The organism is Nonomuraea sp. NPDC049709 (genome assembly GCF_040674815.1).
GTDB lineage: Bacteria > Actinomycetota > Actinomycetes > Streptosporangiales > Streptosporangiaceae > Nonomuraea.
On sequence record NZ_JBFANM010000030.1, the window covers coordinates 1 to 56629 of the forward strand.

Consider the following 56629-nt stretch of genomic DNA (forward strand, 5'->3'; position numbering starts at 1 on the left):
GTCGGGCCGCCCCTGCCTGGACCGGGGCGAGGGGCGGCCCGCGCCCGACTTCAACCTGTCGCACTCCGACGCCTGGGCCCTGGTCGCGGTCGCTCCCGAGGGGGCGCGGGTGGGCGTGGACGTCGAGCGCGTCCGCGCCGACCTCGACCACCTGGCGCTGGCCCGGCACCTGTACCAGCCGGAGGAGGTGGCCCGGCTGCTCGCCGCCGGCCCCGGCGCGGACCTGACGGAGTACTTCCGCCTCTGGACCGCCAAGGAGGCGTTCGTGAAGGCCACCGGCGCGGGCCTGGGCGGCCTCCGCGACGTCCTGGTCCGCGTACGCGAAGGCGCCGGCGTACTCGAAGGCGTCCGCGCAGGCGAAGAGGTCCGCGCACGCGGAGGGAGCGCGACCTCCGTCCGGTCGCGCTCCCTCCGTGGTCCCGTCCGCTGGCTCGACGTCGCCCCCGGCTACGCCGCCGCGGTGGTCACGATCGCTTCGACACCGGCACCACGTACCGGCTGAACACCAGGTCCCGCAGGACGTCGTCGCCGCCCTCCACGATCGACACGTACCGCATGTCGCGCAGCAGCTTGCCGATGACCATCTCGTGCGTGTAGCCGATCCCGCCGAACATCTCCGACGCCGTCGAGGCGATCTGCCAGCCCGTCTGCCCGCAGAACATCTTCGTGGTCAGCGCCTGCTTCAGCGTGCCCACGCGCAGGAACTCCTCGCCGGCGTCCGGCCGCGCCGCGATCTCGTCGTACGCCCGCGCCGCCGCCAGGCACTGGTTGGCCATCACCTCGATCTGCATCTCGAACTGGCCCAGCCGGCCGGCGAAGACCGAGTTGGCCGTCAGCGGTGCCCCCTTGACCGACTTGGACTTGGCGTACTCCATGCACACGTCGCGCACGCGCCGGGCGATGCCCAGCGCGGTCGTGGCGATGAGGATGCGGCTGGCGTTCAGCCCCACCTCCAGCAGGCGCAGGCCGTTGCCCCGCAGCACGTTCCCGGCCGGGACGCGCACGCCGGACAGGGAGACCTGGTAGGTCGCCGACGAGCGCAGCCCGATGACGTCCCACCGCTTCTCCACCGTGACGCCCGGCGTGTCGCGCGGCACCAGGACGGCCAGGTACCCCGACGAGTCCTCCTGGGCGCGCGCGATCACGACGATGAAGCGGGCGAAGCCGGTGTTGGTGGAGAAGGCCTTCTGGCCGTCGAGCACCACCGTGTCGCCCTCGCGCCGCGCCGTGGTGGTGATCCTGGCCAGCTCGCTGCCGGCGGCGTGCTCGCTGCCCAGCGTGGAGCAGAAGGCGTTCTCGGCCACGAGCGGGCCGAGGTGGCGCTCCTTCAGCTCCTCGCTCCCGTACCAGGAGACCATGCTCGTCGCCAGCACGGGGATGAACAGCGTGAACGCCGCGCCGGCGTCGGCGTAGGCCAGCTCGGCGGTGATGCGCACGCTCTCCTCCAGCCCCATGCCGAGGCCGCCGAACTCCTTGGGCATCCACCAGTTCGCCAGGCCGGTGTCGGCGAAGCGCCGGTAGAGCGGGAGCGGCGCCTCGGCCAGTGAGTCCAGGTACGGCTCCTTGCCCAGCAGTTCGCGCCGGGCGAAGCCCTGCACGGTCCGCAGGTACTCGGGCTGCTTCATGTGCGGTTACTCCTCCTCGTCGCGGGCGTCGAGCAACTCGGCGAGCTGGCGGACCGTGGGGCACTCCAGCAGGCCGGTCACCGGCACCGACGCGGCCAGCGTCTTGCGGATCCTGGTGGTGAGCTCGATCGCCAGCAGCGAGTGGCCGCCGAGCTCGAAGAAGTTGTCCAGCGCCCCGATGGGGTCGATGCCGAGCACCCTGGACCAGATCTCGGCGAGCGTGGCCTCGGTGCCCTCGCTCGGCTCCACGTACGGGTTGTTCAGCTCCGGCCGCGGATGGCGCTCGCGGTCGTCGTAGTCGTCGTCGCTCTCGTGGATGTCGCCGGTGACCCACTGCGCGATCCGGGAGTCCAGCGAGCCGGTCGAGATCACCAGGTGCCCGACGCGGTCGGCCGCCGACAGCGCCCGCTCGAAGACGTCCACGCCCTCGGCCGGGGCCATCGCGAAGTCCACCACCGCGCCGCTGTGCCCGGCCACCCGGTCGGGGTCGATGTTCCAGGTGTCCCAGTCCACGGTGACCCAGCGGCCGGCGCCCGCCGTGCGGGCCACGCGGATGTAGGCGTCGAGGGCGGCGTTGGCCGCCGCGTACGGCCCCAGCGTCATGCCGCCGAGCACCGCGGCGATCGACGACAGCGTGACCCGCCGGTCCGGGCACTGCTCGCCGAGCACCTTCTGCAGCACGTGGAAGCCGGTCACCTTGGCCGCGAAGTGCGCCTCGCACTGGGGGCGGTCCATCAGGTGCGCGAAGTTGAAGTACGCGCCGTCCTGCACGCCCGCGCCGTGCACCACCACGTCGATGCCCCCGAAGCGGTCGACCGCGGCGGTCACCACGGCCCGCATCTGCTCCTCGTCGGCCACGTCCGCCGACAGGGCCAGCACCGTGGCGCCCCGGCCCTCCAGGTCCCTGATGTTGGCGATGTGCCGGGCCGTGCGCTCGCCGCCGGCCGGCGGGGCGGCGAGGTAGGCGTCCCACTCCTCCCGGGGCGGCAGCGGGGAACGCGCGGTGAGGACCAGGCGGCAGCCGTAGGCGTCGGCCAGGTGCCGGGACAGGACCAGGCCGACGTCGCCGAGGCCGCCGGTGATGAGCACCGTGTCGCCGTCGCGGATCGGCCGCTGCTCCGGCTCCAGCTCCGCCACCGGGTACGGCTCGTACCGGCGCAGCCAGGTCTCGCCCGCGCGGATCGCCATCGGGCCCTCGTGCTTGCAGACCGACGCCGCCAGCACCTGCTCGGCCAGGGCGGCCGCCTCTCCGGTGGTGTCCACGTCGATGGTGCGGCAGCGCAGCCGCGGGTTCTCCTGCTGGAGGGAGGGCGCCAGCGCCGCCAGCGTGGCGTGCTCGGGATGCCGCAGGTCGGCCCCCGCCACGCTCACCGCCTGCGACGTGAGCAGGACCAGCTCGGCCCTGGGCGCCGAGCCGGTGTTGTCCACCAGCTCCCTGGACAGCGCCAGCGCGGAGTAGAAGCCGCGGGACTGCTCGGCGGTGAAGTGCGCCACGGGGTCGGCGCCGGGGCCGGGCTCCGGAGAGGCCAGGCTGAGCCCGTGCACGATCGAGCGCGGCATGGTCACCAGCGAGAACATCAGCTCGGCGATGTCGTCGGGCTTGTGCGCCCGGATCACGAAGTCGCCGGTGTCCTCCTCGGCGTACTCGTCGCCGCAGCGCACGGCGGTCACCTCGGCGCCGGCCCGGTTGAGCCGGTCCACCAGCGCCTCGCCGCGCTCGTCGGCGGCGAACACCAGCCACGGGCCGGCCTCGCGCAGCCGCTCGTCCAGGCCGGCGACGGGCAGCGGGTGCTGCCGCCAGGCCGGCAGGTGGGTCCACCGCGAGCGGTCGAAGGTCTTGCCCTCGCTCACCTGCCCCTGCGCCTGCGGCGGGGCGGCCTTGACCCAGAACCTGCGCCGCTGGAACGGATAGGTGGGCAACTCGACCCGGCGTCCCCGGCCGCCGTGCAGCGCCGCCCAGTCGGGGGCGCTGCCGGCCAGCCATAGCCGGGCCAGCGTCGCCAGGAGCCATTCGGCCGCCGTGGCGTCCTCCTCCGGCGCGACCACGACCTCCTCGGCCGGGTCCGTGGTCTCCTCGCGCAGCACGCGCACGCCGATCTCGCCCAGGCCGTCGGCCAGCGCCGCCAGCGCCGCCGCACGGGACGAGCCCGACGCGGGAGCGGTGCCGTGGCCCAGGACGCCCGCGACCGCCGCGTGCAGCTCCGCCCACCAGGTCGCGGGCGGTTCGGCGTCCGGTACGGCCAGGCGTACCTTGGGGTTGCGCCGCTGGGTCTTGCCGTCGATCCAGCGGGACGGGTCGCCCAGGGCCGCCACGGCGTCGTCGCGGTCGCGGCAGACCACGGCCCGGCGCAGGGCGAAGCCGCCACGCGAGACCTGGAGGGTGTACGCCACGTCGGCGAGGTCGTCGTCCCGCCTCTCGGACAGGTGGTCGCGCAGCCGCTCGGTCACCTCGCTCAGCGCCTGGTCGTCCCCGGCGGAGAGGACCAGCAGGTGCGGGCCGAGCCGCTCGGACCGCTGCGGCCGCGGCGGCGCCTGTTCCAGCACCACGTGCGCGTTCGTGCCGCCGAGCCCGAAGGAGCTGACGCCGGCCCGCCGCGGGTTCGGGCCCGCCGCCCAGGGCTGGTGCTCGGCCAGGACCGTGAACCGGTCGTGCGCGGTGGCCAGCGCGGGGTTGGGCGTCTCGTAGTCGGGCGTACCGGGCAGCAGCTCGTGCTTGAGCACCATCGCCGCCCGCATCAGCCCGGTGACGCCGGAGGCGCGGTCGAGGTGGCCCAGGCTCGGCTTCAGCGAGCCCAGCACGCACGGCGTCTCCCGGGGCTGGGCGAACACCCGGTTCATGGCCGCCAGCTCGATCGAGTCACCCAGCATGGTGCCGGTCGCGTGGCACTCGACGTAGCCGACGGTGTCGGGCTTGACCCCGGCCACCCCCAGCGCCGACTCGATCACGTCGGCCTGGCCGTCCACACCCGGCGCGGTGTACCCGGCGCGCAGGCGGCCGTCGTTGTTGGCCGCCGAGCCCAGGATGACCGCGTGGATGATGTCGCCGTCCTCGATCGCGTCCGACATGCGCTTGAGGGCCACGACGCCGGCCCCGCTGCCCATCACCGTCCCGCCGGCCTCGGCGTCGAAGCTGCGCACCCGGCCGTCGGGCGACATGATGCCGCCCTGCTCGTACAGGTAGCCGGAGGGCTGGGGGAGCGGGGTGAACGCGCCGCCGGCCAGCGCGATGTCGCACTCGTACGTCAGCAGGCTCTGGCAGGCCAGGTGCACGGAGACCAGCGAGGTCGAGCAGAACGTCTGCACCGACACCGCGGGCCCGCGCAGCCCCAGCTTGTACGACACCAGCGAGGCCAGCGAGTCGCGCTCGTTGCCCACGGCCATCAGCAGCGCGCCGCCCGGCTGGTTGCCGAGGTGCTGCAGGTTCTGCACGATGTAGTCCGGGAACCCGCAGCCGCCGAAGACCGCCACCTGGCCCGGCACGTCGGTCGGGCAGTACCCGGCGCCTTCCAGCGCCTCCCACGAGCACTCCAGGAACAGCCGGTGCTGCGGGTCCATCGTCTCGGCCTCGCGCGGGTTGATCCCGAACACGGTCGCGTCGAAACGGTCGAGCCCGTCGAGCGGGCCGCCGACGCGCACGTAGCGCGGGTCGGCCAGCGTGCCGGGGTCGACCCCGGACTCACGCAGTTCCTCGTCGGTGATGGTCCGCAGGCCCTTGATCCCGGCCAGCAGGTTGCTCCACAGCTCGGCGGGGCTCCCTGCGCCGGGGAAGCGCCCGGACATGCCGATCAGCGCGACCGCGGAGTCGTAGTCGGTTCCGGTCATGACGTCCTTCCGCTCCTGAGCATGTTGCGTCGCTGGGCGATGCGGGACCGCTGCTGCTCCCGGGCCTCGCTCGTCTGCTCGCCCGCGTCCTGGTCGGCCTTGGCCGCCTCGGCGAGCGAGGCGATCGTGGGCGCCTGGTAGAGGATGTGCGGTGGCAGGTAGGACAGCTCCAGCGCCCTCCTGACCTCTGCGATGATCTCCATGCCGAGCAGCGAGTTGCCGCCCAGCTCGAAGAAGTTGTCGTGCACGCCGACCTGTTCCAGGCCCAGCGCCTCGGCCCACACCCCGGCGATGGTCTCCTCCGCCGGCGACTGCGGCTCGACGTAGGCGGTGGACAGGTCCGGCCGGGGGTGCCGCCCGAACGCGTCGCGGATCTTCTTCACCGTGGCCTGGTGGCTCTCGATCGACGACTTGCGGCTCATCGCCACCAGCGGCGCGAAGTCCTGCGTGGAGGCCACGACGTGCCGCTCGCCGCTGGCCAGCGCCCGCAGCAGCGTCTGCCAGCCCTGGTCGAAGGTGAGCCCGAAGTTCTCCCGGTACCAGGCGAAGTACTGCTTGGAGCCCTCGTCGTAGTTCTCCAGGCCCTCCGTCCAGCCGTTCCAGGTCCACTCGCACCAGTCGACCGAGGTGACCGTGACGCCGGGCAGCTCGTCGGCCAGCGCGAAGGAGTCCAGGAAGGCGTTGGCCGCGCAGTAGTCCACCTGGCCGGCGCCGCCGCCGGTCGCGGAGGTGGTGGAGGAGTACAGCGCCAGGAAGTCCACCGGCGTCTCGCGCAGCGCCTCGGCCAGGGCGAGCGTGCCCTGCACCTTCGGCGCCAGCACCCGATCCATGTCGGCGATGGTCTTGAACTGCATGAGCCCGACGGCGGGCACGCCGGCGCAGTGCAGCACGCCGTTCAGCTCGCCGAAGCGCTCGATCGCGGCGGCCACGGCGCGGCGGGTGTCCTCGGGCTTGGAGACGTCCCCGGCCACGGTGACGACCTCGATGCCCGCGGCCTCCAGGCGGCGCAGCCCTTCCAGCCGCCGGCGTACCTCGGGGGCCGCGGTCTCGGAGGCCAGGATGGAGGCCCACTGCTCGCGCGGCGGCACGGGCGTGCGGCCGAGCAGCACCAGCCGGGCCCGGTAGTGCTCGGCCAGCCGCTCGGCCATGGCCAGCCCGATGCCGCCCAGCCCGCCGGTCACCAGGTAGACGCCGCCCTTGCGCACCTCGGCGGCGGGCGTGCGGGCCTCGATGACGGAGGCGTCGAGCACCTCGTAGTCGGGGATCCAGCGCTGCCCGCCGCGCAGGCCGACCACCTGGTCGGCCGGTTCGGCGCGCAGCTCGGCCAGCAGGGCCTGCGCCGAGCCCACCCCGTCCACGTCGATCAGCCGGGTCTTGACCCTCGGGTACTCCACGGGGATCAGCCGGGTCGGGCCGAGCAGGGTGCCGAGCGCGGCCTTGACGCGGTCGCCCGGGTGCACCCGCTGGCCGCCCGAGGTGACGATGTCCAGCGCCCAGCTCGGCAGCCCCAGGTCACCGGCGGCGCGGGCGAGGCCGACCAGCGTGTGCAGGCCGCGCTGCAGGCTCTCCTCGATGGGGCCGCCCTCGGCCGACCACAGGTGCACGACCCGGTCGGGCTCCCAGCGGCGCTGGTTCAGCTCGCGCATGGCCGCGAGGGAGTCCTCGGGTGAGCCGGGCCGCACGCGCAGGACGTCGGGGTCGGCGGAGAACCGGTCGCCCGGCCGGACCACGACCACGTCCTTGCCGGTGGCCGCCAGGTGCGCCAGCAGGGGCGCGGCCAGCTCGTCGGCGAGCCCCGCGTCGGTGTAGACCAGCCAGCGGTCGCCCTCCTCCGCGCGGGCCGGCCTGATCGTGGTCTGGCGCCAGACCTGCGTGTGGATCCAGCGGGTGTCGGGCAGCCGCGGGTAGGCCTTGGCGATGCTGGTCGGGTCGCTCTCGTCGTACGCGGCCGCGCCGCCGCCGCTGCCGAACGCGCTCTCGTCGATCTCCAGCCAGTACTCCTGGCGCTCGAACGGATACGTCGGCAGCGGCACGCGCCCCGGCCGCCAGCCGGCGTCCTCGTGCAGCGCGTCCCAGTCCACCGGCACCCCGGTCAGCCACAGCTTCCCGACGGCGGTCGCTAGGGTGGCCCCCGCGTCCTGCGTGTCGTTCGCGGCGGGCAACGTGGTCACGATGAGCGGCCACTGGGCGCGGTCGCAGGCCGGGTGCCCGCGGGTCAGCGCGCCCAGCGACTGGCCCGGCCCGATCTCGGCCAGTGCCAGGTCGGCCTGCCCGAGCAGGTGCCCGAGCCCCGCGCCGAACTCGACCGTCTCGCACATGTGGCGGGCCCAGTAGCCCGGGTCGGTCACCTCCTCGGCGGTGGCGGGCTCGCCGGTCACGTTGCTGAGGTACGGCAGCCGCGGCGGGTTCAGCGTGATGTTGTCGGCGATCCAGGAGGTCAGCTCCCCGGCCACCGGCGCCAGCATCCGGGAGTGGAAGGCGTGCGTGGTCTCCAGCCGCCGGTGCCCGATCCTGGACTCCAGCAGCAGCGCGGAGGCCCGCTCGACCGCGTCCGCCGGCCCGGCCAGCACCACCTGGGAGCCGGTGCGCACGGCCACGTCCAGGTCGCGGGTGAACACCTCGCCCAGCACCGCGCGCAGCCGCTTCTCGTCGGAGGAGACCGCCAGCATCGCGCCCTCGGGCTGGGAGGTGATGAGCTTGGCCCGGTAGGCCACCAGGCGCAGCGCGTCGGGCAGCGACAGCACGCCCGACAGGCAGGCGGCGACGTACTCGCCGAGGCTGTAGCCGATCATGATCTCGGGCTGCAGGCCCCAGCGGATGAGCTGGCGCGCCAGCGCGTACTCGGCCACGAAGACGGCCGGCTGCACCAGGTGCGCGTCGGTCGTGGACCGCGGCGCGCCGGCCCCGGCCCGGCCCAGCAGCCTGGCCAGGTCACCGCCGGCGTCCTCGTCCCGCTCGGCGGGCACGAAGACGTCGGAGAGCTGCCCCGGCTCGGTCAGCCCCAGCACGGCCAGGCACTCGTCCACGTCCGCGCGGAACCCCGGCTCGTCGGCGTAGAGGGCGGCCACCATCCCCGGGTACTGCTCGCCGACCCCCGCGATGAGGAAGCCGACCTTCCTGCCCACGGTCGCGTCCGCGCGTCCGAGCGATCCGGCGGGGTCGGCCAGCTTGGCCGCGGCGCCCTCCACCGAGTCGGCGATCACGATCTTGCGGTGCCCGAACACCTTGCGCCCGGCCTGCAGCGTGTAGGCGACGTCGCCCAGGTCGTCGGACGAGTCCGCCAGGTGCCCGGCCAGCCGGGCGCACGCCTGCTCGGCGGCCTGCTGGGAGCGGGCCGAGACCGGCAGGATCTGCCAGCGGCGCGACCGGGCCGCGCGCGGCGCGGAAGCCGGCGCCTCGGTGACGATGACGTGCGCGTTGGTGCCGCCCATGCCCAGCGAGCTGATCCCCGCGATGCGCGGCCGGTCCAGCGCGCGCGGCCACGGGACGGGCTCGGCGCTGACGCGGAAGGGGCTGTTGTCGAAGTCGATCTCCGGGTTGGGGGAGCGGTAGTGCAGCGTGCCCGGGATCAGGTCGTGGCGCAGCGACTGGATGACCTTGATCAGGCCGGTGACGCCGGAGGCGCGGTCGAGATGGCCCACGTTGGGCTTGATCGAGCCGAGCACGCAGTACTGCTTGCGCTCGGTCGCCCCGAAGGCGCGGGTCAGCGCGGCCACCTCCATCGGGTCGCCGACCTCGGTGGCGGTGCCGTGCGCCTCGACGTACGAGATGTCGGCCGGGTCCACGCCCGCGCGGGCGAGGGCCGAGGAGACGCAGCGGCGCTGGCCGTCGATGCTGGGCGCCAGGTAGCTGAACTTCATCGCGCCGTCGTTGTTGATGGCCGAGGCCCGGATGACGGCCAGCACGGTGTCCCGGTCCGCCACCGCGTCCTTCAGCCGCTTCAGCGCGACCACCGCCGCGCCGTCGCCGAACATGCTGCCCCGGCCCTCGGCGTCGAAGGTCCGCACATGCCCGTCGGGCGACTCCTGGCCGCCCTCCTCCCACAGGTAGCCCACGCGGTCGGGGATGCGTACCGACACGCCGCCGGCCAGCGCCATGTCGCACTCGCCGCGCCGCAGGCTCTCGCTGGCCAGGTGGACCGCGACCAGCGAGGTCGAGCAGAAGGTCTGCACCGACACGCTGGGGCCGTTCAGGTCGAAGCGGAAGGAGACGTTCGTGGCCAGCGCGTCCTTGTCGTTGCCGATCATCAGGGCGGAGGTGTCGATGCCCATCTGGAACGCCATGAGCCGGGTCAGCAGGTAACCGCTGATGTTCATCCCGGCGAACACGCCGACGCTGCCCCGGCCCTCCGGCGCCGCGTATCCGGCGGACTCCAGGACCTCCCACACGCACTCCAGGAAGATCCGCTGTTGCGGGTCGGCGAGGGTGGCCTCGCGCGGGTTGTAGCCGAAGAACCCGGCGTCGAAGCCGCGGATGTCGTCGAGGATCGGCCGCGACCGCACGTAGTTGGGCTGCTGGAACGTCGCGGGGGAGACGCCCGCGGCGAGCAGTTCGTCGTCGGTGAACCGGGTGAAGGACTCCACCCCGTTGCTGATGTTGTGCCAGAACCTCTGGACGTCGGCCGCGCCCGGGAACCGACCGGCCATGCCGATGATCGCGACATCGGCGTCGCCTGGTGAATGGTGCTGATCCATCTCCATGCCCTTCTTCGCGGAAGTCGCTCTCACAGCAGTCCGTCCCGTCCCCAGCCGCGCGTCAGCCGGCGGGCCGCGAACAAGCCCGCCAGCAGGCCGATCGCCAGCAGGATGGCGGCGGGCAGCAGGATCGCCGCCGCGTCCCCGCGTACTGCGGCCTGCATCATGGTCAGCGCCCAGTAGCCGGGTGAGACGTGCGCGGCCGTCTGAGCCCAGTCGGGCATCAGGCTCAGCGGCACCAGCGCCCCGCCCAGGGAGCTGAGGGTGAGCGCGCCCACGTCGGAGATCACGCTGAGCTCACCGTGGCTGCGGACCAGCGTGGCCAGCGCCGCGCCGATCGCCAGCAGGGCGAACGCCCAGATCGCGATGGACAGGAGGACCAGGCTCGGGGCGGGGGGCACGGGCAGCCCGATGGCCAGGCAGCCGTACACCACGAGGATCGCCTGCTGGGCGATCATCACCACGAACAGCGGCAGGGTCTTGCCGACCAGCAGCTCGAACGCCGGCGCCTTGCTCACCCGCAGCCGGTCCCAGGTGCGCCAGGTGCGCTCGGACAGGATCGAGTTGCCCGCCAGGGAGATCGCGAACACGGAGAACATGACCATCAGGCCGGTGGCGACCTGGGTGGCGCCTCCGTCCAGGGCCCTGACGTACAGGGGCTTCAGCACCAGCATGAGGACCATCGGCATGGCGACATAGCTGATCATCTGCCCCGGGTCGCGCAACCGGATGATCAGGTTGTGCCTGGCCAGGGCGGAGATCCGGTAGACGGCGTTGAGCACGCCGAGCCCGCGTGGCGCGGAGTCAAGAAGCATCGGTGACCGCCAGGGATCGATAGAGGTCGTCCAGGGACGGGTTGCGCACGTCCACCGAGGTGACCGGACGGTTCACCCGGTGGAGCAGGTCGATCAGGGCCGCTGCCGGGTCGGAGGCGGAGACCGCGATCTGCTCCTCGTTGTCCAGCGTGACCCGCACCTCGCCCGGCAGGTCCCTCAGCAGTTCGTCGCTGGGCCCCCTGGCGATGATCCGGCCGTCGCGGGCGACCGCGATCGTGGCCTGGAGCTCGGTGAGCTCGGGCAGGTAGTGGGTGGTGTAGACGACGGCCGCGCCCTCTCCGGCGCGCTGCTTGACCACGTCCAGCATCGCCTGCCTGGTCTCCAGGTCGGCGCCCGCCGTGGGCTCGTCGAGCAGCAGGAGCGCGGGCCGGTGCACCAGCGCGCTGGCGGCCTGGGTACGGCGCTGCTGGCCGCCCGAGAGCTTGCCCGTCCTCCTGTCCATGATCTCGTTGAGCCGCAGCACCGCCGCCAGGTCCTCGATGGCCGCGCTGAGCGCGGTCCGTCTCAGCCCGGCCAGCTTGCCGTAGAGCTCAAGGTGCTCGCGTACGGTGATGGAGGGGTACAGCGCGATGTGCTGGGGCGCGACGCCCACCTCACCGCGTGTGGCGGAAGGGGGTCTGCCGTCGATGCTCACCTTTCCGCTGTCCGGGCGGATCAGATGGGACACGATCTCCACGAAGGTCGTCTTCCCCGCGCCGTTGTGGCCTAGGAGCCCGACGATCTCACCGGACGCCACGCTCAGAGTGAATCCGTCGAGGGCCTGGACCGTGCCGTACCGCTTGACGAGATCGGTTGCCACCAGCAACGTGTCACCTCCCCATATTTAATGGAATTGTGGGTGAGTGCGGTTGTAGCCATATTGGCGGGATGAAGGCCGGAAATAACGGGGAAACTGGTGGCAGGTAGTTGCCGGAAAAACCGGCCAGCGGCCTGATATATCCGTACACCGAGTTGACAACCTAGTCTGACCGATATGCAGGTTGGTTCGTTGATCGCAGCCGGTTGCGACTGCGAGATTCTCGAGGCCGGCGCCGGCCGGGTCGTCCGGCGCGCCCGCGACGGCCGCAGCCTCGAACGTGAGGCCGCCGTCATGCGCCACGCCCGGCGCCAGGGCTTCCCCGCCCCCAAGGTCTTCGACGCCGACGGCCCCGACATCCTCATGGAGCGCGTCGACGGCCCGAGCCTGATGGCGGAGATGGCCCGCGACCCCGGGCAGGCTCCGGAGCACGGCCGCCTCCTGGCGTCCCTCCTGAGCAGGCTCGGCGCCGTACGGGCCCCCGGCTGGCTGCAGGCCGCCGACGGCTGCCCCGGCAACCGCCTGCTCCACCTGGACCTCCACCCCGCCAACGTGCTCCTGACCGGGGACGGCCCCCGGGTGATCGACTGGGCGAACGCGGCGCGTGGCGCGGCGGGCGCGGACGTCGCCTGCACCTGGCTGGTCCTGGCCACCGTCCCCGTCGGCCCGGAGATCGAGGAGGGCCGGGCGGCGATGCTCGGGGCGTTCCTGGGCGACATCGACACCGAGGCGGCCCGGCCGTACCTTCCGGCCATTGCCGCGCGCCGCCGCGCGGACCGCAACATCACCGCCGAGGAAAAGGCGGAGATAACCCATTTCCTCGCGCGGGAAACCCCTCCTTCCTGACCCCTGATAAACCCCTGCACTTCCCCAACAAGTCGGGTGTTCTTCCACCCGGAGGTTGACATGGACGAGCACCGCGACGTACGGGCATCCGACAAGGATCGCGACGCGGCCGCCGAGCGGCTGCGCCTGGCCGTGGAGGAGGGCTGCCTCGACTTCAGGGAGTTCGACGACCGCGTGGGCAGGGCCTACGGGTCGGTGACCCGCGGCGAACTCGCCGACCTGGTCGCCGACCTCCCCGCGCGGCGCCGTCCCAGCCCGTCACCCGCGCCGTCCGGCACCCCCCGCTGGCTGAAGGCGGTGTGGGCCGGGTGGGCCGCGCTCCTCGCGGTCAACGTCGTGGTCTGGGCGGCGGTGAGCGTGGCCGAGGGCTGCCCGATGGACTTCTGGCCCAAGGGGCTGCTCCCACCGGGGCTCATCCTGGCTATCGTGACGGCGGGCACCGTTCGCAGAAGACGAGACGCGACAGCCGAAGGGTCGTGACCATGCCGTCAACCCCTGCCAGCACCTCCTCCAGCGCCTCCTCCACCGATTCCGGGCGGCGGGCGGAGCTCGACGCCGTCCGGGTGCTGGTGGTGGTCGGGCTGGTGTTCTTCCACTCGGCGCTGGTGTTCGGCGCCCATGACGACTTCTACGTGAAGAACGCCGAGACCACCGACGTCACCCTGGTCGTCGCCGCCGTCGGCGTGCTGTGGGCGATGCCGCTGCTCTTCTTCCTGGCGGGCCTGGGCGCCTGGCACTCCCTGCGCCGCCGCAGCACCGGCGCGTTCGTCGCCGAACGCCTGCGCCGCCTCGGTGTGCCGCTGCTGTTCGGGACGCTCGTCCTCGTACCGGTCCCGCAGTGGTTACGCGTGCGCGCCGACCCCGCCCACCAGGAGTCGTACCTCGAGTTCCTGCCCCGCTTCTTCCAGATCGACCTGGAGCCGGGCAAGTTCCCCTTCGTCCTCCAGGGCGAGTTCTTCGAGACCGGCCACCTGTGGTTCCTGGTGCTGCTGCTCACCTTCTCCCTGCTGCTGGCCCCCGTCACGCACGGGTTCCGCTCGCCCGCGAACCGCGACCGGGCGGCACGGCTGCGCGACCGCATGGCCGCGTTCGCGGAGCGGCGACGCGGCGCCACCCTCCTGCCCGCCGTGCCGCTGGCGGTGTGGTGCGCGCTGGCGGGGCTGGAGGAGGAGTACGGGGGCTGGCACCGCTGGGCGTACCTGCTCTTCTATCTCTTCGGTTTCGTCTTCGCCACCGACGATCGCTTCAGGGCCGCCGCCCGCCGCGACGCCCGCCTGATTGTGCTCGCCGGGCTGCTGTTCTGCTTGGTCGGCGTGCCCGCGATGCTCCTGGCCGGCGACGCCGCCTTCACCGGGCCGGCGCCTCTCGCGATGGCCGGCAGGTCGTTGTTCGGCGCGGCCGGGTGGTGCTGGCTGATGGCGATCATCGGCCTCCTCGACCGGGTCCGCCCCGCCCGCCCCCGGACCGGCGGGCGCGAGCCGCGGCGCTGGTACGCCTACCTGTCCGAGGCCGTGCTGCCGCTCTACATCCTGCACCAGCCGATCGTGGTCGCGGTCGCCTACGGCGTCGTCCGGTGGGACGCCCCGATCGCCGTCAAGTTCACGGTCGTCGTCGTGACGTCGTTCGCCCTGCTGGTCCTCGCCTACGACCTCCTGGTCCGCCGCACCGGCGTCACGCGCTTCCTGTTCGGCCTGCGCCCCGCCCCCCGGGCCGCGCGTGACCAGGTGGATCAGGGTTAGCCGGAGGCCTGCCGGGCGAGGTGGGCCCGGATGCTCTCGACGTCGACCCCTTTCTCCTCGGTCCGGTCGATGCCGAGGGCGGTCATGATGTTCAGGGCCTGGGTCCAGTGGTGCCGGGCCTGGGCGGGCCGGCCGAGCGCGGCGTGGGCGTGGGCGAGGCCGTCGTGGGCGCGGGCCTGATCGCTCGACTGGCCGAGGGCCGAGGCCAGGTCGAGGGCCTGGTGATGGCTTTCGAGCGCCTCGGCGGCGCGCCCGCGGTCGTGCTGCAGCCGGCCGGAGCCGTGGAGGGCTTCGAACTGCCAGTTGTCGTTGCCGACCTGGCGCGCCAGGTCGAGCGCCTGCCGGTAGTGGTCGAGAGCCTGGTCGTGCCTTCCCTGCATCCGGTACAGCTGGCCGAGCCCGTTGAGGTTGATCAGCTCGCCCAGCATGTGCCCGATGCCGCGGGCCAGGGCCAGGGCCTGCGAGAAGCACTCTTCGGCCGGCCCGTACCGCCCGCGCTTCAGGTGGATGTGGCCCAGGCCCATCAGCGCCCGCGACTCACAGGTGCGGTGACCGACCGTCCTGGCGAGTTCGAGAGCTCGCGTCAGGTGCTCGGTGGCGGGCTCGTACTGTTCCATCAGCCGGTGCACCTGGCCGGAATCGATCAAGGAGTCCAGCTCGCCGATGCGGTGACCGATCGCCTGGGCGATGCCGAGCGCCTCCGTGAACGCCCCGGCGGCCGGTGCGAACTGGCCCTGGTACGCCTGGATCGTGCCCAGGCAGTGCAGCGCTCCGAGCTCGCCGGCCCGGTGGCCGGTGGAGCGGGCGATGTCCAGGGCCCGCATGATGTACTCCGTCGCCGTCTCGTACTGGTTCTGCGCGCAACGGATCTCGCCCAGCCCCAGGAGGGCCTCCATCTCGCCCGGACGATCCCCGGTGCCGCGGGCGGCGGACAGCGCCTGCGTCTGCAGGGCCGCGCCCTCGGCGTACCGGCCGCGGACGCGCAGGCAGCGGTGCAACGTGGCCGACAGGTGCCGGATGTGCGCGGGGAAGCCGTCGGCCGCGGCGTGCCGGGCGAGGGCGAGCAGGTTGGCCAGCTCCGCGTCCAGCCACGTCTCGGCGCTCGGCACGTCGGGCATGGACGCGGTGCCTGCCGGAGGGCGGGGCCGCATCTCCGCGTCGTAGGGGTAGAGGCGGTCCATCGCCGCCGAGGCGGCCCGGCTGTAGTGGTCCAGCAGCCGGGTCAGCGCGGCGCGCCGCTCGGTCTCGGGCTCCTCGTCGGCGGCCATCGCGGCGGCATGGGCGCGGATCAGGTCGTGCAGGCGGTAGCGGCCGATGACCGGCTCCTGCAGCAGATGAGCCTCGAGTAACCGATCCAGCAGCCGCACGGCCCGCCTCCGGCCGGTGTCCAGCAGCACGGCGACCGCCTCGGCCCCGATGTCCGGGCCGGCGTGCAGTCCCAGCAGCCGGTACGCGCGCCGCTCGTCGGCCGCCAGCTCCCGGTAGGACAGATCCAGCGCGGCCGTGACGCTGCGCTGGCCCGCGTGCAGCTCGCTCAGCAGGCTCCGGTGCTCCTCCAGCCGCTCCAGCAGGTGGCGCACGCTCCAGGCCGGATGGGCCTTCAACCGGGCCGCGGCCAGCCGGATCGCCAGCGGCAGCAGCCCGCACCGCCGTACCACCTCGGCCAGCGACTCCCGCGGCACGCCCGCCGCCCGCTCCGGCCCGGCGGTGCCGGCGAACAGCGCGATCGCGTCCGTGACCGGCAGGACGTCCACCGACACCGTACGGACACCGTCCAGGCCGACCAGCCGCCGCCGGCTCGTGATGAGCACCAGGCAGCCCCCCGCGCCCGGCAGCAGCGGCTCCACCTGCGCCTCGTCGGCGGCGTTGTCCAGCACGATCAGCATCCGGCGGCCGGCCAGCAGCGTGCGGTACAGAGCCGCCCGATCGTCCACGTGCTGCGGGATGGACTCCCCCGGGACGCCCAGCAGCCCCAGCACCCGGGCGAGCGTGTCGGCCGGGTCGGCCGGGGCCAGGCCCTGGGTGTAGCCGTGCAGGTCGACGAACAGGTCACCGTCGGGAAAACGGGCGGCCAGCCGGTGCGCGGCGTGCACGGCCAGCGCGGTCTTGCCGACCCCCGCCATGCCGTCGATGGCGGTGATCACCACCGTGGTCGCGTCGCCGGCGGCGTCCAGCAGGGCCATCTCCCGCGCCCGGCCGACGAACTCCACATCGGCCGGCAACTGCCGCGGCGTCGTGCGCGCCGGGCTCGGCAGCGGGATCTGCGGGACGCCGGTCGTGGCCTCGCTCAGGAGAGACATCTCGGCGGTGTCCAGGGCCAGCGCCGCACCCAGCAGCCGCAACGAGGTGCTGCGCGGCCGCCGCAGCTCACCCGACTCCAACCGGCGAACGGTCCGGGCGGTGAGCCCCGAGCGCTCCGCCAGCTGCTCCTGGGTCAGCAGCGCCCGCTCCCGCCAGCCCCGTAACAGAGCACCCAACATGGGTTGCTCCGCGGAAGGACCCCCATCGCCACCGTCGTGCGCGCCTGACGGCATGAACACAACCCCCGCGTCCGCAGTCCGGATGAGACAGGAGAATATGCCACACATCTTCGAGAGTCACTGTCATCGCCGACACTCCAACGTTGGGACACCGGCACCCTCACGGAAGAGTCAGTACGGCGGGCGGGGCGATCGGGGCCGCTTGCTAATAGGAAGATATCTTCCTATAGTTTTCCCCATGCCACGCCGCAAGCCCGGGACCCTGCTGCCGCTCGAGACCGAGATCCTCGACGCGGCGCTGTCGACGCTGAGCTCGGGGCAGGCCGCCTTCCACGGATTCGGTCTCGCCCAGACCATGCGCGAACAGAGCGGGTCACGTTCACTGACAGGACACGGAACCTTGTACAAAGCCCTGAGCCGGCTCGAGGAGTTCGGTCTGCTCACCTCCCGGTGGGAGGACACCGACGCGGTCGAAGGACGACCGCGCCGGCGACTGTACGAACTCACCGGGCAGGGGGCGCAGGTGGCCGAGCAGGCCCGGGCCGCCGCCGGCCCCGGTCAGGCCCCCGGCCGCCTCCCGCGCATCGCCCCGGGGCCGGCATGACGCCGGAGCGCGTGGCCGGGCTGGTGGCCCGATGGGTGCGCCTCTACACGCGGGGCCTGCCCGCCGCCATCGCCCAGCGCCGGATCGACGAGATCGACGCCGACCTGTACGACCACGTCGCCCACGAGCGGGCCCACGGGACCAGCGACTGGCGCATCGCCGCCGGCATCGGGTCCCGGATGCTCCGCGGCCTGGCCGCCGACGCCTCGTGGCGCGGCCGGCAGGCCAAGGCGGCCACCGACCACCCCCTGCCACCGGAGAAGGCGATGAGGAACCACAAGACCGCGTACCGGTCCGGCGTCGGCGTCGCGATCGCGACGGCCCTGTTCCTGCTCTGGCTGATGGGCGCCGTCGGCGTGATCGGGGTCGAAGGCGACCGCGCCGACCTGATGTACTTCGGGGTGCTCGCCGTCGGGGTCGTCGGCGCCGTCATCGCCCGCTTCCGTCCGTCCGGGATGGCACGCGCGTTGCTCGCCACGGCGTCCGCCCAGGCGCTGGTCGCCGTGATCGCGCTCATCGCCGGAAAACACCAGGCCCCGAACGCCTCCGTCGCCGAGATCGTCGGGCTGAACGGGATCTTCGTCGCGCTCTTCGTCGGATCGGCCTGGCTCTTCCGGCGCGCCGCGCGCAGGCAGCCTCCCGCGAACGCGGGGCCGCGGGCTTAGCCGGCGACGCGCCGGCCGCCTGCCACGCCCACCCCGCTTTTGGCTTGGTTCGCCTGGCGAGCGGTCGTGGGCGAACCGGGGCCGGGGCGTCACCTCGCCCCGGCCAGTCGTTCACGGCGCGGGGGCGGGGGAGACGTCGGTGGTCGGCTTGGGGTCTACGGACCAGCTGCGGCGGGCGTTGAGCGTGGCGGGCTCGAAACCGGCCAGTTTCTTGTAGCGCAGGGCGATCTCCTCCCGCTCGGCCAGCGGCATGACGTGCTCGATGTCGGTGAAACCCTGCGGGGCGCGCTCGTGGGCCAGCCTCAGGATGATCTCTGGGCCGTCCTCGCGGTTGGCCAGCACGACGTTGTTCGTGACCGGCCGGCGCTGGTCCTCGTAGAACTCCAGCCCCAGGTCGTTGGCCAGCGCGTACGCCAGGACGCGGGCGTCGATGACGGCCTGGGTGCCGCCGTTGGAGCCGGTCGGGTACATCGGGTGCGCCGCGTCGCCCATCAGCGTCACCGTCTCCGTCGACCAGCGCGGCAGCGGGTCTCGGTCGACGAGCGGGTACTCGAACACCTGCTCCGCGCCCGCGATGAGTGCGGAGATGTCCAGCTCGTCGCAATGCCAGCCCGCCACGTGGGGGAGGACCCTCTCCACGCCGATGGGCCGGTTCCAGTCGCCCCGCGGCACGCCCTCGACGTCCGCCGTGCGCTGGATGGCCCAGTTGATCAGCTGGGTGCCGTCCCCGGCGGGTGGGGCGATGGGGTAGATGACGAGCTTCTGCGTGCCGTCGCCGACCATGATCATGGATCTGCCGGTCATGAACGGCCTGGCGTACGTGGTGCCGCGCCACAGCACGTCGCCGCCCGGCAGCGGCTCGCCCTCGCCGGGGAACAGGGCCCGCCTGACGCTGGAGCGGATGCCGTCGGCGCCGATGAGCAGGTCCGCGTCGTGGCGGAGGTCGGTGACGGGGGAGTCGAGCACCACCGCGTCGGGGCCGAGGCGCTCGCGTACCGCCTCCAGCAGCATCAGCTGCAACCGGCCCCGATGGATCGAGTACTGGGGCCACCGGTAGCCCGCGTCCAGCCCGCGCGGCTCGGACCAGATCCGCTGCCCGCGGGGGGTGAGGAAGGTCAGGTCGGCGGTCGCCACGCCGATCGAGGCCAGGCGGTCGCCGAGGCCGAGCTCGATGAGCTCGCGTACGGCGTGCGGGAGGATGTTGATGCCGACGCCGAGCGGGTGGATCTCCTCCACCGCCTCGTGGACGGTCACCTCGGTGATCCCCGCGGCGTGCAGGCTCAGGGCCGCCGTCAGCCCCGCGATGCCGGCGCCGGCGATGACCACGCGGCGGGTCGTCATGAGAGGCCTCCCCGGGAGATCGGTGAGGAGGCATCCGGTAAGGACGGGAGATCGAGCGGGCTGAGCCTGAGTCCGGGCATGAACGCTCCAGATGTGGAAGACGTATTGCGGGACACGTTCGACTTTCAGGTGCTGGAAGTCTATGAGATGGCCGCCGTTTCCGCTCTTCCCTGCCGTCAGTGCGGTTGGCGGAGCCCGTCGATGAGGAGCCCCACCAGGCGGCGGGCGTCGTAGCGGGCGTCGCTGTCGGCGCCGATGCACAGGTTCCCGACGCCGCGCATGAGCTCGTAGGCCTCTATGTCGGGGCGGATCTCGCCGGCGGCGGCCGCGGCTTCGAGCAGCTGGGTGCACACGGGGAGGAGGCGGTCGATGAAATAGGCGTGCAGCGCGTCGAATCCGGCGTTGTCGGACTGCAGGACGGTGGCCAGCCCGTGCTTGGTGACCAGGAAGTCGACGAAGAGGTCGATCCATTGCGCCAGTGCGGCGTGCGGGGTGGCGCTGGTGGTCAGCAGGGCGGGACCGGCCTCGGCGCAGGCCTCGATCTGGTGCCGGAAGACGGCGATGATGAGATCCGCTCGCGTCGGGAAGTGGCGGTAGATCGTGGCCGTCCCGACGCCGGCCTTGGCGGAGATGTCGCGGACCGGGGCCTCCACACCGGAGGTGACGAAGATCGCGGCGGCCGCGTCGAGCAGGGCCTTCTTGTTGCGCTGGGCGTCCGCCCGCTTGGGCCGGGCCGTGCGCGCCGCGCTCTGGTCGCTGTCGTTCATCGTTCCCTCCGGTAGCGGAATTGCTAAACGGGACGGTGTCCCGTATTGTCGAAATCGGGACGTCGTTCCGCTTAGCTCATGATGCCAGAGCAGCGTACCCACGGCCAACAGCCATGCCTTCACTCCCCACGGAGGAGACACAGTCATGCAGTACCGCACCTTGGGCCGCACCGGTGTGCAGGTCAGCTCCCTCGCGCTCGGCGCGATGAACTTCGGCGCGATCGGCCGCACCACGCAGGACGAGGCCACCGCCATCGTCGACGCCGCCCTCGAGGCCGGGATCAACCTCATCGACACGGCCGACTGGTACAGCGCCGGTGAGTCGGAGGAGATGGTCGGCAAGGCCATCGCCGGCCGCCGCGACGACATCGTGCTGGCCACGAAGGCCTGCATGCCCATGGGCGAGGAGCGCAACCACCAGGGCAGCTCGCGCCGCTGGCTGGTCACCGAGCTGGACAACAGCCTGCGGCGCCTCGGCGTCGACCACGTCGACCTCTATCAGATCCACCGGTGGGACCCGAGCACCAGCGACGAGGAGACGCTGTCGGCGCTGACCGACCTGCAGCGCGCGGGGAAGATCCGCTACTTCGGCTCCTCGACCTTCCCGGCCTACCGCATCGTGCAGGCGGAGTGGGCCGCGCGCCGGCATCGCCTGAGCCGGTACGTCACCGAACAGCCCAGCTACTCCATCCTGCAGCGCGGGATCGAGGCCCACGTCCTGCCCGTGACCGAGGAGTACGGGCTCGGCGTGCTGGCCTGGAGCCCGCTCGCCTCCGGCTGGCTGTCGGGCGCGGTCCGCGAAGGCCGGGAGGTCGCCACCCACCGCTCGGCGATCCTGCCGGAGCGCTTCGACCTCTCCATCCCCTCCAACCGGGCCAGGCTGGACGCGGTCGAGCAGCTGGCCAAGGTCGCCGACCAGGCCGGTCTGACCTTGATCCAGCTGGCGCTCGGATTCGTCACCGCGCACCCCGCCGTGACCAGCGCGATCATCGGCCCCCGTACGTTGGAGCACCTGCACACGCAGCTGGCCGCCGCGGACACCGTGCTCTCCGCCGACGTGCTCGACGCCATCGACGCGATCGTCGCGCCCGGCACCGACCTCGCCCCCCACGAGAAGTTCGACACCCCGCCCGCCCTGCTCGACCCGTCGCTCCGCCGCCGCTGACCCGGCACCCCGAGCGCCATGCGACCGTCGCCGCACCGCCGCACCGCGCCCGGCCACCACCGTCGCCCCCGCTCCCTGCCCCCGCCCCGGTGGTTGCTCCCGCCCCCCGCCCCCGCCCCGGCGGTCGCTCCCGTCCGCCGTCGCCGTCGGCGTCGCCGCTTTCGCCTGGGCCTGCGCGTCCGCCGGCGCCTGGGGCGTGGCAGTGCCCTGGCCGGCCATCTGGGGTACGGCGGCTCCGCGACCGGTGAGCAGCACCCCTCGGCGCGGAGTGCTGCGCGTGCGGTGGCGGCCGGGGTACCGTCAGCGCGTGGATACGCGCGCCGCCGGTGCCGGAACGGACGGGGCCGGCCCTGGAGCGGTTGATGGCTGAGGCCGCGGCGCTCTACGGCGAGGTCGCCTTCGCCCGGCACACCTACCTCGTCATCGACTTCGAGGGGTTGACTCCCGCGGGGCGGCCCGCCGTTCCGGTGGAGGTGGCGGTGCTCGCTCTCAGGGTTGCCGCCGACGGCCTGGCGGAGTCGTGGCGGTTCGAGTCGCTGATCGCGCCGCCCCCGGGGATGGCCGTCACCTCCTACGACATGCGCCTGACGGGCATCACCGCGGCGATGCTGGCCACGGCCGCCGGGCCCGAGCAGGTCATGGCCGAGCTCGACCGCCGGTTGACGGCGCCGCCGTACCGGCTGGTCGCCCACCACGCGCCCACCGAGGCGGGAATCATCGCGCACCAGCGACGGCACTGCCCCGCGCTGGCCGGGGTCCCGCTGCTGGACACCGTACGGCTGGCCCGGGCGCTGTACCCGGAGCTGTCGTCGCACCGGCTGGACGCCCTGGTGAGGTATCTGCGCATCGAGCCGCCCGCGCGCCGTCACCGGGCGATGCCGGACGTGCTGGCCACGGCGTGCCTGTTCGAGCGCCTGGTGGCCGACGGCGGGCGAACGGGTCGCTGGCGGGCACTTGGCGATCTCGACCGCGTCGGGGGGCTGGCGCCCAGGCGTCCGGCGTCACGTGCGGGAGTTCAGGCCGGGCTGTTCTGAGCCGAGCACGGCCTTGAGGGACGCCTCGAGGATGTCCATGCCCGCGTGCAGGTCGTCCTCGCCGATCGTGAGCGGCGGGGCGATGCGGAAGATGCCCCCCATCCCGGGCAGCTGGACGATGTTCATGTGCAGCCCCCGCTCGAGGCAGGCCGAGGTGACCGCGTGGCCCAGCGCGTCGGCGGGTGCCTTGGTCCGCTTGTCCCGTACGAGCTCGATGCCCTGGAGCAGGCCACGGCCGCGAACGTCACCGACGACCTCGTAGCCGTCGCGCAGCGCCAGCAGCCGCTCGGTGAGCTGGGCGCCCAGCCGGGCGGCGCGCTCGACGAGGTGCTCGCGCTCGATGACGTCCAGGACGGTCAGCGCGACGGCGGCCGCCAGCGGGTCGGAGACGTGCGTGGTGTAGAAGAGGAACCCGCGGTCGTGGCAGGTCTGCTCGATCTCGGCGGTCGTGACGACGGCCGCCACCGGCAGCCCGGCACCGAGGGTCTTCGACAGCGTCAGGATGTCGGGGGTGACCCCGTCGCGGTCGAACGCGTACATCGTCCCGGTGCGGCCGAGACCCGTCTGCGCCTCGTCGAGGATGAGCAGCATCCCGCGCTCCTCGCACATCTCCTTGAGGCGGCGGAGATACCCCGGCGGCAGCTCGATGATCCCGCCCGAGGACAGGACGGGCTCGATGAGGCAGGCCGCGAGGCTCCCGGCGGACTGCTGGTCGACCAGGGCGAAGCCGTACGCGAGCTCGGCCGCCCAGTCGTGCGATCCGTCGGAGGCCCGGAACGGCGACCGGTACGCGTTCGGCGCGGGCAGGGCGAGGTTCCCCGGCGCCGGCGGGCCGTAGCCGCGCCGCCCGGCCGAGAAGGTCGCGGAGGCAGCCCCCTGGGTCATGCCGTGCCACGAGCGGTCGAAGGAGACGATCTCGTAGCGGCCGGTGGAGAGCTTGGCCATCTTGATCGCGGCCTCGTTCGCCTCGGCCCCCGTGGTGAGCAGCATCATCCTGGCCAGTGCGGGCGGCAGGGTCGCGGTGAGCCGGTCGGCGAGCTCCAGCACCGGGGCGCTGAGCATGCCGCTGTAGAGGTGGTCCAGCGACGCGACCGCGGACGAGACCGTCGCCACGATGTCCGGGTGGGCGTGGCCGAGGATGGCGCTCATCTGCCCCGAGGTGAAGTCGAGGATCGCCGTGCCCTGGTGGTCGAAGACGTACGCGCCGGAGGCACGTTCGATGAGCCGCGGGGTGAAGCCGACTCCGTAGCGGATCAGGCGCCGGCCCGCCTCGTCCAAGAACGTCGTGTCCATGGCCAACCCTCTCTGACCGCGCGAATGCCGTGTCAGGTGCCATCTTCGATCGACGGCACGAGTCGTAACAAGCACACAAAACCGGCTGACCATTCGGCATTGCCTTACTGTTGGCGCATGCTCAACCCGCGACGTCTCGCGATCCTGCGCGCGGTCCTGGCGGCCGGGTCGATCAACCGGGCGGCACGAAACCTCAGCTACTCGCCCGCGACGATCAGCCAGCACATGACCGCCCTGGCGAAGGAGACCGGGCTGACCCTGTTCGAGAAGCAGGGGCGCGGCATCGTCCCCACCGAGGCCGCGCGGCAGCTGGCGGATCAGGCTCAGTCGCTCCTCGCCGACTTCGGCCGCCTCGATCGGGTCGTCGCGGACCTGCGCGGCGGTCAGGCCGAGCACCTGGCGATCGCCTGCTTCGCCTCCGCGGCCGAGCGGTGGATCCCGGAGGTCGTACGGACCGTTCGCCGGCACCGGCCGAACCTGACCGTCGAGATCAGCCTCAACGAACCCGTCGACGGGCGCGGCCGCCGGCGACCGGACCTCGACATCCGGACCGAGCCCGCCGACGGGGCGGGGGTGCACCTCGACGGCTACCGGCGTCACGAGCTGACCGTCGAGGAGCTCGTCGCCGTGCTCCCCGCCGCGCACCCGCTCGCCGACGCCCCCGGCCTCGCCCTCCGCGACCTCGAAGGCGAACCGTGGGTGGACCACGACATCTACGACAGCCCGATCGGGCAGATCATCCAGAGCGCGTGCGGGGCCGCCGGGTTCACGCCGCGCTACGCCGCCCGCCTGGACGACCATCGGGCGGCGCTGCGGCTGGTGGCGGCGGGCATCGGGGTCGCCGTCCTGCCGCGCCTGGCCGTGGCGGAGCTTCCCGGCGGGCTCGTCGCCAGGCCGCTGGTCCGTCCCACCGTGCTGCGGCGCATCGCCGTGCACGCCCGCCGGGATCGACGCCGCGCCGACCTCATCGCCCGCGCGGTGGCGCAGCTCCACGACAGCGCACGCCGGAGCGAGACCGCGTAGCGCGCCTACGAGGGGAGGGTCAGGTCGTGGCCGTGCCCTGCAGCAGGGTGGTGCGGATCTGTCTGCGGGAGACGATGCCCAGCTTCGTGAAGACCTTGCGTAAGTGCCACTCCACCGTGTGCGGGCTGATGAAGAGCTGGGCGCCGATCTCGGGGTTCGTCAGTCCGTCGCCGGCCAGGCGGGCTATCTGCGCCTCCTGGGCGGTCAGAGTGGCGGCGCGCACCTCGGCGGGGCGCCTGCGTACGGTCTCGCCGGCGGCCTGCAGCTCCCGCCGGGCCCGTTCCGCGAACGCCTCGGCCCCCATCCGGTCGAGCAGCTCGTGGGCGATGCCCAGGTGCTCGCGCGCGTCGAGGCGGCGGCCCTCCCGGCGCAGCCACTCGCCGTAGAGCAGCCGGGCGCGGGCGGACATCACCCGGACCTCGGTACGGCCGAGCCGCTCGATCGCCTCGCGGTAGAGAGCCTCGGCGACCGGTCCTTCGCTCACCTGGGCACGGGCGCCGGCCGCGGTGCCCAGGGCCCAGTCGGTCCGGCTGGCCTGCGCCATCTCGTCGAGCAGCTGGGCGGCGGCGGCAGCGCGGGCCGGCCGGCAGCTGCGGACGGCCGCCTCGACGAGCTCCACCGTGGACCACATGGACAGCCCGAGCTCCTGCGGGTGCTCGGCGCCGCGCTCGGCCGCGGCGTACGCCTCCTCGTAGCGGCCGAGGCCGTTGTAGAGCACCGAGGCCGCCCACTGGGTGGCGGTCAGCACCTTCCCCTCACCTTGAAGGGCCAGATCCCGGGTGATCAGGTCGATCACCTGGCGGGTCTCGGTCTCCCGGCCCCGCCACGGCTCCAGCACCAGGGCTCCGTACTGGGCCATGAAGCGGCTGCCCGTCGCCTCACCGATCGTCGCCGCCTCGGCGACCAGCGATTCGGCGACGGCGAGCTCGCCGGCCAGGACCCGGTTCGACAGGAGCAGCAGCAGGGCCGACGGCAGCACCGACAGCGCCCCCGTCTCGCGGGCCAGGTCGGTCAGCCGCGTCGAGAGCACCGTCCAGCTGTCGAAGTCCCACGCGTTGTGGGCCATGCGGCACGCGAGCGGGAGCCAGCCGAGCCCTTCTTCCCTGGAGACCCCGTCGGTCCGGAAGGCGTCCAGGGCCTGCCGGACCATCGGCACGCCCGCCGCGTAGCCCTCGACGGTCATCACGGCCAGGCCGTTGAGGAGCAGATCGTTGCGCTCGGGTGGCGGTCCGGGCGGTGCGGCGAGCGTGGCCTCGGCGATGTCCGCCATCTGGGCGCCGCTCGGCAGCCGGCCGGCGGTGAGCGCCGCGTACAGCGCGTCGCGGTAGGTCTCGCGGGCCGCCCCGGCGTCCAGCGGCTCCAGGCGCCTGGCGGCTTTGAGCAGCAGCGGCAGGGCGGCGCCCGCGCTTCTGGAGGCGAACACGATCTGGCCGCGCAGCAGGCTGGACTGGGCGAGCTCGCGCTCGTGCAGGGGGCTGAGCTCCGCGGCGTCCAGCAGATCGAGCGCGGCGTCGTATCCGCCGGCCTGGTATTTGACCCGGGCCGCCGCCAGCGCTCTGGCTCCGCGGCGTGCCGGGTCGGGGGTCAGCTCGGCCGCCCGCTCCAGGAACGCCGCGGCCGCCGCGACCCCGCCGCGGGCCCGGGCCCGATCGGCGGAGCGCTCCAGCTCGGTGGCCACCGTCTCGTCGGGGGCGGCCGTCGCGTTGGCCAGATGCCAGGCCCGGCGGTCGGGATCGGCCCGCGGATCGGTCGCGCCGGCCAGCGCACGGTGCACCAGCTGCCGGTTCTCCGGGTCCGCCACCCGGTAGGCCGCCGAGCGTACGAGGGAATGGCGGAACCGGACGCGGGTCCCGATGGTGATCAGGCCCGCCGCCTCCGCCGGCGACGCGGCGGCCGCGTCGATGCCCAGCAGCTCCGCCGCCCGGGTCAGCAGGGACACATCGCCCACCGGCTCGGCCGCGGCGATGAGCAGCATTTGCTGCGCCTCGGCCGGGAGCGCCCGGACCTGCCGCAGGAAGCTGTGCTCGATCTGGCCGGCCAGCGGCCGCGCGTCCGGCCGCCCGAACCCGCCGGCCAGCTCCGCCGGTGTCAGTCCCCGGGGCAGCTCCAGCAGGGCCAGCGGGTTGCCCTGAGCCTCGGCGAGGATCCGGTCCCGGACCCGCTCGTCCAGCCGCCCGGGCGTCACGGAGTCCAGCAGGGCACGGGCGTCGTTGTCGGTCAACCGCCCCACCGCCAGCTGCGGCAGCCCCGCCAGCTCGGGCCGCAGACCGGGCTCGCGCACCGCGAGCACCAGCCCGATCGGCTCGGCGAGCAGGCGCCGCGCGACGAAGGCGAGGGTCTGCGCGGAGACCAGGTCGAGCCACTGGGCGTCGTCGATCAGGCAGACCAGCGGCTCCTTCCCGGCCACGTCGGCGAGCAGGGTCAGCACCGCCAGCCCGACCAGGAAGCGGTCCGGCGGATGTCCCGAGCTCAGGCCGAACGCGGTTTGCAGCGCGTCGCGCTGCGGGCCGGGCAGGTGGGCGAGGTGGTCCAGGAACGGGGCGCACAGCTGGTGCAGCCCGCCGAAGGCCAGCTCCATCTCCGACTCGACGCCGGCCGCCCGGGCGATCCGGCAGCCGGACGCGCTGCCCCGCACGTGGTCCAGCAGCGCCGTCTTGCCGATGCCGGCCTCGCCGCGTACGACCATGACCGCGCTGCGGCCGGCCTGCACCGTCGCCACCAGCTGGTCCAGCGCCTCGCACTCGACCCGCCGCCCGCGCAGCCGCAACCTGGGATCCCTGCCCGCCATGGATATCGCCCCCCGGGCCGGCGACTGCCGAGGAGGTGGGAGACGGCCGGCGCTACGTCCTTGTGTCGCTTGGCAGCGTATCCCCCTGGTCGCCGAACGCGGCACGCGCCCCCGGCGGCTCCGGACGAGCGCTGTCACGAATCGCCTGGCCGCTCTGTCCAAGGGACGGAACTCATCCGACCCGTGATGTGAGAGGTAGATCATGACAGCTTCCTGTCGCCGGAGAGCGGCACGCGTCCGTCCCGGCCGTGGCGTGGACCGATCGAGCGGACCCGTTCACGACGCGCCCGCTCCGCTCGCCATGCGGAGTTCGTCGTGAGCCAGGACGTCGGAGCGCCGCGGCAGACGGCCGGCGGCGCCCCGGCCCCGGACACGACCCGTACGGTCCCGGCCGGGCTCCCGGAGGCCGGAACGGAGCCGGGCGGGCGCCGCTTCGGCCTGGGGACGGCGTCGGCGCTGGTGGTCGGCTCCGTCATCGGGACCGGGGTGTTCGCCCTGCCGTCCGCCTTGGCGGTGTTCGGTCCGATCTCGCTGGTGGCGTTCGTGCTCGTGACGATCGGCGCGATCGCGCTGGCGCTGACGTTCCGCGATCTCGCGGTACGGCTGCCGGGCGCGGGCGGTCCCTACGTCTACGCCCGCGACGCGTTCGGCGAGTTCGCCGGATTCCTCATCGCCTGGAGCTACTGGATCACGGCGTGGGCCGGCAACGCGGCGATCGTCGTGGCGTGGGTCGGCTACGTCGAGGTGTTCTGGAACACCGGGCACGACGTCGGGTGGTCGATCGCCATCGCGCTGACCGGGCTGTTCCTGCCGGCGCTGGTCAACCTCGTGGGGCTGCGCAGCTTCGCCGCGTTCCAGGTCGTCACGACCGTGCTGAAGTTCATCCCCCTGCTGTTCATGGCCACCGTCGGCCTGCTGTTCATCGACACGGCGAACTTCGGCGCGTTCAACGCCGGCGAGACCTCCTGGTTCGGCGCGATCGGCGCCGCGGGCGCCATCGCCCTGTTCAGCTACCTGGGCATCGAGACCGCGTCGGTCGCCGCGGCCCGGGTACGGGACCCGGAGCGGAACGTCGGCCGGGCCACCGTCCTGGGCACCCTGGCCTGCGCCGCCGTCTACCTCCTCGGCACCGTCGCCGTCTTCGGCACCGTGGCGCGCGACGACCTCGTCAGCTCCACCGCGCCCTTCACCGACGCGGCCAACGCCATCTTCGGCGGTGAGTGGGCGGGGGCCACGGTCGCCGCCGCGGCCGTCGTCTCCGGATTCGGGGCGCTGGTCGGCTGGACCCTGATCGTGGCCGAGATGCCGCGGGCGGCGGCGCGGGACGGGTTGTTCCCGGCCCCCTTCGCCCGGCAGAACCGGGCCGGGGTGCCCGCGTTCGGGATCGTCGTGTCCACCCTGCTGGCCGCGGGACTCACCGTGGTCAGCTACACCAGCTTCGAGCAGGTGTTCATCACCGTCGTGCTGCTGTCGGTGCTCACCTCGGTGGTGCCGTACCTGCTGTCCGCCGCGGCGCAGCTGTACTGGCTGGGCACCGACGGCAGGCGGCTGCGGGTGCGGCACCTGGCCCGGGACGTCGGGGTCTCGGCGCTCGCGCTGGTGTTCGGGTTCTGGGCGCTCGCCGGGAGCGGCTACGCGGCCGTCTACTACGGGACGTTCTGCCTGCTGCTCGGCGTGCCGGTGTACGTGTGGGTCAAGGCCCGCCGCGGCGTGTACGGCGAGAACCCGGCGGTGGCGCGATGACCACGAACCAGGACATCGCACTGCGGGTCGGCATCCATTCCGAGATCGGCCGGCTGCGCGAGGTCATCGTGCACCGGCCCGGACTCGAACTGGACCGCCTCACCCCCGGCAACGCCACCGAGCTGCTCTTCGACGACGTGCTCTGGGCAGATCGCGCCCGCCGCGAGCACGACGCGTTCGTCGAGGTGCTGACCGGCCACGGCGTACGCGTGCACCTCTTCGCCGAGCTGCTGGCCCAGGCGCTCGCGACGGACGCCGGCCGCCGCTTCGCGGTGAACCGCGTGTGCACCGACCAGCGGTTCGGACGGACCCTGGCCCGGGAGCTGCGGGCGCGGTTCATGGACATCGACCCCGCCCTGCTGGCCGACCACCTGATCGGCGGGGTGCTGAAGTCGGACCTCGGCCCGCTCGGCGGGGGCAGCGTGGCGTGGCAGAGCCTCGGGGCCGACGACTTCGTGCTCACCCCGCTGCCCAACACGCTGTTCCAGCGCGACAACGCGGCGTGGATCGGCCGGGCCGTCGCGGTCAACCCGATGGCCAAGCCGGCCAGGAGCCGCGAGTCGATCAACACCCGCACCGTCTACCGGCACCATCCGCTGTTCGCCGGAGCCGGCTTCGAGGCCGTCTACGGCGACGACGACCTCGACCACGCCCCGGCCACGCTGGAGGGCGGCGACATCCACGTCATCGCCGACGGCGTCGTCATGGTCGGGATGGGCGAGCGCACCACGCCGATGGGCATGGAGCTGCTGGCCCGGCGGCTCTTCGCGGGCGGCCATGCCCGCCGCGTCCTGGCCGTCGAGCTGCCCAAGGCCCGCTCGACGATGCACCTGGACACCGTCCTGACGATGGTCGACGTCGCCACCTTCGTCGCCTACCCCTACTTCGACCAGGCCGCGGCCCGGGTCTGGTTGCTCACCCCCGACGGGGGCGTCCGGCACCGGACGGGGCTGACCGCCGGCCTGCGCGAGGCGATCGAGGACGACGGCGTACGCGTCCTGACCGCGGCGGGCGACCGGCGCGAGGCCGAGCGGGAGCAGTGGAACGACGCCGACAACTTCCTGGCGATCTCCCCCGGGGTGGTGCTCGGTTACGAGCGCAACACCGCGACCAACGCCATGCTGCGCGACCACGGTCTCGAGGTCATCCCGCTGGCCGGCAGCGAGCTCGGCCGCGGCCGCGGCGGCGCACGGTGCATGACCTGCCCCGTCCTGCGTGACCCCGTGCCCCTCTCCCCGAAGGAGTCCTCATGACCCTCTCGACCGCGTCCCGCTCGCTGCTCACCGTGACCGACCTCGGCCGCGCGGGCTTCCTCGAACTGCTCGACCGCGCGGCGGCACTCAAGGAGGACAAGAGGGCCGGACGTGAACGACCCGCGCTGACCGGCCGCAACATCGCCCTGGTCTTCGAGAAGAACTCCACCCGCACCCGGTGCGCGTTCGAGGTGGCCGCCTACGACCAGGGCGCCCACGTCACCTACCTCGGACCGTCGGGGTCGCACCTGGGCCGGGAGGAGAGCGTCGCGGACACCGCGCGGGTGCTGGGCGCGATGTACGACGGGATCGAGTTCCGCGGGTTCGCCCAGGAGACCGTCGAGGAGCTGGCCCGGCACGCCGGTGTGCCGGTCTGGAACGGGCTCACCGACGAGTGGCACCCGACCCAGATGCTCGCCGACGTCCTGACCATGCGCGAGCACCAGCCCGGCGAGATCGAGGCGATCAGCTTCTGCTTCGCCGGCGACGGGCGCGGCAACATCGCCAGGTCGCTGCTCGTCACCGGGGCCATGCTCGGCATGGACGTGCGGATCGCCGCGCCCCGCGAGCTCAGCCCGCCGGACTCGCTGGTGAAGGAGGCCCGGCGCATGGCGCTGACCAGCGGCGCCCGGGTGACGGTCACCGACGACCTGCCGACGGCGCTGGCCGGCGCCGCCTTCGTCTACACCGACGTGTGGGTCAGCATGGGCGAGGCCGACGAGGAGTGGGACCGGCGCGTTCCGCTGCTCACCCCGTACCGCGTCACGGCGGAGGCGATGGCCGCCACGGGGTGTCCCGGCACGCGGTTCCTCCATTGCCTCCCGGCCGTGCACGACACCACCACCGAGCTCGGCCGGCGCATCCACCAGCGCTACGGGCTGGCCGGGGCCGAGGTCACCGACGAGGTGTTCACCTCCCCCGCCTCCGTGGTCTTCCAGCAGGCGGAGAACCGGCTGCACACCATCAAGGCCGTGCTCGTCGCGGCGCTGGGGGAGTGACATGCTGCTCGTCGTCGCGCTGGGCGGGAACGCCCTGCTCGAACGCGGTGAAAGCCCGGACGCGGGGGTCCAGCGGCAGCACGTGCGGTCCGCCGCGCGTGCGCTGGCCCCGCTCGCGGCGGAGCACATGCTGGTGCTCTGCCACGGCAACGGGCCGCAGATCGGGATGCTGGCCGTCGAGAGCGAGAACGACCCGGCCCTGGCCCACCCGTTCCCGCTCGACACGCTCGGCGCCCAGACCCAGGGCATGATCGGCTACTGGCTCGCGCAGGAAATGGCCAACGCGGGCCTGGCCGGGCCGGTCGTCACGATCGTCACGCAGACCGAGGTCGACGCCGGCGACCCGGCGTTCGGCAGCCCGGCGAAGTTCGTCGGCCAGGGCTACCCGGAGCCCGAAGCCCGGAGGCTGGCGCGGGAGCACGGGTGGGCCGTCGCCCGCGACGGCCGGGTCTGGCGCCGGGTCGTCGCGTCCCCGGCACCCCTTCGGATCGTCGAGCTGCCCAGCATCCGGCAACTGGTGGCCGGCGGCACGACAGTGATCTGCGGGGGAGGGGGCGGGGTGCCGGTCCTCGCCCGGGACGGCGGGGGCTTCGAGGGCGCGCAGGCGGTCGTCGACAAGGACCTCACGGCGGCGCTGCTGGCGGTCGAGCTCGGAGCCGACCGTCTCGTGGTGCTCACCGACGTCGACGCCGTACGGCGGGACTTCGGCACCTCCCGGGAACGGCCGCTGGCCACGGCGGGCGTGGACGAGCTGCGCGCCATGCGGTTCCCGGCCGGGTCGATGGCGCCGAAGGTCGACGCCTGCATCCGGTTCGTCACCGCGACCGGGCGGCCGGCGTCGATCGGGGCGCTGCGGGACGCCTCCGCGGTGCTCGCCGGCATGGCCGGAACCACCGTCACGGCGTCGGCCGAGCTGATCAGCACGGGGTGACCAGGGGGACCCCCTGGGGTGCCCCGGGGGTCTCCGACCGGCTCATCGGCGCTGTTCAGGGAGGTATGCCCCTGGGTGCCCGGGGTGACCGCACCCGGGCACCAGGGTAGCGACCACGGGTTCCCAAGGGCGCGATGACGGGGTCGCAAGCGCGACTGTGATCTCAATGGCATCACCGGATGCTGTGTGCGAAGGGAGCCGAGATCGTGACCACGAACCTGCTGGAGTCGCGCAGAGACGACGCGGGGCAGACCGGCCCGGCAGTGCCCGCGGCTGACGACCGGTTGATCAGCGACTTGGACGCGGCCGCCTCGGCGTTCGTCACCGCACAGCCCCGGCTCTACGCGATCGCGCTCCGCGTCCTGGAGGACACGGGCGAGGCCGAGGACCTGGTGCAGGAGGCGTGGCTGCGGTGGGAGCGCGCCGACCGCTCGGATGTGATCAGCCCGTCCGCTTTCCTGGCGTTGACCACCACCCGGCTTGCCATCAATGTCGCCAGATCCGCCCGGAAACGTCGTGAGATGTCCGTCGGCTCCTGGCTTCCCGAGACGATGGACCCCGGTGTCGGCCCCGAGACGGCGGTCGAACGGCACGAGGCCGTCGACGGGGCGGTCCGGCTGATGCTGGAGAGGCTGACGCCCGCCGAACGGGCGGCGTACCTCCTCCGCAAGGCGTTCGACTACCCCTACCAGCGGATCTCCGAGATCCTGCACCTGGGCGCGGACCACGCGCGGCAACTCGTGCGGCGGGCCCACGAGCACATCGCCACCGAGCGGCGCCGGCCGGTGAACAGCGCCGCGCACCGGCGCCTCGTACAGACGTTCCTGGCCGCGGCGCGGACCGGCGACCTCGCCGAACTGGAGGACCTGCTCGCCGCCGACGTCGCCCGCAGGTCCGACGACGGCGACCCGAGGACGGGGGCCGCCGCCCAGAGCCGCCATCGCCGGCCCGCCGACCGGCCGCGGCACCGGCGGACCGCCATGCAGCCGATGGGGGTCGAGCGAGCCGGCGCCCCGGCGCCGGCCGTCAGCGCCGGGCCTCGGCCCGCTCCCGGATCCCCCGCAGCATGCGCCGCATCATCGGGTAGTCGGCGAGCTCCATCAGCACAACCGTGAACGGCGTCAACGGCCGCCGCCACTCGTACCAGGTGTGCATCCGGGCGATCAACCGGGTCCGGTCGCCGCTCAGCGGGATCAGGCGCCAGGCCCAGGTGCGGTTCGGCGAGCGCCACAGCAGCCACGACGGCTCCGTGAAGCCGTCCACGACGAACGCCGTGCGCTCGGATGGGTTGGGGACCATCGGCAGCCACTGGCCCGCCCGGAGGTCCTGCAGCTCCGGGACGATCTCCCGGGCACTGGGACGGGCGAGGTTGTCCAGCAGGTCGTCGGCGTACCACCCGGCGCGCCCGTACCCGACCTGGACCAGCCATGGCCACACCTGCTCCGGCGTCGCGTGGACGGTGATCGCGCGGGTGCAGCGGTATTGAGCCCGGGGCAGCAGGCCGTCGCCGGGCATCGGCGCGGCCGCCTCCGCCGGGGTGGCCCCCCAGGTCAGGTGCCGGCGGCGCAGGAACGGGGCGATGAGGAAGCGGGGCAGGTCGTCGATGACGTCCCGCACCTGGCGGACCAGGCCGGCCGGGGTCGCGCGAGGGGGTGACCACCGGGCGCCGGACGGGGAGACGGGGTTCATCCCGGAAGGGAGCTGGGTGTCGTCCATGCACCTAAGACCGGACGGTGGGCCGGTTCGTGACGGACCTTCCCCGGTGCGGCAGCCCGCCTGGTGGCAACCACCCGGTGGGGCAGCCCGCCTGGTGGAACCGCCGGCCCGGTCGCGATCTCCGCGGGCCGGTGCCCTGCGGTCCGGGCCGCCCGGGGTTCAGGTGGTGGCGGGGCCGAAGGCGCCGGCGGCGGCGTGCTCCTGGACCAGGCGTTCCTGTCCGGCGGTCCAGCCCGCCGTCCTCCGCAGGGCGGCGAACTCCCGCTCCAGCGACGTCGCGGACGTGGTGCGCGCGTCCGTGCCGATGGTGACGGCGAGCCCGGCCGCCAGCAGCCGGTCGGCGGGGTGGGCCGCCAGGCCGGCCACCGCGCCCGTCTGCGCGTTGCTGATCGGGCACATCTCCAGCGTGATCCGGTCGCGGCGCAGGCGTTCGAGCAGCGCGTCGTCCTCGACGCACCGCACACCGTGCCCGATCCGGCGGGCGCCGAGCACCTCGATCGCCTCCCACACGCTGGCGGCTCCCGCGGCCTCGCCCGCGTGCACGGTGCACGGCAGCCCGGCCCGGTGCGCGAGGTCGAAGGCGGGCCGGTGCGGGGCGCCGGGGTACAGCCGCTCGTCGCCGGCCAGGTCGAGCCCGCTGACCACGTCGCGGCGGCGTACCGCGGTCTCGGCGACGGCGAGGCTCTCCTCCGGGGTCTGGTGGCGCAGGCAGCACAGCAGCAGCGCGGTACGCACGCCCGTCGCCGCCCGGCCCTCGGCCAGCCCCGCGGCGACCGCCGAGACCGCCTCGTCCGGCGTCATGCCGTACTGTCCGTGCAGTTGCGGCGCGAACCGGGCCTCGCCGTGGACGACGCCGTCGGCGCTCCAGTCCTCGACCAGCTCGCGCGCCGCGCGGCGCAGCGCGCCGGGGGTCTGCAGGACCCGCAGCGGCAGGTCGATGTAGGTGAGGTACCGGGTCAGGCTGCCGCAGTCGGGGGGCGCGGTGACCAGGTCCGCGATGGGGCGGTCCAGCTCGATGCCCTGCTCGCGGGCCAGCTCGGCGATCGTGGCCGGGCGGACGGAGCCGTCGAGGTGGCAGTGCAGGTCGTGGCGGCCGGACAGGTCGGCGGTCATGAGAGTCCTTCGATGGTGGGGGACGGGGTGCGCGCGCAGGCGTCGAGGAGCAGCCGTTTGAAGCCCTGCTCGTCGACCCGGCGCACCAGGGTCACGTTGGGCGGGGGCGCGGCGCGCCGGCGGTCGATGATGAGCTGGCCACGGGTCTCGTCGCCGAGGGCCACGTCCACGTGGGCGCGTTCGCGTTCGGTGACGAGCTCGGGGCGCAGGGCCACCGCCATGGCGACGGGGTCGGGGAGGTCGTAGCCGGCCAGGCCGGTGACGTCACGGGCCCAGTCGGCGACCGCCCGGTTGATCCGGTGGGCGAAGGCGGCCAGGGGCGTGCCGAGCTCCTCCAGCCGGCGCTGGTCGCCGGGGGTCATGACGGCGTCGCGGCGTGAGACGTCCCAGCCGATCCAGGTCACCCGGTCGGCGGTGGCCGCCCGGAGCACCACGCGGGCCGCCTCGGGGTCGGCCCACACGTTGAACTCCGCCGTGGGGGAGATGTTGCCGCACAGGTCGGCCGCGCCCGCCATGCAGTAGACGTGGCGGAAGCGGGTCAGCAGCTCGCGGTCGCGGAGCAGCGCGGCGGCCACGTTGGTGAGCGGGCCCAGGGTGACGAGCGTCAGCTCGCCGGGGTGGCGGCGGGCGAGGGACAGCAGCACGTCCACCGCGTGGCCGTCCGCGGGGGCCCGCGCCGGATCGGGCAGGCCCACATCGCCCATCCCGTCGAGCCCGTGCACGTGCTGCGCGGTGGACGGCGGGCGGGTCAGCGGCCGGTCGCACCCGGGGTGTACGGGGACGCCGGCGTGCCCGGCCAGCTGCAGCGTGATCAGCGCGTTGCGGGTGGCCGTGGCCAGGGGCACGTTCCCCGCCACGGTGGTCACGGCACGCACGTCGCCCGCCGCCGTGGCCCGGTCGCCTGCCGTAGTAGGGGCCCGGACACCGCTCGCGTCGGCGGCGACCGCCAGCAGCAGCGCCACCGCGTCGTCGGAGCCGGTGTCGGTATCGATGAGCAGGGGGAGTCCCGGCACGCGCACCTCGTCTAATCGATTAGATGGATGGATGTCTTATCTAATCGATTAGATGAGAGAATGTAAACCGTCATGAGCGATCCCGCAGGCAGGCCGATCACCCTGGCCGACGTCGCCCGCCGAGCCGGCACCTCGACGGCGGTGGTCAGCTACGTCATGAACGACGGCCCCCGCCCGGTGGCCGCCGCGACCCGCGAGCGCGTGCTGGCCGCGGCGGCCGAGCTCGGCTACCGCCCCAACCGCATCGCCCGCGCGCTGCGCTCACGCACCACCGGCGTGGTGGGGCTGGTGCTGGCGGACGCGCTCAACCCGTACTTCGGTGCGCTGGCCAGGCACGTCGAGCAGGCGCTCGCCGGACACGAGCGGCTCATGCTCATCGGGAACGCGGGCTACTCCGCCGAGCGCGAGCGGCAGCTCGTCGAGCGCTTCCTCGCCGCCCAGGTCGACGGGCTGGTGATCGCCTCCGCCGACGCGGGCGACGACGTGACCGTGCCCGCCCGGGCGGCCCGCGTGCCCGCCGTCCACCTGCACAACGGCTCCACCGCCGGCGGCACGCCGCTGGTCACCGCGGACAACGAGCAGGCGGTCCGCGAAGCGCTCGCCCACCTGCGGGCCCACGGTCACCGCGACGTCGCTTTCCTGGCCGGCCCGCAGGACACCGGACCCGTGGGCCGGCGGCGGGAGATCTGGCAGGCGGCCGCCGGGAGCTCGGCCGTCCTCCTGCGCTCCGACTACTCCCGCGCCGCGGCGGATGCGCTGATCCGCCGCCTGGCCGCCGCGGACGCCGTGCCGCGCGCGCTGATCGCGGCCACGGACGAGCAGGCCATCGGGGTCCTGTCCGGCGCCTACGCCGCCGACCTGGCCGTCCCCGGCCGGCTCGCCGTCATCGCCCTGGACGGCACCCCCGACGGCGCCCACACCGCCCCTTCGCTGACCGTCACCGCGCAGCCCCTCCAGGCGATGGCGCAGCGGGCCGTGGACCTGCTCTTCGACCCCGCCACCCCGCCCCTCCCCGCCCGCGCGGTCCTGGTCAGGAGGCGCAGCTGCGGCTGCGAGGAGGGCTGAGCCGCCGCGCCCGGCTCGCGTCCGGGCGGGTGCCGCTTACCGTGCACGGACACGCCGTCGGGGAGCAGCGCCGGTGAGGCGATCCGGGCCCCGGCAGAGGTCGGCCCGGCCGGGCGGAGTGCTGGGCGACGGCAACGGTCAAGGTCTCGGGGGAGGAGACCGGCAGCGTGCCGCTGGAAAGGGATCGTTCTACCGGTGGGCGCCGAGTTCGGCGGCATAGGCCGCGCGGAGGTCCTCCCAGCCGTAGCGGAGCGCGTCCGATCCCCGGATCGGGCCGATCGGATTCCCGTCGAGAAGGTGCTCGGCCACATCGAGGCACAGGTGCCAGCCGGCCGCCACCTTCGCCGGCCAGTCCGGGTCGGTGACGGTGTGCCGCAGCACGAGCCGGGTGCCGGGTCCGGTGGCGGTCAGCTCCCAGCGCAGCAGGTCCGTGCCGAGGGTGTACTCCAGCAGGGTGGGCCGCTCGGCGCGCGTCACCGACGCGCCCAGTTCCTCGGTGACGTCACCGTCGATCATCGTCAGGGTCACGTCGCCGAGCTCGCCGAGATCGCGGGCGGCCAGGTAGGGCGCCCAGGCGCCGAGCTGGGCCGGGTCGGTCAGCGCCGACCACACCTTCTCCGGCGGGTGGCGCAGGTCGCGGACGAAGACCAGGGTCCAGCGGCCGTCGCCGGCCTGGCAATCCACCTCGGCGAGCGGCCCCGGCCGGAACGTGTTTCGGTTCATCGGTCCTCCTGGTTGTCCAGATGACGCTCGAGGGCGTCCAGATGCGTGTTCCACAGCAGCCGATACGGCGCCAGCCAGTCGTCCAGGGCCCGGAACTGCCGGGCCTCGATCCGGTAGATGCGCTGCTGGGCCACGATCCGGCTGGAGACGAACCCGGCCTCGCGCAGGACCCGCAGATGCTTGGACATCGTGGGCTGGCTGACGTCCAGAGTCCTGGCCAGCTCGCCGACGCTGCTCTCCGACAGGCGCAGCCGGTCCAGGACGCGACGCCGGGTGGGCTCCGCGAGCACTCCGAAAACGTCGACTGCCATACGCCCTAATATGCCCGATGGGGAATATTACCGTCAAGGCATATAACAAGGTCATCTGGGCAACAGGCGGATCAATGCCAGCCCGAGCAGCGCGGCGAGCACGTGATACCAGACCGCCACCTTCAGCGCGAGCGTGAACGCCTCCTCCCGCGCCACCGTGATCTCCCGGTCCAAGGTCTCCAGGACCCGGACGGCCGTGCCGGGCGGGATCGCCTCCGGCTTCCCCATGGCGGCGAAGCAGGCGGGCGGCGGCAGGAACGAGTTGCGGGTGTCCACCCGCTCGTCCACGCAGTCGCGCAGCAAGGTGACCGCCGCGGCCTGCGTACGGGCGGGCACGACCTCGGCGGCGGCGACCTCGGCGCGCAGCCGGGGGACGAGCGCGTCGGCGCGGCCGGCGGCCTGGGCGGACAGGACGGTGAAGAAGACCGCGCCCACGACGGCGATCCCGGCCGCCGCCCCGACCTGCATCATCGTGTTGATCACGCCGGAGGCGGCGCCCGCGTCGCGCGCGGGCACGCCGACGATGACGGTGTCGAGCAGCACGGGGGTGATGGCGCCCACGCCGAGCGCGGTCAGGATCATGGCGGGTCCGACCACCCAGGGATCGATCCCGGTCCCGGTGAGCTGGAGGGTGAGGCTCATCGCGGCCATGCCGAGCGCGACCAGCAGCGAGCCCGCCCCGATCAGCCGCCGCCCCAGCCGCGGCGCCAGCCGGACCGCGAGGCCCCCGGCCACGATCACCCCCGCCGACCACCACAGCAGCGTGACGCCCGTGCGCAGCGGCGAGAACCCCAGCCCCGTCTGCAGGTGGATGACGAAGACGAAGAAGAACGACGACACCTGCGAGAACAGCAGGAAGGCCAGCAGCAGCCCGCCGGTGAAGGCGGGGCGCCGGAAGAGCGGCAGGGCCACCAGCGGCGAGCCGTCCCGAGCGGCCTTGAGCTGCTCGTAGCGGGCGAAGGCGGCGAACAGCGGCAGCGAGCACGCCATGGCCACGAACCCGGCGACCGGCCAGCCCGTCTCGTGCCCCTGCACCAGCGGGTACAGCAGCAGCATCAGCGCGGCGGCCAGCAGCCCCGCGCCGACCAGGTCGAGGCGCTGCGACTCCCGCTCCCGGGAGTCGCGCAGCAGCACGGCCGCGGCGGCGAAGGCGAGCAGGCCCGCCGGTACGTTGATCAGGAAGATCATCCGCCAGCCCAGGCCGAAGAGGTCGGCCTCGACCAGGAGGCCGCCGGTGATCGGTCCCAGGACCGTGGCCAGGCTGGTCACGATGCCGTACAGGGCATAGGCGGGGCCGCGCTGGGACTCCGGCAGCTCCACCCTGATCACCGACAGCACCTGCGGGATCATGATCGCCGCCGAGGCGCCCTGGAGGATCCGGGCGCCGATCAGCATGGCGGGGGTGAACGCCAGGGCGCACGCGATCGAGGCCAGGGTGAACCCGGCGACGCCCGCGAGGAACATCTTCTTGCGGCCCAGGATGTCGCCGAGCCGGCCGCCGATGACGAGCAGGACGGCGAAGGCCAGCACGTACGCGGCGACCACCCACTGCATCGCGGAGTTGCCGGCGAACAGGTCTCGCTGCATCCGCGGGATGGCCACGCCGACGATGGTCGCGTCCAGCAGGTCCATGAACGTCGCCAGCAGGGTGACGCCCACGGCCAGCAGGGCGCGCCGCCCGGCCGCGGCCGGAGGGGACGTGCCGGAGTCGGGGGGATGGATCGTCGCTGTCACGGCATGGCTCCTAGAAGACTCCGGAATGGGTGGCGGCGAGGTAGGCGGCGAAGTCGGGCTCGGGCGGGGAGGCGACGTGCCGTACCCAGGCGTCCCGCTCGGCGGCGATGGCGGCCAGCTCCCAGACGCAGGCCGTGGCGTGCGCGGGGGCGGGCCGCCAGGCGGCCGGGTCGTCCCAGCCGGACAGCCAGGTCCTGGAGTGCAGGATCACCTTGTTGCGGCTCCACCAGGCGACGACGACGTAGCAGCCGTCGGCGTCCTCGTGCACCACGGTGAACGCGTGTGACGGCTCCCCGTCGTACGCCTGCGGGAGAGTGAGGTCGGCGGCCACGCGGGCGGCGTCGAGGACCTCCGCGGGCGGGCGGTCCCGGGTCGCCGAGATGCCGTAACCCTTGACCGTCCAGCCGCGCAGCCGGTGACGGGGGAGCGCGACCGTGGTGCGCGGCGCGTAAACAAGGGGCCTTTCGCCTACTGTCATGGCCGGAGACTAACTAATGCGGCAACCACTGGAAAGGCCGCCTTTTGCCGGCCACAAGCGACTCTCTAGTGAGCGTCCAGAAGGCGTTGCGAGTATTGCCCTCATCGGTCCCCGGGCATCGCACATTGCCTCCGTGCGACAGTGTCCGGGGACCCGTCCTCGCAGGTACGGGAGATGATCGGCATGCAGAAGTTCAGCAGTTCCACGGCTGCCCTCACCGAGGAGTACGGAATTGAAATCGGCCGCTGGACGGAATACGGCGGCACTGACTTCATGCCTTTCGGCGCGATGTGGTGCGTTATTCCACCCAATTCCTCCAGCCAGGCGGACCAGCACCCGGAAATCGAGCTGGCGGTCGTCGTGGAGGGTGATGCGGATTTTGACGTGGCCGGCGCGCGAGAACACGCGCCGGCCGGCTCCGCGATCCTGCTGGGCTCCCAGGAGCGCCACGTGATCCACAACCGCTCGGCCGAGGACCGCCTCGTCCTGCTCAGCATGTACTGGATGCCCGAGGCGGCCGGCCATGCGCGATGACGTGCCGGGCGGGCTGACGGTGCTCGTGTCGCCGCCCCCCACCCCCAACGGCCCGCTGCACGTCGGCCACCTGTCCGGCCCGTACGTCGCCGCCGACGTCGCGGCCCGCGCGGCCAGGGCGCGCGGCGAGCGGGTGCTGACGATCTGCGGCACCGACGACCACCAGAACTACGTGCCGGCCAAGGCCAGGGCGCTCGGCCTCGACCCCGACAAGGTGATCAGCGACTACGGCACGCGCATCGCCGAGGTGCTCAAAGCGATCCGCGTCGACCACCACGTGTTCACCTCGCCACGGCGCGACCACGACTACCGGCGGGCGGTGACCGGCCTGCTGGACGAGCTGGTCGAGGCGGGCGTCGTCGTGTCCCGCGAGCACACGCTGACAGTGTGCGGCGACTGCCGTACGACCCTGCACCACGCCTACGTCAGCGGCGCCTGCCCGGCCTGCGGTGCCGCGATGGGCGGTGGCACCTGCGAGGGCTGCGGCGGCTACGCGGCCGCGGCCGACCTGGTCGACCCCGTGTGCACGGTGTGCGGCGGCCCGCCGGTGGCCGTGACGGGACGGCGGCTGACCCTTCCGCTGGAGGACCACAGGGAGACGCTCACCGGCATCTGGTCGCGCGCGGTCATCCCCGCCCGCTGCCGGGCCCTGCTGGGCCGCCACCTGGACGAGGGCCTGCCGGACATCCCGGTGTGCTACCCCTCCGACTGGGGGATCGAGGTCCGCGGCGGTCAGCGGCTGGACGTGTGGTTCGAGATGGGCCTGGCCTACCTGTACGCCGTCGGCAGAGCCGTCGACCCCCGCGCCCGGACCATGGCCCAGTACGCCGCCGCCTGGCAGGACGTCTCCGGCCTGTGGGCCTTCCTCGGCCTGGACAACGCCTTCTACTACGCGGTGCTGTTCCCGGCGATCCTGTCGGCCGCCGGCGTGCCGCCCCGCGCGGCGCTCGGCGGCCTGGTGACCAACGAGTTCTACCGCCTCGACGGCCTGAAGTTCTCCACCAGCAGGAACCACGCCATCTGGGGGCACGAGCTCCTGGACGGCGCCGACCCCGGCCTGGTCAGGCTCTTCCTCAGCTGGGACCGCCCCGCCCCGCACTCCAGCAACTTCACCCTGGCCGCGTTCGAGGAGTTCACCGCGCGCTGGCGGGCGGTCGCCGAGTCCCTGCCCGCGGATGCGGGTGCGCGTACCGGGTCCCTGCCCTCCGCCGAGGTCGTCAGGGCCGCGCAGGCGCTGCACCCCGAGCACTTCGACGCCGCGCTGGCCGTGCGCTGCCTGCTCCCCGCCGCCGAGCGCGGCGACCGCGACGCCGGGCGGCTGCTCGGCCTGATCACCGGATAGCGGGCCGGCATGCGCTGCTGCGTCATAGGAGCGGGGCTGGCGGGTACGCTGCTCGCCTGGCGGCTCAAGACCGCCGCCCCGCGGGACGAGATCTGCCTCTGCACCGGCGACCCGGCCGCCGCCGACGCCACCGCGGCGTCGGGCGGCCTGGTCCGCGGCTACGAACCCGATCCCGCCGCCGCCAGGCTGGCCGCCGACAGCCTCGCCGAGCTGCGGGCGAGCGCCGTCCTGTGCGATTGGGCGGACTACCGCGAGACCGGCTCGGTCTACGTGCGCGCGGCGCCCGTCGAGAGCGCGCCGCCCCGGGCGGAGCTCCTCAGCGGGACGGCGCTGGCCGCCCTGGGCCTCCACGGGGTGCCGTACGAGGCGACCGCGGTGGTCGAGCGGTGGGCGGGCCACATCTCGCCGCACCGGCTGCGGCTCATGGCCCTCGGCGACTTCCGGCGGCGGGGCGGCGAGGTCGTGGCGGGCAAGGTGGCGCGGGTCGGCGAGCGGGGTGACGCCGCCGAGATCGTCGCGGGCGGGCGGCACCGCCGCTTCGACGTCGCCGTGGTGGCCGCGGGACCGTGGACGCCCGCGCTGCTCGCCCGCAGCGGAGCGGCCGGCCCGGCCGTTCGCACCAAGCACATCCAGTACCAGGTCTACGACGTGTCCGGCCCCCGTCCGCCCGCCTTCGTGGACGAGACCACGGGGCTCTACGGCCGGCCGTACGGGCGGCACGGGCTGCTGCTCGGCGTGCCCAGCGAGGAGTGGGACGTCGGCCCCGGCCGGCCGCCCGCCTCGCCGGGCGCATGCCGGGACACCGAGGCCGCCGCGCGGACCAGGCTGCCGGACCTCCGGCTGCTCAGGCGCGTACGGACCGTCACGGCCTGCGACGCCTACACCGACGGGCGCCTGCTGAGCCTCGCCCGCCTCGGCCGGCACCTGTACACCTTCACCGGCGGCAGCGGCGGCGCGGCCAAGCTCGCCCTCGCCGCGAGCAGGGAGGCCGCCGCCTGCCTGCGCGCCGACCGCCCCCTGCCCGCCGATCCGCTACCCCTGCTGCTCGCCGCCACTCGCCGGACGGAGCCATGATGATCGAAAAGCTGCGCCGCACGCTCGACCCCGTCTGCCCCGAACGCCTGGTCGGTCCCGGGCACCCCCGCTACGACGAGATCAGGCAGCTGTTCAACGGCATGCACGACCGCCGCCCCGACCTCGTCGCCCTGCCGTACAACGGCACCGAGCTCGGCCTCGTGATCCGCGCGGCCGCCCAGGCCCAGGTGCCCATCGCGGTGCGCGGCAGCGGCCACAACATCGCGGGCTCCGCCTCCCTGGACGGCGGCCTGGTCATCGACCTGCGCTTCCTCAACGGGGTCAGCATCGACCACACCGCCCGCGTGGCCCGGGTCAAGGGCGGCGCGACCTGGGCGGCCTTCGACGCCGCCGCCTCCAGGTACGGCCTGGCCGTCACCGGCGGCACCTTCGACACCACCGGGGTCGGCGGGCTCACCCTGGGCGGCGGCATCGGGCACCTGATGGGCAAGTACGGGCTGTCGTGCGACAACGTGCTCTCGTACGCGCTGGTGACCGCCGACGGCGAGCACCTCGTCGTGGACCGCGAGCGCGACCCCGAGCTGGACTGGGCGCTGCGCGGCGCCGGCCACAACTTCGGCGTCGTGGAGGAGTTCACCTTCCGCCTGCACGAGGTCTCCCGCGTGTACGGCGGCGTCGTGGCCTACCCGGAGCACGAGATGGCCGCGGCCACCCGGCTGTTCCGGGACCTGGCCGAGGACGCCCCCGACGAGCTGGTCTGCATCCTGCTCCTGGAACGGTACGGCCCGGCGCAGGAGCCGGCCGCTGTGATGAGCGTGTGCTACTGCGGGTCCGACGAGCGGTACGCGCGGACGCTGGAGCGGCGGCTGCGCGGCCCCGAGGTGCTGGACTGGCGCGTCGAGGAGCGCGACTACCTGAGCATGCAGCAGATCCTCGGCCGGCTGCCGTACGGCCTGCGGCACTACTGGAGCGCCCGGTGCACGACCGAGCTGCCCGACCAGCTGATCGACGAGCTGGTCGCCAGGTTCCGGGCCGGCCGCTGGCGAGGCACCTTCAACGACACCGTCTACCTGGAGGAGCTCCACGGCGCGGTGCGCAGGGGCCCGGCCGGCGGCTCCGCGGTGCCGTTCCGCGACGCCCGGTTCAACGTCACCGGCATGGCGATCTGGGAGTCGCCGGACGCGGACGCGGAGCAGACCGCCTGGGCGCGGTCGGTGTCCGCGGCGGCGGCGCCGTGGGGCGTGCACGGCGACGGCTACGTCAACTACGTCTCCGACGCCCACGCCGGCAACCGCGACCTGCGCGATCGGGCGCGGCGCACGTTCGGCGAGGAAGGGCTCGCCCGGCTGCTGAGCGTGAAGCGCCGGCTGGACCCGGGCAACCTCTTCAGGTCCAACTACAACCTCGACCCGGCCGCCTACGAATCGGTGACGTCATGAGCAGACGGCGATACGACCACGACACCGTCGCCATCGGCGCCGGCCCGTCGAACCTCAGCCTGGCCGCCCTGTACGAGGGAGCCTGCGGCCGGCCCCTGCCGGTCTTCGAGCGCAACCCCGGCCCCGCCTGGCACGAGGGGCTCATGCTGCCGGGAGCCCGGCTCCAGACCTCGTGGATCAAGGACCTGGTCTCCCTCGTGGACCCCAGGCACGAGCTGTCCTTCCTCAACTACATCGTCACCACCGGGCGGATCTACGGCTTCCTGAACGCCCAGTTCGACGCCATCCCGCGCCTGGAGTACGCCCGCTACCTCGCCTGGGCGGCCGAGCACCTCGACGTCACCTACGGCGCGGGCGTCGACCGGGTGGCCTACCGCGACGGCTTCGAGCTGTACGGCGGCGGCCGGCTGCTGGGCACGGCCCGCCACGTGGTGTTCGGCCTGGGCACCCGCCCGCACGTGCCCCCGTGCTTCGCGAGCCGGGCGCTGCCCGGCGTCATCCTGGCCGAGCACCTCATGGGCCGCCTGCCCGACCTGACCGGCCACGACGCGCCCGCCGTGGTGGTCGGCGGCGGCCAGACGGGCGCCGAGTGCGTGCTCGCCCTGCTGCGGGCCGGCTTCCGCGACGTGCAGTGGATCGGCCGCCGCCACTGGTTCGCCCCGCTCGACGACTCGCCCCCGGCCAACGACCTCTACCGGCCCTCGTACCTGGGGTTCTTCACCGGGCTGCCCGAGGCCACCCGCCGGCGGCTGCTGCGCGAGCAGGTCACCACCAGCGACGGCGTCTCCATGTCGAGCCTGCAGGAGATCTACCAGGCCGAGTACGAGGAGCGCCTGCGCAACGGCGGCCGCCCGCTGACCCTGCTGCCGGGCCGGGACGTGGTCGCGGTGTCAGGCCGGGGCGGCGCCGTCACGATGCGGTGCCGGCTCACCACCGGAGGGCACGAGTTCCGGGAGGCCAGGCATGTCGTGCTGGCCACCGGCCGGGAGCCGGCCCCGCTGCCGCTGGATCCGGAGCTGGCCGAGATGGTGGAGCTGGACGAGGCCGGCGAGCCGGTCGTCGAGCAGCACTACTCGCTGCTGTGGAAGCACGCCGACCAGCACCGCATCTTCGTGCAGAACCGGGCCCGGCTCACCCACGGCATCAACGACCCGAACCTCAGCCTCCTGTCGGTGCGGGCGGCCTGCATCGTCAACGCCCTGTTCGAGCGGGAGGCGTACCGGATCCGCGACGAGCACACCTTCACGATCTGGCCCGATTCCCATCGACCACGGTGAGTGATCATGAATTACGACAACAAAGTGTTCATCTCGTCGGCGCAGGGTCACGACGTTCCCGTCGGCCACTACCACCAGCGCGACCACGTCGTCTGGGCGGAGTTCCGCGGGGGAGAGGTGACGGCCGGGCGGCTGATCGGCACCTGCGCCCCCGACGGCACCCTGACCTTCGGCTACACCCAGGTGCTCGCGGACGGCCGGGTCGTCACGGGGACCTGCACGAGCACCCCCGAGGTGCTGCCGGACGGCAGGCTGCGCCTGCGCGAGAGCTGGCGCCGCCTCGACGCGGCCGGTGACTCGGAGGGGGTCTCCTTCATCGAGGAGGTCCGCTACGAGCGCCGCGGGCTCACCAGCCCGCTCTCGTAGGCGAGCACCACGAGCTGCGTGCGGTCGCGGATGCCGAGCTTGGCGATGATGCGGCTGACGTGGGTCTTGGCGGTCAGCGGGCTCATGTGGAGCGCCGCGCCGATCTCGGTGTTGTTCCGGCCGGCGGCGACCATCGCCATCACCTCGCGCTCGCGGTCGGTGAGGGTGTCCAGGCTCTTGCCCACGCCGTCGAGCGCGCCGCCGTCGGGACGCTGGGAGAACTCCTCGATGACCCGCCGGGTGACGCTCGGGGTGAGCAGCGCCTGCCCGTCGGCGACCACGCGTACGGCCCGCCGCAGCTCGTCGGAGTCGACGGTCTTGGTGAGGAACCCGCTGGCCCCCGCCTTCAGCGCGTCGAAGATGTACTCGTTGACCTCGAACGTGGTCAGCACGATGACCTTGACCGCCTCCAGCGCCGGGTCGCTCATGATCTCGCGGGTGGCGGCCAGGCCGTCGAGCCGCGGCATGCGGATGTCGATCAGCACGATGTCGGGCCGCTCCCTGCGCGTCACCTCCACCGCCTCCACGCCGTTCTCGGCCTCGGCGACCACCTCGATGTCGGCGTCCATCTCGAGCAGGCTGCGGAAGCCCGCGCGGACGAGCTGCTGGTCGTCGGCGAGGACGACGCGGATCGTCATCGATCACTTCCTCTCTCAGGGGGCGGGGATCCAGCCGCTGACGGTGTAGTGGCCGTCGGCGTCGGGCCCCGCGGTCAGCCAGCCACCCAGGCTGGTGGCCCGCTCCTGCATGCCCGTCAGCCCGTGGCCGCCCTTCGGTCTGGACGGCCCGCGGGCCGGCGGGGTCGCGCCGGTGCCATTGTTCCGTACCGTGACGGCGACGCCGTCACCCCGGTATTCCAGCTCCACCTCGACGAGGGTGGCGTTCGCGTGTTTCAGCACGTTCGTCAGCGATTCCTGGACGATGCGGTAGATGGCCAGCCCGGCCGCCGGGCGGACCTGGGCGGGGTCGCCCTCCTCGACGAGGTCGATCTTCAGCGGGGACACCCTGGCCCGGTCGACCAGCGTGGCGATGTCGGCCACGCCGGGCAGCGGCGTCAACTCGGGGGACGGTTTGCCCTGGCCCTTGCTCTGTCCGTTGCGCAGCACGTGGACGGCCGCCTGCAGCTCGGCGATGGCCTCGTTGTTGATCTCGCGGGCGGTGCGGAGCGCCGCGCGCCCCGCCTCCAGGTCGCGGGCCACCAGGTCGTGGGCCACGCCCATCTGGATGCCGACCACGGCCAGGGTGTGGGCGGTGACGTCGTGGAGCTCCTGGGCGATGCGCAGGCGCTCGTCGATCAGCTGCTGGTTGGCCTCGCCCTCCAGGCGCTGGCGTACCTCCTCGGACCAGCGGCTGCGGCTGTGCATGCTGTCGCCGAGGAACAGCGCGCCGATGACGAGGAGCAGCTCGCGGAAGATCCCGTCGATGAGGCTGAGGGTGAGGTCGACGTTCTGGTAGGCCAGCCACACGGAGGAGCTGGCGAACGCCATCAGCCCCACGACCGCGGCGAACATCAGCCGGCCGGCCGCCGCCATGGTGCACAGCGGGATGATCAGCGGCCAGACCGGCGCGATGCTCGGGAAGTCCGTCAGGTTGTAGATCGTGACCGCGACGAGGCTTCCCACCAGCACCAGGCCCGGCCAGCGCCGGCGCACCAGCAGCAGCGCGCCCAGCGTCACGCCCAGGATGTAGGCGGCGATGCTGGACGTGGGCCGCTCCGACGGCTCGGCCGACACGGACACGCTGATCATCACGCTGCCGGACGAGATGCCGGCGAGGAGCACGTCGATCACCCAGCGCAGCCACGGGGCGTCGAGCTCCGGAGCGTAGACGACGTCGCCAGGGCGCAGCAGTCGCATGACTACCTCCGGGCGTCACTGGCGAGCGGACTCCGGCCTCCACCGTAGCCTGAGCGGCTCCGGCCTCCACCGTAGCCTGAGCGGCTCCGGCCTCCACCGTAGCGTGACAGACGATCTACGGCCAGCCGGGTCACCCGTGGTTGTGGGGGAGCGACTTGGGCACCCGCACCCGGTCGGCGGGGGACACGGTGAGGAACTGGCCCATCATCCCGGAATCCTCGTGGGCCAGGATGTGGCAGTGGAACATGTACGGCCTGATCGGGTCGGAATACCGCAGATAGCTGACCCCGAGCCGGACCGTGCTGCCGGGCGGCACGATCACCGTGTCCTTGTTGCCGCGCATGTGCGGGGGCGGCGTCCGGCGGTCGAGGTCGAGCACCTGGAACGTCACGCCGTGCATGTGGAAGTTGTGTGGGATGTCCTGGTCGTTCTTGACTTCCCAGACACCCACCGAGCTCGCCGTGGCGACGTGGTCGACCCGCTTCATGTCCATGGTCTTGTCGTTGAAGGTGAAGTCGCCCATCACCATCCGGGTCACCGGGGCGTTCGCCGCCGGGCGGATCGGCGGGACGGTGGCCAGCGCCGACGGCAGCGGAGGCGACGGCCGCAGCTGCGGCGCCGCCACGAACCGCAGCAGGTCCATCTCGTCGCCGCCGCCCGCGAGTTGCTCGAACAGGAAGTTCGACTGCAGGTCGGGAGCGAAGCTGCGGAGCACGACCTTCTCGCCGGGCTTGAACGCGACCACGATCTCCGCCCGCTCGCCGGGTGAGAGCATCAGGCGCTTGAGCGCCAGCGGGGCCGGCAGCAGCCCGCCGTCGGTGCCGACGAGCTGGAAGTTCCTGCCGTCGGCGAACCCGATGTCGTAGACCCGGGCGTTGGAGCCGTTCAGCAGCCGGAAGCGGGCCAGCGTGGTCGTCACCCTGAAGAACGGGTCGTAGGTGCCGTTGATCAGGATCCGGTCGCCGAGCAGGCCCGTCACGTTGATCCCGCCGAACTTGATGCCTTCGGTGCTGAGCGTGCCGTCGTCGTTGAAGTTCTTGTCCTGGATGATCAGCGGGACGTCGTCGACGCCGTACGTGTGCGGCAGCCGGGTGTCGCCGTCGTCGATGAGGAACAGGCCGGCGATGCCCCGGTACACGTGCTCCGCGGTGAGGGAGTGCAGGTGCGGGTGGTACCACAGCGTGGTCGCCGGCTGCTCGATGGTCCACTGCGGAGACCACGTGCGGCCGGGCGCGATGAGCTGGTGCGGCCCGCCGTCCATCTGGGCGGGCAGGTGCATGCCGTGCCAGTGGAGGGTCGTCGTCTGCCGGAGCCGGTTGGTGACGTGCATGTGCACGCGGTCTCCCCGGTTGACCCGGATCGTGGGGCCGAGATAGCTGCCGTTGGCCCCCCACGTGGGGGTGCGCCGGCCCGGGATCAGCTCGGAGACGCCTTCCTGCAGGTTCAGCCTGAACTGCTTGGTCGTCCTGCCCGATCCCGGGGCCGGGGCGAGCAGGGGCGGGATACGCAAGGGGGCCGAGAAGGACAGATGGCCCCCGTTGCCACGGGAGGCGTCCACCCACAACCAGCCGGCGAAGCCGCCGATGGGCGCTACCGTCACGACACCGATTCCGGTCATCCAGCGGAGTACCGTTCGGCGGGTCTCTCGTCTCATGATGTCGTCCTTGTCCCCCCGGTCCGTGCTGCTTCGGTACGTCCTGCGGGGGCGTCAGTTGCCGCGGCCACGGCGGGTGGGCCAGGGCAGCATGAGGGGGATGCCGACGATCATCAGCCACCACCCGATGAGGACCTCGGGCATCGGGACGAACTTCGGGTTCTTGATGATCTCGCCGATCGGGACGAAGAGAACGCCCAGATTGAACAGCAGGCCGGCCAGTGCGATGACGGCGCCGACCCAGAAACGCGGACGGCTGAGCAGCGAACGCCGCCGGGTGTTCGTGTCCATTGCTTCCTCCAGATTGTGCATTTGTCGCCCCCTTAACCGTAAGAATTCGCAGGTCGGGGGGCATCTGCCGGTCGGAGTTCGTTTCGTGCGCCATTGGTAGTAGCCCGAGGGGTCACATAGTCTTCCGGGAGTAGGAAAGGGCCCATGCGGTGACGCGCAGGAGCGCCTCGACGACGATGGCGCGGCTCATCTTGCTGGCGCCTCGGGTGCGCTCCACGAAGGTGATCGGCACCTCCGTCACGCGCAGGCCCGCGCGTACCGTCCTGAGGGTCAGGTCGACCTGGAAGCAGTAGCCCTGCGACTCCACGTCGTCGAGGCCGATCTCCTTCAGCGTCGTCGCGCGGTAGGCCCGGTACCCGCCGGTGGCGTCCCGCACGGGCAGGCGGAGCACGGCCCGCGTGTACGCGTTGCCGGCCCGCGACAGCAGCTCGCGGGACCTCGGCCAGTTCACCACCCGCCCGCCCGGCACCCAGCGCGAGCCGATGACGAGGTCGGCCGTCCGCAGGGCCGCCAGCAGGGCGGGCAGCTCCTCCGGGCGGTGCGAGCCGTCGGCGTCCATCTCCACCAGCACGTCGTAGGCCCGGTCGAGCCCCCACGTGAAGCCGTGGATGTAGGCCGCGCCCAGGCCCGCCTTCCCCGGGCGGTGCAGGACGTGCACCTGCGGGTCGCGGCGGGCGAGCGCGTCGGCGAGGTCGCCGGTGCCGTCGGGGCTGGCGTCGTCCGCCACGAGCACGTCCGCCCCGGGCACGGCGGCGCGTACCCGGCCGACGACGCTCTCCACGTTCTCCCGCTCGTTGTACGTCGGGACGACGACGAGGATCCGCCCGGGCTCGGGATAGGCGTCCACGGCCGGTCACCCGCCGATCGCGTGCAGGCCACCGTCGGCGTGCACGATCTCGCCGGTCGTGGACGGGAGCCAGCCGGACATCAGCGCCAGGCACGTCCGGGCCACGGGTTCGGGGTCCGAGCTGTCCCAGCCGAGCGGCGCCCTGGACTTCCACGTGCTCTCGAAGTCCCCGAAGCCGGGGATGCCCTTGGCGGCGATCGTGCGCAGCGGGCCGGCGCACACCAGGTTCACCCTGATGCCGCGCGGCCCGAGGTAGCCGGCCAGGTAGCGCGAGCACGACTCCAGCCCGGCCTTGGCCACGCCCATCCAGTCGTAGCCCGGCCAGGCCACGGAGGCGTCGAAGTCGAGGCCCACGATCGAGCCGCCGTCCTCCATCAGCGGGGCGGCCGCCATGGCCAGCGCCTTCAGCGAGTACGTGGAGACCTGGACGGCCGTGGCCACGTCCTCCCACGGGGTGGTCAGGAAGTCGCCGCCGAGCGCGGTCCGCGGCGCGAACCCGATCGAGTGCAGCACCCCGTCCAGCCGGTCGGCGTGCGGGCGGATGCGGTCCGCCAGGGAGTCGAGGTGCGCGCTGTCGGTGACGTCCAGCTCCAGCACCGGCGCGGGCTGCGGCAGGCGGGCCGCGATGCGCTCCACGAGGCCGAGCCTGCCGTAGCCGGTGACCACCACCGCGGCGCCTTCCCGCTGGGCCAGCCGCGCGACGTGGAACGCGATCGACGATTCGGTGAGAACTCCCGTGACCAGGATTTGTTTACCGCTGAGAAGTCCCATTGAATAACCTCGCTCATATCATTTTCCGGCCATCTTCCAGGTTCGCCTTGGACGACCGCTAGAGACGCGCTCGTGGCCGCCAAGAAGGTCACTGGTGGGCCGTCTCCGTGCGCTGGACGCCGGGAAACGCGCTAACTAGCCTGGCCAGCAGGGAATTCTTGTGATGGAGGCGAAATTGCTGGGATTGCGAAAAGAAAAAACCCCGGTCCTGGTCGTCGGCGGTGGTGTCGCGGGCATTTCCACGGCCGCTTTTCTGGCCGCGTACGGGCTGGCTTCGGTGCTGATCGAGCGGCGGCCGGGCACCTCGACCCACCCGCGGGCGCGCGGCGTCAACGCGCGCACGATGGAGCTGCTGGCCGCCCTCGGCGTCGACGACCGGGTACGCGCCGCCGACTCCGCCCGGGCGCTGGCCGCCAACAGCGGCATCAGGGCGATGGAGACGCTGGCCGGCCAGGAGTACGGCGAGATGCACGCCCCCTACTTCGTCGATCCCCTTGTCAGCCTGGAGCACATCAGCCCGGCCGGCTGGTGCTTGTGCGACCAGGACGAGCTGGAGCCGATCCTGCTGGAGCGGGCCGTCGAGCTCGGCGCCGACGCCCGCTTCGGCACGGCCCTCGAGCATTGGACGCCATCTCAGGACGGCGACGGCGTGCGCGCGGTCGTGCGCGAGGCGGCCACGGACGAGGTCTACGAGATCGAGGCCGATTACCTGGTGGCTGCCGACGGCGGCGGGAGCCGGGTGCGGCAGGCGCTCGGCATCGGCCGTACCGGGGCGGGCACGCTCGCCCACTACCTCAACATCCACTTCCACGCCGACCTGCGCGAGGCGCTGGGGGAGCGCCGGTTCATCCTGTCCTACGTCGTGAACTCGCACCTCATGGGCGCGCTCGTGCCGGTCGACAACGCGGTCAACTGGCTCCTGCACGTCATGTACGACCCGGAGAGCGGGCAGAGCCCCGACGACTTCCCCGAGGAGCGGTGCGCCGAGCTCGTACGGGCCGCCGCGGGGCTGCCCGGCCTGGACGTGAAGATCAAGAGCGTGCTGCCGTGGGAGGCGGCCGGGCTGACCGCGGACTCCTACCGGCGAGACCGGGTCTTCCTCGTCGGCGACGCCGCGCACGTCATGCCCCCCTCGGGGGCCCTCGGCTCCAACACCGGCATCCAGGACGCCCAGAACCTGGCGTGGAAGCTCGCCATGGTGGCACGCGGCCAGGCCGGGCCCGGCCTGCTGGACAGCTACGAGGCCGAGCGGCGGCCGGTGGCGGTGGCGACGGTGGAGCAGGCGGTGCTCCGGTCGAAGGACCGGCCGGCGATGATGGGCGAGGAGTCGGAGGCCGCCGAAGGGATCGAGCCCGATCACACGGTCCACTTCCGCCAGCTCTACCGTTCATCGGCCGTGTCGGACGCCACGGCCGTCACTCAGCCCCACCAACCCGCCACCGCCAGCACCGCCACCGCCAGCACCGCCACCGCCATCACTGCCACCGCCATCACTGCCACCGCGGGTGCCGCTGCCGGCCGGGTTGGCGGGGCTTTCGCGGGGGCCGAGGAGCACCGCTCGCCGTGGGCCGAGGACTGCGACGGGCGGCCCGGGACGCGGGCGCCGCACGCGCGGGTGTCCCTGGCGGGGCGGCGGATCTCGACGATCGACCTGTTCGGCCGGTCATGGACCATGGTCACCGGCTCGGCCGGGCCCTGGGCGCCCGCCATGGCGCCGGTCGCGGCCCGGCTCGGGCTGGAGGTGCCGGTGTACCGCCTGGGCGTCGAGCTGACCGATCCCGACGACCGGTGCGCCGCCGTGTACGGGGGCGCGGGCACCGCCACGCTCGTCCGCCCGGACGGTTTCGTGGCCTGGCGGAGCGACCGTCCTTCACCCGATCCCGAGGCGGCGCTGGAGACCGCCCTGCGCGCCCTGCTGGACCGGCCACGAGCCGCGGGGGAACGACGATGACCGCGATGCGCCTGTACCTGCTGCGGCTCGGCACGATCCGCGGCATCGAGGCTCCCGTGCCGGGCTACCTGATCCGGCTCCACGACGGCAGGAACGTCCTGGTCGACACCGGCTACCGGGCGGCCCCGGCGGGCGGCGACGTCCCGATCGAGGTGAGGCCGGAGGACGACGTCGTCGCCAGGCTCGCCGAGCTGGGCCTGACCCCGGCGGACATCCACGTGGTGATCTGCACGCACCTCGACCCCGACCACGCCGGCAACCACGACAAGTTCCCCGCCGCCGAGTTCGTCGTCCAGCGCGCGCATCTGGAGGCCGCCCGCTCCGGGCGGATCGAGCGGCTGGTGGAGGCGCGCAAGCACTGGGACCTGCCCGGCCTGCGTTACCGGCAGGTCGAGGGCGACGTCCGGCTGCTGCCGGGGATCGAGCTGATCGAGTCGGGCGGCCACGTGCCGGGCCACCAGTCGGTGCTCGTACGCCTCCCGGAGACGGGCGCCGTGCTCCTGGCCGGCGACGCCATCCCCATGGGCATCGCCACCGACCCCGACGAGCGCCCGATCCTCCCGTTCGACCTGGACGAGGCCGAGACCCGGGCGAGCACCCGCAAGCTGGCCACCCTCGCGGCCCGCGAGGACGCCCTGGTGATCTACGGCCACGACCCGATGCAGTGGGCCGGCCTCCCCGTCTCGCCGGATTGCTACCCCTGACTCGGCCTGTCAGAAAGCACGGCAAGAGAAATTCCCGGCCCCTTTCCAATGGGGCCGGGAATTTGTCATGCTACTTGTCGCGGGTGCAGTCGGCGATGATGATCCGCTGCCATTTCCCGTCGAGCTTGAAGAGCATGTCGTCGGTGAATCTGTCGGGCCCGAGCCTGGTGAAGATCTCCCGGAACGGGATGGGCGGGCTGTTCTGGAGGAAGAGCTCGCCGTCGGTGAGGTCCAGCACGTTGCCCTTCCACCCGGCGCCGAACTGCAGCGCCCTGATACCCGTGCTGTCGAAGTGATTGGTCACCACCCGCTTGTTAGTGGTGTCGTACCCCCAGACCCCCTTGAACGCGACCGGGTTCTCCACCTGCGGCCCGGGCTGCTCCTGGCTGTTCCACACGAACCACCGGCCGCTCAGCTCATAGGCGCCCGTGGCCTTCAGCGTGCTGGTGTACGGCTTGCCCATGGGCGGGGTGTTCTCGGACTTGCAGGTCCAGCTGCCCGCGAACCACTCGAACTGCTTGAGGTTCTTGTCGGTGGTCGTGTTCGCGGCACCGTTGCGCGGCGGCTCCTGCGCCGCGGTGGCCGGCGCCTGGGCGGGGGCCGCCTGGGCCGGGGCCGCCGCCTGGGCAGGAGGCTGCGCGGCGGTGGACGACTGCGCCGCGCCGGCGCAACCGGTCAGCGGAATCGCCACGATGAGGGCCGTGGACCTGACGACGGCCCGCTGGTTTTTCGTCAACATTGGACTCCTCTTCTCCGCCCGGCCATTTCACAGCCGACAGGAATGCGTGATGCGGTGGGCTTCTGACAAAGACGTTAACTTTCCGACATAGGCGGCAGGTCGTCGCCCGCTAGAGCGCAGATCCGGGGCCGTCGAAATGATTCACGGCAATTCCACGACCTGCGCCGCGTAAACCAGTCCCGAGCCGAATCCGATGAGCAGCGCGAGGTCGCCGCTGCGGACCGCGTTCGTGCTCAGCAGCGCGTCCATGGCCAGCGGGATGGAGGCGGCGGAGGTGTTGCCGCTCCGCTCGATGTCGTACGCGACCGTGATGTCCTCGCCGAGGCCGAGCCCCTCGGCGATGGCGTCGGTGATGAGCTTGTTCGCCTGGTGCGGGATGAACGCGTCGAGATCGGCGGGTGTGAGGCCGGCCCGCTCGATGGCCCGCGCGGCGATCGGGATGAGCTCGGCGGTCGCCCAGCGATAGACGCGCCAGCCCGACATCGTCAGGACCGGCCACTTGAGGTCCGGCTGCCGCTGCAGCTCGGGCACCCAGAAGCCGCTCATGCCGACGGCACCGGCGCGCGAGCCGTCCGAGCCCCACACCACGGGGCCGATGCCCGGCCGGTCCGAAGGCCCCACCACGACCGCCCCGGCGCCGTCGGCGAACAGGAAGGCGGTGCTGGGGTCCTCGTGGTCGAGGATGTCGGACACCCGCTCGGCACCGATCATCAGCACGTACTCGGCGCTGCCGGCCCGTACCATGTCGCTGGCGAGGGCCAGCGCGTACGAGAAGCCCGCGCAGGCGGCGGAGACGTCGAACGCGGCGGCCCGCCCGGCGCCGATCCGGTGGGCCACCTCCGAGGCCAGCGACGGCATCTGGGTGAGGTGCGTCGTGGTCGCGGTCAGCACGCAGCCGACCCGCGCCGGATCGACCCCGGCCGCGGCCAGCGCCTTCTCCGCGGCGGCGGCGGACATCATGGGCAGCGACTCGCCGGGCCCGGCGAAGCGGCGCTCCCTGACGCCGGAGCGGGACTCGATCCACTTCTCCGTACGGCCCACGCGCTCGGCGATCTCCGCGTTCGTGACGACGCTCGCGGGCCGGTAGACGCCCAGCCCGAGTATGCGGCTGCCGGTGACCCGCCCGGCGGCGGGGAGCTCGATGGTCATCGCTCGTCTCACTCCTCGGTTTCCCCGCGCTGCCAGGTCACCGGCATCGCGGACAGAGTTCGGATCATCGTGTTGGGG

At 73.0% G+C, this 56629-nt stretch carries 49 protein-coding genes (1 of these 49 cut by a window edge); 23 read left to right on the top strand and 26 right to left on the bottom strand.

All coding sequences use genetic code 11. The features are described from left to right. Nucleotides 1-502, top strand: a 502-nt coding sequence (locus AB0J69_RS28400) for a 4'-phosphopantetheinyl transferase superfamily protein (RefSeq protein ID WP_364123125.1), incomplete at its 5' end; no start/stop codon positions are given. On the opposite strand, the gene AB0J69_RS28405 is transcribed toward AB0J69_RS28400, so the two are convergent. Genes AB0J69_RS28405 through AB0J69_RS28425 form a run of 5 tightly spaced genes read right to left on the bottom strand, consistent with a single transcriptional unit; the run spans nt 465 to nt 11776 of the window. Further along, entirely contained in the window at nt 465-1625 is a 1161-nt protein-coding gene (locus AB0J69_RS28405) for an acyl-CoA dehydrogenase family protein (protein WP_364123127.1), read from the bottom strand. The two genes, AB0J69_RS28400 and AB0J69_RS28405, sit on opposite strands and share 38 nt — an antisense overlap. A gap of 6 nt (nt 1626-1631) precedes the next feature. After that, nucleotides 1632-5447: an SDR family NAD(P)-dependent oxidoreductase gene (locus AB0J69_RS28410; protein ID WP_364123129.1), complete on the bottom strand. Its 3816-nt coding sequence runs from the start codon at nt 5445-5447 to the stop codon at nt 1632-1634. Then, entirely contained in the window at nt 5444-10147 is a 4704-nt protein-coding gene (locus AB0J69_RS28415; protein ID WP_364123131.1) for an SDR family NAD(P)-dependent oxidoreductase, read from the bottom strand. Before AB0J69_RS28415 ends, AB0J69_RS28410 begins: the two co-directional genes overlap by 4 nt. Nucleotides 10148-10170: 23 nt before the next feature. Next, nucleotides 10171-10956, bottom strand: a complete 786-nt coding sequence (locus tag AB0J69_RS28420) for an ABC transporter permease (protein ID WP_364123133.1) — start codon at nt 10954-10956, stop codon at nt 10171-10173. Next, complete coding sequence (locus AB0J69_RS28425; RefSeq protein WP_364123135.1) at nt 10946-11776, bottom strand: ABC transporter ATP-binding protein; 831 nt, start codon at nt 11774-11776, stop codon at nt 10946-10948. Before AB0J69_RS28425 ends, AB0J69_RS28420 begins: the two co-directional genes overlap by 11 nt. Nucleotides 11777-11950: 174 nt before the next feature. Between AB0J69_RS28425 and AB0J69_RS28430 the strand changes: the two genes are divergently transcribed. From AB0J69_RS28430 to AB0J69_RS28440, 3 genes are read left to right on the top strand one after another with little or no spacing between them, the layout of a single operon-like run. After that, nucleotides 11951-12619: a phosphotransferase gene (locus AB0J69_RS28430; RefSeq protein WP_364123137.1), complete on the top strand. Its 669-nt coding sequence runs from the start codon at nt 11951-11953 to the stop codon at nt 12617-12619. Nucleotides 12620-12679: 60 nt separating this feature from the next. After that, the gene (locus AB0J69_RS28435; protein WP_364123139.1) at nt 12680-13099 is read left to right on the top strand and encodes a DUF1707 domain-containing protein; all 420 of its coding nucleotides are present in this window, start codon (nt 12680-12682) and stop codon (nt 13097-13099) included. Between the two features lie 2 nt (nt 13100-13101). Next, nucleotides 13102-14358 (top strand): acyltransferase, encoded by a 1257-nt coding sequence (locus AB0J69_RS28440; protein ID WP_364123141.1) that lies wholly within the window; start codon nt 13102-13104, stop codon nt 14356-14358. On the opposite strand, the gene AB0J69_RS28445 is transcribed toward AB0J69_RS28440, so the two are convergent. Further along, nucleotides 14355-16838, bottom strand: a complete 2484-nt coding sequence (locus AB0J69_RS28445; RefSeq protein WP_364123143.1) for a tetratricopeptide repeat protein — start codon at nt 16836-16838, stop codon at nt 14355-14357. The genes AB0J69_RS28440 and AB0J69_RS28445 overlap by 4 nt on opposite strands. A gap of 238 nt (nt 16839-17076) precedes the next feature. On the opposite strand from AB0J69_RS28445, the gene AB0J69_RS28450 reads away from it, so the two are divergent. Then, on the top strand, nt 17077-17442 hold the full coding sequence (locus tag AB0J69_RS28450; protein WP_364123145.1) for a PadR family transcriptional regulator: 366 nt from the start codon (nt 17077-17079) through the stop codon (nt 17440-17442). Then, complete coding sequence (locus tag AB0J69_RS28455; protein ID WP_364123147.1) at nt 17439-18107, top strand: hypothetical protein; 669 nt, start codon at nt 17439-17441, stop codon at nt 18105-18107. The genes AB0J69_RS28450 and AB0J69_RS28455 overlap by 4 nt, the downstream gene beginning before the upstream one ends. Nucleotides 18108-18218: 111 nt before the next feature. Here the strand turns inward: AB0J69_RS28455 and AB0J69_RS28460 are convergent, their stop codons facing one another. Then, nucleotides 18219-19448 carry a flavin-dependent oxidoreductase gene (locus AB0J69_RS28460; RefSeq protein WP_364123149.1) on the bottom strand — a complete coding sequence of 410 codons (1230 nt, stop codon included), beginning with the start codon at nt 19446-19448 and terminating at the stop codon, nt 18219-18221. Between the two features lie 176 nt (nt 19449-19624). Continuing rightward, nucleotides 19625-20215 (bottom strand): TetR/AcrR family transcriptional regulator, encoded by a 591-nt coding sequence (locus AB0J69_RS28465; protein WP_364123151.1) that lies wholly within the window; start codon nt 20213-20215, stop codon nt 19625-19627. Nucleotides 20216-20360: 145 nt separating this feature from the next. Here AB0J69_RS28465 and AB0J69_RS28470 point away from each other — a divergent pair, with 145 nt between their 5' ends. Continuing rightward, complete coding sequence (locus AB0J69_RS28470) at nt 20361-21380, top strand: aldo/keto reductase (RefSeq protein WP_364123153.1); 1020 nt, start codon at nt 20361-20363, stop codon at nt 21378-21380. 362 nt (nt 21381-21742) lie between these two features. Next, nucleotides 21743-22414 (top strand): 3'-5' exonuclease, encoded by a 672-nt coding sequence (locus AB0J69_RS28475; RefSeq protein ID WP_364123155.1) that lies wholly within the window; start codon nt 21743-21745, stop codon nt 22412-22414. Here AB0J69_RS28475 and AB0J69_RS28480 read toward each other — a convergent pair. Beyond that, nucleotides 22382-23707 carry an aspartate aminotransferase family protein gene (locus tag AB0J69_RS28480; RefSeq protein ID WP_364123157.1) on the bottom strand — a complete coding sequence of 442 codons (1326 nt, stop codon included), beginning with the start codon at nt 23705-23707 and terminating at the stop codon, nt 22382-22384. The two genes, AB0J69_RS28475 and AB0J69_RS28480, sit on opposite strands and share 33 nt — an antisense overlap. Before the next feature lie 117 nt (nt 23708-23824). Between AB0J69_RS28480 and AB0J69_RS28485 the strand changes: the two genes are divergently transcribed. Next, the gene (locus tag AB0J69_RS28485) at nt 23825-24730 is read left to right on the top strand and encodes a LysR family transcriptional regulator (protein ID WP_364123159.1); all 906 of its coding nucleotides are present in this window, start codon (nt 23825-23827) and stop codon (nt 24728-24730) included. A 19-nt stretch (nt 24731-24749) separates the two neighbouring features. Here the strand turns inward: AB0J69_RS28485 and AB0J69_RS28490 are convergent, their stop codons facing one another. Then, complete coding sequence (locus AB0J69_RS28490) at nt 24750-27518, bottom strand: AAA family ATPase (RefSeq protein ID WP_364123160.1); 2769 nt, start codon at nt 27516-27518, stop codon at nt 24750-24752. A gap of 315 nt (nt 27519-27833) precedes the next feature. Here AB0J69_RS28490 and AB0J69_RS28495 point away from each other — a divergent pair, with 315 nt between their 5' ends. The 5 genes from AB0J69_RS28495 (at nt 27834) to AB0J69_RS28515 (ending at nt 33558) form a co-directional block, all read left to right on the top strand. Next, nucleotides 27834-29261: an amino acid permease gene (locus tag AB0J69_RS28495; RefSeq protein ID WP_364123162.1), complete on the top strand. Its 1428-nt coding sequence runs from the start codon at nt 27834-27836 to the stop codon at nt 29259-29261. Continuing rightward, complete coding sequence (locus AB0J69_RS28500; RefSeq protein ID WP_364123164.1) at nt 29258-30514, top strand: arginine deiminase; 1257 nt, start codon at nt 29258-29260, stop codon at nt 30512-30514. Before AB0J69_RS28495 ends, AB0J69_RS28500 begins: the two co-directional genes overlap by 4 nt. Beyond that, on the top strand, nt 30511-31512 hold the full coding sequence (gene argF, locus AB0J69_RS28505; RefSeq protein ID WP_364123166.1) for an ornithine carbamoyltransferase: 1002 nt from the start codon (nt 30511-30513) through the stop codon (nt 31510-31512). Before AB0J69_RS28500 ends, argF begins: the two co-directional genes overlap by 4 nt. 1 nt (nt 31513) lies before the next feature. After that, on the top strand, nt 31514-32443 hold the full coding sequence (locus tag AB0J69_RS28510; protein ID WP_364123168.1) for a carbamate kinase: 930 nt from the start codon (nt 31514-31516) through the stop codon (nt 32441-32443). Nucleotides 32444-32649: 206 nt separating this feature from the next. Beyond that, entirely contained in the window at nt 32650-33558 is a 909-nt protein-coding gene (locus tag AB0J69_RS28515) for a sigma-70 family RNA polymerase sigma factor (RefSeq protein ID WP_364123170.1), read from the top strand. On the opposite strand, the gene AB0J69_RS28520 is transcribed toward AB0J69_RS28515, so the two are convergent. From AB0J69_RS28520 to AB0J69_RS28530, 3 genes are all read right to left on the bottom strand, one after another. Beyond that, entirely contained in the window at nt 33470-34159 is a 690-nt protein-coding gene (locus AB0J69_RS28520) for a hypothetical protein (protein ID WP_364123172.1), read from the bottom strand. The two genes, AB0J69_RS28515 and AB0J69_RS28520, sit on opposite strands and share 89 nt — an antisense overlap. A gap of 159 nt (nt 34160-34318) precedes the next feature. Then, on the bottom strand, nt 34319-35272 hold the full coding sequence (gene add / locus AB0J69_RS28525; protein ID WP_364123174.1) for an adenosine deaminase: 954 nt from the start codon (nt 35270-35272) through the stop codon (nt 34319-34321). Beyond that, complete coding sequence (locus AB0J69_RS28530) at nt 35269-36285, bottom strand: nucleoside hydrolase (RefSeq protein ID WP_364123176.1); 1017 nt, start codon at nt 36283-36285, stop codon at nt 35269-35271. Before AB0J69_RS28530 ends, add begins: the two co-directional genes overlap by 4 nt. 72 nt (nt 36286-36357) lie before the next feature. Here AB0J69_RS28530 and AB0J69_RS28535 point away from each other — a divergent pair, with 72 nt between their 5' ends. After that, complete coding sequence (locus AB0J69_RS28535) at nt 36358-37350, top strand: LacI family DNA-binding transcriptional regulator (RefSeq protein ID WP_364123178.1); 993 nt, start codon at nt 36358-36360, stop codon at nt 37348-37350. Nucleotides 37351-37539: 189 nt separating this feature from the next. On the opposite strand, the gene AB0J69_RS28540 is transcribed toward AB0J69_RS28535, so the two are convergent. The 4 genes from AB0J69_RS28540 to AB0J69_RS28555 are packed head-to-tail and all read right to left on the bottom strand — an operon-like array spanning nt 37540 to nt 40596. After that, nucleotides 37540-38073 (bottom strand): SRPBCC family protein, encoded by a 534-nt coding sequence (locus AB0J69_RS28540; RefSeq protein ID WP_364123179.1) that lies wholly within the window; start codon nt 38071-38073, stop codon nt 37540-37542. Further along, nucleotides 38070-38384: a metalloregulator ArsR/SmtB family transcription factor gene (locus AB0J69_RS28545; RefSeq protein ID WP_364123181.1), complete on the bottom strand. Its 315-nt coding sequence runs from the start codon at nt 38382-38384 to the stop codon at nt 38070-38072. Before AB0J69_RS28545 ends, AB0J69_RS28540 begins: the two co-directional genes overlap by 4 nt. Before the next feature lie 51 nt (nt 38385-38435). Further along, entirely contained in the window at nt 38436-40118 is a 1683-nt protein-coding gene (locus AB0J69_RS28550; protein WP_364123183.1) for an MFS transporter, read from the bottom strand. 10 nt (nt 40119-40128) lie between these two features. Then, a complete protein-coding gene (locus AB0J69_RS28555) occupies nt 40129-40596 on the bottom strand; it encodes a hypothetical protein (RefSeq protein WP_364123185.1) in 468 nt (155 codons plus the stop codon). 174 nt (nt 40597-40770) lie between these two features. Between AB0J69_RS28555 and AB0J69_RS28560 the strand changes: the two genes are divergently transcribed. From AB0J69_RS28560 to AB0J69_RS28585, 6 genes are read left to right on the top strand one after another with little or no spacing between them, the layout of a single operon-like run. Beyond that, nucleotides 40771-41130 carry a cupin domain-containing protein gene (locus AB0J69_RS28560; RefSeq protein ID WP_364123187.1) on the top strand — a complete coding sequence of 120 codons (360 nt, stop codon included), beginning with the start codon at nt 40771-40773 and terminating at the stop codon, nt 41128-41130. Then, nucleotides 41120-42472, top strand: coding sequence for a class I tRNA ligase family protein (locus AB0J69_RS28565; RefSeq protein ID WP_364123189.1), 1353 nt, complete (start codon nt 41120-41122; stop codon nt 42470-42472). The genes AB0J69_RS28560 and AB0J69_RS28565 overlap by 11 nt, the downstream gene beginning before the upstream one ends. Before the next feature lie 9 nt (nt 42473-42481). Continuing rightward, complete coding sequence (locus AB0J69_RS28570; protein ID WP_364123191.1) at nt 42482-43546, top strand: FAD-dependent oxidoreductase; 1065 nt, start codon at nt 42482-42484, stop codon at nt 43544-43546. After that, entirely contained in the window at nt 43543-44946 is a 1404-nt protein-coding gene (locus AB0J69_RS28575; RefSeq protein WP_364123193.1) for an FAD-binding oxidoreductase, read from the top strand. Before AB0J69_RS28570 ends, AB0J69_RS28575 begins: the two co-directional genes overlap by 4 nt. Further along, the gene (locus AB0J69_RS28580) at nt 44943-46223 is read left to right on the top strand and encodes a SidA/IucD/PvdA family monooxygenase (protein WP_364123195.1); all 1281 of its coding nucleotides are present in this window, start codon (nt 44943-44945) and stop codon (nt 46221-46223) included. Before AB0J69_RS28575 ends, AB0J69_RS28580 begins: the two co-directional genes overlap by 4 nt. Before the next feature lie 6 nt (nt 46224-46229). After that, nucleotides 46230-46589 carry a hypothetical protein gene (locus AB0J69_RS28585; RefSeq protein ID WP_364123197.1) on the top strand — a complete coding sequence of 120 codons (360 nt, stop codon included), beginning with the start codon at nt 46230-46232 and terminating at the stop codon, nt 46587-46589. On the opposite strand, the gene AB0J69_RS28590 is transcribed toward AB0J69_RS28585, so the two are convergent. From AB0J69_RS28590 to fabI, 6 genes are all read right to left on the bottom strand, one after another. Further along, nucleotides 46553-47227, bottom strand: a complete 675-nt coding sequence (locus AB0J69_RS28590) for a response regulator transcription factor (protein WP_364123199.1) — start codon at nt 47225-47227, stop codon at nt 46553-46555. The genes AB0J69_RS28585 and AB0J69_RS28590 overlap by 37 nt on opposite strands. A 15-nt stretch (nt 47228-47242) precedes the next feature. Continuing rightward, the gene (locus tag AB0J69_RS28595) at nt 47243-48445 is read right to left on the bottom strand and encodes a sensor histidine kinase (protein WP_364123201.1); all 1203 of its coding nucleotides are present in this window, start codon (nt 48443-48445) and stop codon (nt 47243-47245) included. Nucleotides 48446-48575: 130 nt separating this feature from the next. After that, nucleotides 48576-50063, bottom strand: coding sequence for a multicopper oxidase domain-containing protein (locus AB0J69_RS28600; protein ID WP_364123203.1), 1488 nt, complete (start codon nt 50061-50063; stop codon nt 48576-48578). Nucleotides 50064-50153: 90 nt separating this feature from the next. Next, nucleotides 50154-50390 (bottom strand): hypothetical protein, encoded by a 237-nt coding sequence (locus tag AB0J69_RS28605; RefSeq protein WP_364123205.1) that lies wholly within the window; start codon nt 50388-50390, stop codon nt 50154-50156. Nucleotides 50391-50502: 112 nt separating this feature from the next. Beyond that, nucleotides 50503-51237: a polyprenol monophosphomannose synthase gene (locus AB0J69_RS28610; RefSeq protein ID WP_364123207.1), complete on the bottom strand. Its 735-nt coding sequence runs from the start codon at nt 51235-51237 to the stop codon at nt 50503-50505. 6 nt (nt 51238-51243) lie between these two features. Further along, nucleotides 51244-52008 carry an enoyl-ACP reductase FabI gene (fabI, locus tag AB0J69_RS28615; RefSeq protein ID WP_364123209.1) on the bottom strand — a complete coding sequence of 255 codons (765 nt, stop codon included), beginning with the start codon at nt 52006-52008 and terminating at the stop codon, nt 51244-51246. Between the two features lie 175 nt (nt 52009-52183). Here fabI and AB0J69_RS28620 point away from each other — a divergent pair, with 175 nt between their 5' ends. Together AB0J69_RS28620 and AB0J69_RS28625 are read left to right on the top strand one after the other, a co-directional pair. Beyond that, entirely contained in the window at nt 52184-53959 is a 1776-nt protein-coding gene (locus AB0J69_RS28620; RefSeq protein WP_364123211.1) for an FAD-dependent monooxygenase, read from the top strand. Next, a complete protein-coding gene (locus AB0J69_RS28625) occupies nt 53956-54663 on the top strand; it encodes an N-acyl homoserine lactonase family protein (RefSeq protein ID WP_364123213.1) in 708 nt (235 codons plus the stop codon). The genes AB0J69_RS28620 and AB0J69_RS28625 overlap by 4 nt, the downstream gene beginning before the upstream one ends. A 70-nt stretch (nt 54664-54733) precedes the next feature. Here the strand turns inward: AB0J69_RS28625 and AB0J69_RS28630 are convergent, their stop codons facing one another. From AB0J69_RS28630 to AB0J69_RS28640, 3 genes are all read right to left on the bottom strand, one after another. After that, the gene (locus AB0J69_RS28630; RefSeq protein ID WP_364123215.1) at nt 54734-55402 is read right to left on the bottom strand and encodes a hypothetical protein; all 669 of its coding nucleotides are present in this window, start codon (nt 55400-55402) and stop codon (nt 54734-54736) included. A 141-nt stretch (nt 55403-55543) separates the two neighbouring features. Next, on the bottom strand, nt 55544-56551 hold the full coding sequence (locus tag AB0J69_RS28635) for a beta-ketoacyl-ACP synthase 3 (RefSeq protein ID WP_364123217.1): 1008 nt from the start codon (nt 56549-56551) through the stop codon (nt 55544-55546). Nucleotides 56552-56559: 8 nt separating this feature from the next. Beyond that, nucleotides 56560-56629, bottom strand: partial view of a cytochrome P450 gene (locus AB0J69_RS28640; RefSeq protein WP_364123219.1) — the 3' end only. Its footprint extends 1163 nt past the window's final position; the window shows 70 of its 1233 coding nt (coding positions 1164-1233); its start codon lies beyond the right edge, outside the window; the stop codon is at nt 56560-56562.

Excerpts from the sequence above, each read along its gene's own strand:
- AB0J69_RS28405 (WP_364123127.1), bottom strand. The coding sequence starts at position 1,625 with ATGAAGCAGCCCGAGTACCTGCGGACCGTGCAGGGCTTCGCCCGGCGC.
- AB0J69_RS28410 (WP_364123129.1), bottom strand. The coding sequence starts at position 5,447 with ATGACCGGAACCGACTACGACTCCGCGGTCGCGCTGATCGGCATGTCC.
- AB0J69_RS28415 (WP_364123131.1), bottom strand. The coding sequence starts at position 10,147 with ATGGAGATGGATCAGCACCATTCACCAGGCGACGCCGATGTCGCGATC.
- AB0J69_RS28420 (WP_364123133.1), bottom strand. The coding sequence starts at position 10,956 with ATGCTTCTTGACTCCGCGCCACGCGGGCTCGGCGTGCTCAACGCCGTC.
- AB0J69_RS28430 (WP_364123137.1), top strand. The coding sequence starts at position 11,951 with ATGCAGGTTGGTTCGTTGATCGCAGCCGGTTGCGACTGCGAGATTCTC.
- AB0J69_RS28435 (WP_364123139.1), top strand. The coding sequence starts at position 12,680 with ATGGACGAGCACCGCGACGTACGGGCATCCGACAAGGATCGCGACGCG.
- AB0J69_RS28440 (WP_364123141.1), top strand. The coding sequence starts at position 13,102 with ATGCCGTCAACCCCTGCCAGCACCTCCTCCAGCGCCTCCTCCACCGAT.
- AB0J69_RS28445 (WP_364123143.1), bottom strand. The coding sequence starts at position 16,838 with ATGTTGGGTGCTCTGTTACGGGGCTGGCGGGAGCGGGCGCTGCTGACC.
- AB0J69_RS28450 (WP_364123145.1), top strand. The coding sequence starts at position 17,077 with ATGCCACGCCGCAAGCCCGGGACCCTGCTGCCGCTCGAGACCGAGATC.
- AB0J69_RS28455 (WP_364123147.1), top strand. The coding sequence starts at position 17,439 with ATGACGCCGGAGCGCGTGGCCGGGCTGGTGGCCCGATGGGTGCGCCTC.
- AB0J69_RS28460 (WP_364123149.1), bottom strand. The coding sequence starts at position 19,448 with ATGACGACCCGCCGCGTGGTCATCGCCGGCGCCGGCATCGCGGGGCTG.
- AB0J69_RS28465 (WP_364123151.1), bottom strand. The coding sequence starts at position 20,215 with ATGAACGACAGCGACCAGAGCGCGGCGCGCACGGCCCGGCCCAAGCGG.
- AB0J69_RS28470 (WP_364123153.1), top strand. The coding sequence starts at position 20,361 with ATGCAGTACCGCACCTTGGGCCGCACCGGTGTGCAGGTCAGCTCCCTC.
- AB0J69_RS28475 (WP_364123155.1), top strand. The coding sequence starts at position 21,743 with ATGGCTGAGGCCGCGGCGCTCTACGGCGAGGTCGCCTTCGCCCGGCAC.
- AB0J69_RS28480 (WP_364123157.1), bottom strand. The coding sequence starts at position 23,707 with ATGGACACGACGTTCTTGGACGAGGCGGGCCGGCGCCTGATCCGCTAC.
- AB0J69_RS28485 (WP_364123159.1), top strand. The coding sequence starts at position 23,825 with ATGCTCAACCCGCGACGTCTCGCGATCCTGCGCGCGGTCCTGGCGGCC.
- AB0J69_RS28490 (WP_364123160.1), bottom strand. The coding sequence starts at position 27,518 with ATGGCGGGCAGGGATCCCAGGTTGCGGCTGCGCGGGCGGCGGGTCGAG.
- AB0J69_RS28500 (WP_364123164.1), top strand. The coding sequence starts at position 29,258 with ATGACCACGAACCAGGACATCGCACTGCGGGTCGGCATCCATTCCGAG.
- argF (WP_364123166.1), top strand. The coding sequence starts at position 30,511 with ATGACCCTCTCGACCGCGTCCCGCTCGCTGCTCACCGTGACCGACCTC.
- AB0J69_RS28510 (WP_364123168.1), top strand. The coding sequence starts at position 31,514 with ATGCTGCTCGTCGTCGCGCTGGGCGGGAACGCCCTGCTCGAACGCGGT.
- AB0J69_RS28520 (WP_364123172.1), bottom strand. The coding sequence starts at position 34,159 with ATGGACGACACCCAGCTCCCTTCCGGGATGAACCCCGTCTCCCCGTCC.
- add (WP_364123174.1), bottom strand. The coding sequence starts at position 35,272 with ATGACCGCCGACCTGTCCGGCCGCCACGACCTGCACTGCCACCTCGAC.
- AB0J69_RS28535 (WP_364123178.1), top strand. The coding sequence starts at position 36,358 with ATGAGCGATCCCGCAGGCAGGCCGATCACCCTGGCCGACGTCGCCCGC.
- AB0J69_RS28540 (WP_364123179.1), bottom strand. The coding sequence starts at position 38,073 with ATGAACCGAAACACGTTCCGGCCGGGGCCGCTCGCCGAGGTGGATTGC.
- AB0J69_RS28545 (WP_364123181.1), bottom strand. The coding sequence starts at position 38,384 with ATGGCAGTCGACGTTTTCGGAGTGCTCGCGGAGCCCACCCGGCGTCGC.
- AB0J69_RS28555 (WP_364123185.1), bottom strand. The coding sequence starts at position 40,596 with ATGACAGTAGGCGAAAGGCCCCTTGTTTACGCGCCGCGCACCACGGTC.
- AB0J69_RS28560 (WP_364123187.1), top strand. The coding sequence starts at position 40,771 with ATGATCGGCATGCAGAAGTTCAGCAGTTCCACGGCTGCCCTCACCGAG.
- AB0J69_RS28565 (WP_364123189.1), top strand. The coding sequence starts at position 41,120 with ATGCGCGATGACGTGCCGGGCGGGCTGACGGTGCTCGTGTCGCCGCCC.
- AB0J69_RS28570 (WP_364123191.1), top strand. The coding sequence starts at position 42,482 with ATGCGCTGCTGCGTCATAGGAGCGGGGCTGGCGGGTACGCTGCTCGCC.
- AB0J69_RS28575 (WP_364123193.1), top strand. The coding sequence starts at position 43,543 with ATGATGATCGAAAAGCTGCGCCGCACGCTCGACCCCGTCTGCCCCGAA.
- AB0J69_RS28580 (WP_364123195.1), top strand. The coding sequence starts at position 44,943 with ATGAGCAGACGGCGATACGACCACGACACCGTCGCCATCGGCGCCGGC.
- AB0J69_RS28585 (WP_364123197.1), top strand. The coding sequence starts at position 46,230 with ATGAATTACGACAACAAAGTGTTCATCTCGTCGGCGCAGGGTCACGAC.
- AB0J69_RS28590 (WP_364123199.1), bottom strand. The coding sequence starts at position 47,227 with ATGACGATCCGCGTCGTCCTCGCCGACGACCAGCAGCTCGTCCGCGCG.
- AB0J69_RS28595 (WP_364123201.1), bottom strand. The coding sequence starts at position 48,445 with ATGCGACTGCTGCGCCCTGGCGACGTCGTCTACGCTCCGGAGCTCGAC.
- AB0J69_RS28600 (WP_364123203.1), bottom strand. The coding sequence starts at position 50,063 with ATGACCGGAATCGGTGTCGTGACGGTAGCGCCCATCGGCGGCTTCGCC.
- AB0J69_RS28605 (WP_364123205.1), bottom strand. The coding sequence starts at position 50,390 with ATGGACACGAACACCCGGCGGCGTTCGCTGCTCAGCCGTCCGCGTTTC.
- fabI (WP_364123209.1), bottom strand. The coding sequence starts at position 52,008 with ATGGGACTTCTCAGCGGTAAACAAATCCTGGTCACGGGAGTTCTCACC.
- AB0J69_RS28625 (WP_364123213.1), top strand. The coding sequence starts at position 53,956 with ATGACCGCGATGCGCCTGTACCTGCTGCGGCTCGGCACGATCCGCGGC.
- AB0J69_RS28630 (WP_364123215.1), bottom strand. The coding sequence starts at position 55,402 with ATGTTGACGAAAAACCAGCGGGCCGTCGTCAGGTCCACGGCCCTCATC.
- AB0J69_RS28635 (WP_364123217.1), bottom strand. The coding sequence starts at position 56,551 with ATGACCATCGAGCTCCCCGCCGCCGGGCGGGTCACCGGCAGCCGCATA.